At 58.7% G+C, this 57671-nt stretch carries 52 protein-coding genes and 1 pseudogene (1 of these 53 running past the window's edge); 23 read left to right on the top strand and 30 right to left on the bottom strand.

The window, feature by feature from the left end; genetic code table 11:
• The 5 genes and pseudogenes from CO666_RS25430 to CO666_RS25410 form a co-directional block, all read right to left on the bottom strand.
• A protein-coding gene (locus CO666_RS25430; RefSeq protein WP_097614824.1) for an electron transfer flavoprotein subunit beta/FixA family protein crosses the window boundary here: on the bottom strand, positions 1-509 show its 5' portion. It extends 241 nt beyond the left edge of the window; only the first 509 of its 750 coding nucleotides appear in the window; it begins with the start codon at positions 507-509; its stop codon lies off the left edge, out of view.
• 35 nt (positions 510-544) lie between these two features.
• The gene (locus CO666_RS25425; RefSeq protein WP_097614823.1) at positions 545-1690 is read right to left on the bottom strand and encodes a CaiB/BaiF CoA transferase family protein; all 1146 of its coding nucleotides are present in this window, start codon (positions 1688-1690) and stop codon (positions 545-547) included.
• Positions 1691-1756: 66 nt separating this feature from the next.
• Positions 1757-2065 (bottom strand): annotated as a pseudogene (locus CO666_RS25420) (electron transfer flavoprotein-ubiquinone oxidoreductase); the annotation flags it as partial.
• 44 nt (positions 2066-2109) lie between these two features.
• Positions 2110-2997, bottom strand: a complete 888-nt coding sequence (locus tag CO666_RS25415; protein WP_097614822.1) for a 3-hydroxybutyryl-CoA dehydrogenase — start codon at positions 2995-2997, stop codon at positions 2110-2112.
• 59 nt (positions 2998-3056) lie between these two features.
• Complete coding sequence (locus CO666_RS25410; RefSeq protein WP_097614821.1) at positions 3057-4232, bottom strand: acyl-CoA dehydrogenase; 1176 nt, start codon at positions 4230-4232, stop codon at positions 3057-3059.
• A gap of 116 nt (positions 4233-4348) precedes the next feature.
• Between CO666_RS25410 and CO666_RS25405 the strand changes: the two genes are divergently transcribed.
• From CO666_RS25405 to CO666_RS25390, 4 genes are all read left to right on the top strand, one after another.
• Entirely contained in the window at positions 4349-5305 is a 957-nt protein-coding gene (locus CO666_RS25405; RefSeq protein ID WP_097614820.1) for a LysR family transcriptional regulator, read from the top strand.
• A 95-nt stretch (positions 5306-5400) separates the two neighbouring features.
• Entirely contained in the window at positions 5401-8157 is a 2757-nt protein-coding gene (gene ppc, locus CO666_RS25400) for a phosphoenolpyruvate carboxylase (protein WP_097614819.1), read from the top strand.
• 88 nt (positions 8158-8245) lie between these two features.
• The gene (locus CO666_RS25395; RefSeq protein ID WP_097614818.1) at positions 8246-9208 is read left to right on the top strand and encodes a C-terminal binding protein; all 963 of its coding nucleotides are present in this window, start codon (positions 8246-8248) and stop codon (positions 9206-9208) included.
• Positions 9209-9253: 45 nt separating this feature from the next.
• A complete protein-coding gene (locus CO666_RS25390; RefSeq protein WP_097614817.1) occupies positions 9254-10234 on the top strand; it encodes a phosphotransferase family protein in 981 nt (326 codons plus the stop codon).
• A gap of 264 nt (positions 10235-10498) precedes the next feature.
• Here CO666_RS25390 and CO666_RS25385 read toward each other — a convergent pair whose 3' ends face one another.
• The 9 genes from CO666_RS25385 to CO666_RS25345 all read right to left on the bottom strand — a co-directional run bounded on the left by CO666_RS25385 (position 10499) and on the right by CO666_RS25345 (position 19937).
• Positions 10499-11050, bottom strand: coding sequence for an NADPH-dependent FMN reductase (locus CO666_RS25385; protein ID WP_097614816.1), 552 nt, complete (start codon positions 11048-11050; stop codon positions 10499-10501).
• 53 nt (positions 11051-11103) lie between these two features.
• On the bottom strand, positions 11104-12222 hold the full coding sequence (locus CO666_RS25380) for an alcohol dehydrogenase catalytic domain-containing protein (protein ID WP_179869765.1): 1119 nt from the start codon (positions 12220-12222) through the stop codon (positions 11104-11106).
• Between the two features lie 108 nt (positions 12223-12330).
• Positions 12331-13545 (bottom strand): amino acid ABC transporter substrate-binding protein, encoded by a 1215-nt coding sequence (locus CO666_RS25375; protein WP_179869759.1) that lies wholly within the window; start codon positions 13543-13545, stop codon positions 12331-12333.
• Between the two features lie 59 nt (positions 13546-13604).
• Positions 13605-14606, bottom strand: a complete 1002-nt coding sequence (locus tag CO666_RS25370; RefSeq protein ID WP_097614813.1) for a VOC family protein — start codon at positions 14604-14606, stop codon at positions 13605-13607.
• Between the two features lie 98 nt (positions 14607-14704).
• Positions 14705-16021 (bottom strand): phosphopyruvate hydratase, encoded by a 1317-nt coding sequence (gene eno / locus CO666_RS25365; protein WP_097614863.1) that lies wholly within the window; start codon positions 16019-16021, stop codon positions 14705-14707.
• Positions 16022-16066: 45 nt separating this feature from the next.
• On the bottom strand, positions 16067-16510 hold the full coding sequence (locus CO666_RS25360; RefSeq protein ID WP_245436857.1) for a cupin domain-containing protein: 444 nt from the start codon (positions 16508-16510) through the stop codon (positions 16067-16069).
• A 139-nt stretch (positions 16511-16649) separates the two neighbouring features.
• Entirely contained in the window at positions 16650-17357 is a 708-nt protein-coding gene (locus tag CO666_RS25355) for an ABC transporter ATP-binding protein (protein ID WP_097614811.1), read from the bottom strand.
• Positions 17347-19089, bottom strand: coding sequence for a branched-chain amino acid ABC transporter ATP-binding protein/permease (locus tag CO666_RS25350; protein WP_179869758.1), 1743 nt, complete (start codon positions 19087-19089; stop codon positions 17347-17349). The genes CO666_RS25355 and CO666_RS25350 overlap by 11 nt, the downstream gene beginning before the upstream one ends.
• Positions 19090-19091: 2 nt before the next feature.
• A complete protein-coding gene (locus tag CO666_RS25345) occupies positions 19092-19937 on the bottom strand; it encodes a branched-chain amino acid ABC transporter permease (RefSeq protein WP_097614809.1) in 846 nt (281 codons plus the stop codon).
• 396 nt (positions 19938-20333) lie between these two features.
• On the opposite strand from CO666_RS25345, the gene CO666_RS25340 reads away from it, so the two are divergent.
• Positions 20334-21347 carry a LacI family DNA-binding transcriptional regulator gene (locus CO666_RS25340; protein WP_097614808.1) on the top strand — a complete coding sequence of 338 codons (1014 nt, stop codon included), beginning with the start codon at positions 20334-20336 and terminating at the stop codon, positions 21345-21347.
• A gap of 162 nt (positions 21348-21509) precedes the next feature.
• Here CO666_RS25340 and CO666_RS25335 read toward each other — a convergent pair whose 3' ends face one another.
• On the bottom strand, positions 21510-22013 hold the full coding sequence (locus CO666_RS25335; RefSeq protein ID WP_245436856.1) for a carboxymuconolactone decarboxylase family protein: 504 nt from the start codon (positions 22011-22013) through the stop codon (positions 21510-21512).
• Positions 22014-22308: 295 nt separating this feature from the next.
• A complete protein-coding gene (locus CO666_RS25330; RefSeq protein ID WP_097614806.1) occupies positions 22309-23082 on the bottom strand; it encodes a fumarylacetoacetate hydrolase family protein in 774 nt (257 codons plus the stop codon).
• A gap of 471 nt (positions 23083-23553) precedes the next feature.
• Between CO666_RS25330 and CO666_RS25325 the strand changes: the two genes are divergently transcribed.
• From CO666_RS25325 to CO666_RS25315, 3 genes are read left to right on the top strand one after another with little or no spacing between them, the layout of a single operon-like run.
• A complete protein-coding gene (locus tag CO666_RS25325; protein ID WP_097614805.1) occupies positions 23554-24030 on the top strand; it encodes a GlcG/HbpS family heme-binding protein in 477 nt (158 codons plus the stop codon).
• A 46-nt stretch (positions 24031-24076) separates the two neighbouring features.
• Positions 24077-24859 carry a hypothetical protein gene (locus CO666_RS25320; protein ID WP_097614804.1) on the top strand — a complete coding sequence of 261 codons (783 nt, stop codon included), beginning with the start codon at positions 24077-24079 and terminating at the stop codon, positions 24857-24859.
• A 55-nt stretch (positions 24860-24914) separates the two neighbouring features.
• A complete protein-coding gene (locus CO666_RS25315; RefSeq protein ID WP_097614803.1) occupies positions 24915-26108 on the top strand; it encodes an MFS transporter in 1194 nt (397 codons plus the stop codon).
• Here CO666_RS25315 and CO666_RS25310 read toward each other — a convergent pair.
• The 3 genes from CO666_RS25310 to CO666_RS25300 form a co-directional block, all read right to left on the bottom strand.
• A complete protein-coding gene (locus CO666_RS25310) occupies positions 26097-27017 on the bottom strand; it encodes a LysR family transcriptional regulator (protein ID WP_097614802.1) in 921 nt (306 codons plus the stop codon). The two genes, CO666_RS25315 and CO666_RS25310, sit on opposite strands and share 12 nt — an antisense overlap.
• A 76-nt stretch (positions 27018-27093) precedes the next feature.
• A complete protein-coding gene (locus CO666_RS25305) occupies positions 27094-27372 on the bottom strand; it encodes a DUF3861 domain-containing protein (protein WP_097614801.1) in 279 nt (92 codons plus the stop codon).
• Between the two features lie 139 nt (positions 27373-27511).
• Positions 27512-27976, bottom strand: coding sequence for an NADPH-dependent FMN reductase (locus CO666_RS25300; RefSeq protein ID WP_245436855.1), 465 nt, complete (start codon positions 27974-27976; stop codon positions 27512-27514).
• A 114-nt stretch (positions 27977-28090) separates the two neighbouring features.
• Here CO666_RS25300 and CO666_RS25295 point away from each other — a divergent pair, with 114 nt between their 5' ends.
• Entirely contained in the window at positions 28091-28588 is a 498-nt protein-coding gene (locus CO666_RS25295; RefSeq protein WP_097614800.1) for a PadR family transcriptional regulator, read from the top strand.
• A gap of 927 nt (positions 28589-29515) precedes the next feature.
• Here CO666_RS25295 and CO666_RS25285 read toward each other — a convergent pair.
• From CO666_RS25285 to CO666_RS25270, 4 genes are all read right to left on the bottom strand, one after another.
• Complete coding sequence (locus CO666_RS25285; protein ID WP_097614799.1) at positions 29516-30028, bottom strand: hypothetical protein; 513 nt, start codon at positions 30026-30028, stop codon at positions 29516-29518.
• 245 nt (positions 30029-30273) lie between these two features.
• Complete coding sequence (locus tag CO666_RS25280) at positions 30274-33426, bottom strand: UvrD-helicase domain-containing protein (protein ID WP_097614798.1); 3153 nt, start codon at positions 33424-33426, stop codon at positions 30274-30276.
• Positions 33426-36113: a PD-(D/E)XK nuclease family protein gene (locus tag CO666_RS25275; protein ID WP_097614797.1), complete on the bottom strand. Its 2688-nt coding sequence runs from the start codon at positions 36111-36113 to the stop codon at positions 33426-33428. Before CO666_RS25275 ends, CO666_RS25280 begins: the two co-directional genes overlap by 1 nt.
• Before the next feature lie 213 nt (positions 36114-36326).
• Positions 36327-37700, bottom strand: coding sequence for a ThiF family adenylyltransferase (locus CO666_RS25270; protein ID WP_143540370.1), 1374 nt, complete (start codon positions 37698-37700; stop codon positions 36327-36329).
• A gap of 137 nt (positions 37701-37837) precedes the next feature.
• On the opposite strand from CO666_RS25270, the gene CO666_RS25265 reads away from it, so the two are divergent.
• A complete protein-coding gene (locus CO666_RS25265; protein ID WP_143540369.1) occupies positions 37838-38203 on the top strand; it encodes a hypothetical protein in 366 nt (121 codons plus the stop codon).
• Here the strand turns inward: CO666_RS25265 and CO666_RS25260 are convergent.
• Positions 38160-38636 carry a DUF7665 family protein gene (locus CO666_RS25260; protein WP_097614794.1) on the bottom strand — a complete coding sequence of 159 codons (477 nt, stop codon included), beginning with the start codon at positions 38634-38636 and terminating at the stop codon, positions 38160-38162. The genes CO666_RS25265 and CO666_RS25260 overlap by 44 nt on opposite strands.
• A complete protein-coding gene (locus CO666_RS25255; RefSeq protein ID WP_097614793.1) occupies positions 38633-39166 on the bottom strand; it encodes a hypothetical protein in 534 nt (177 codons plus the stop codon). Before CO666_RS25255 ends, CO666_RS25260 begins: the two co-directional genes overlap by 4 nt.
• Positions 39167-39316: 150 nt before the next feature.
• Here CO666_RS25255 and CO666_RS25250 point away from each other — a divergent pair, with 150 nt between their 5' ends.
• The 4 genes from CO666_RS25250 to CO666_RS25230 all read left to right on the top strand — a co-directional run bounded on the left by CO666_RS25250 (position 39317) and on the right by CO666_RS25230 (position 43233).
• Entirely contained in the window at positions 39317-39706 is a 390-nt protein-coding gene (locus tag CO666_RS25250) for a helix-turn-helix domain-containing protein (protein ID WP_097614792.1), read from the top strand.
• Positions 39703-40233: an ImmA/IrrE family metallo-endopeptidase gene (locus tag CO666_RS25245; RefSeq protein WP_097614791.1), complete on the top strand. Its 531-nt coding sequence runs from the start codon at positions 39703-39705 to the stop codon at positions 40231-40233. Before CO666_RS25250 ends, CO666_RS25245 begins: the two co-directional genes overlap by 4 nt.
• Positions 40230-41645 carry an exonuclease domain-containing protein gene (locus CO666_RS25240; RefSeq protein ID WP_097614790.1) on the top strand — a complete coding sequence of 472 codons (1416 nt, stop codon included), beginning with the start codon at positions 40230-40232 and terminating at the stop codon, positions 41643-41645. The genes CO666_RS25245 and CO666_RS25240 overlap by 4 nt, the downstream gene beginning before the upstream one ends.
• Positions 41646-42315: 670 nt before the next feature.
• Positions 42316-43233 carry a recombinase family protein gene (locus CO666_RS25230; RefSeq protein WP_097614788.1) on the top strand — a complete coding sequence of 306 codons (918 nt, stop codon included), beginning with the start codon at positions 42316-42318 and terminating at the stop codon, positions 43231-43233.
• 21 nt (positions 43234-43254) lie between these two features.
• Here the strand turns inward: CO666_RS25230 and CO666_RS25225 are convergent, their stop codons facing one another.
• From CO666_RS25225 to repA, 5 genes are all read right to left on the bottom strand, one after another.
• The gene (locus tag CO666_RS25225; RefSeq protein ID WP_097614787.1) at positions 43255-44061 is read right to left on the bottom strand and encodes a sulfite exporter TauE/SafE family protein; all 807 of its coding nucleotides are present in this window, start codon (positions 44059-44061) and stop codon (positions 43255-43257) included.
• A gap of 466 nt (positions 44062-44527) precedes the next feature.
• Complete coding sequence (locus CO666_RS25220) at positions 44528-45619, bottom strand: hypothetical protein (RefSeq protein WP_143540365.1); 1092 nt, start codon at positions 45617-45619, stop codon at positions 44528-44530.
• A 557-nt stretch (positions 45620-46176) separates the two neighbouring features.
• On the bottom strand, positions 46177-47445 hold the full coding sequence (gene repC, locus CO666_RS25215) for a plasmid replication protein RepC (protein WP_097614785.1): 1269 nt from the start codon (positions 47443-47445) through the stop codon (positions 46177-46179).
• Positions 47446-47684: 239 nt separating this feature from the next.
• Positions 47685-48725 (bottom strand): plasmid partitioning protein RepB, encoded by a 1041-nt coding sequence (gene repB, locus CO666_RS25210; RefSeq protein ID WP_097614784.1) that lies wholly within the window; start codon positions 48723-48725, stop codon positions 47685-47687.
• The gene (gene repA, locus CO666_RS25205) at positions 48725-49936 is read right to left on the bottom strand and encodes a plasmid partitioning protein RepA (protein WP_097614783.1); all 1212 of its coding nucleotides are present in this window, start codon (positions 49934-49936) and stop codon (positions 48725-48727) included. The genes repB and repA overlap by 1 nt, the downstream gene beginning before the upstream one ends.
• Before the next feature lie 379 nt (positions 49937-50315).
• Between repA and traI the strand changes: the two genes are divergently transcribed.
• The 9 genes from traI to CO666_RS25160 all read left to right on the top strand — a co-directional run.
• A complete protein-coding gene (gene traI / locus CO666_RS25200; protein WP_143540363.1) occupies positions 50316-50939 on the top strand; it encodes an acyl-homoserine-lactone synthase in 624 nt (207 codons plus the stop codon).
• Between the two features lie 10 nt (positions 50940-50949).
• Positions 50950-51927 carry a P-type conjugative transfer ATPase TrbB gene (trbB, locus tag CO666_RS25195; RefSeq protein ID WP_097614782.1) on the top strand — a complete coding sequence of 326 codons (978 nt, stop codon included), beginning with the start codon at positions 50950-50952 and terminating at the stop codon, positions 51925-51927.
• Positions 51917-52300, top strand: a complete 384-nt coding sequence (locus CO666_RS25190) for a TrbC/VirB2 family protein (RefSeq protein WP_097614781.1) — start codon at positions 51917-51919, stop codon at positions 52298-52300. The genes trbB and CO666_RS25190 overlap by 11 nt, the downstream gene beginning before the upstream one ends.
• On the top strand, positions 52293-52592 hold the full coding sequence (locus tag CO666_RS25185) for a conjugal transfer protein TrbD (protein WP_097614780.1): 300 nt from the start codon (positions 52293-52295) through the stop codon (positions 52590-52592). The genes CO666_RS25190 and CO666_RS25185 overlap by 8 nt, the downstream gene beginning before the upstream one ends.
• A 10-nt stretch (positions 52593-52602) precedes the next feature.
• Complete coding sequence (locus tag CO666_RS25180) at positions 52603-55053, top strand: conjugal transfer protein TrbE (RefSeq protein WP_097614779.1); 2451 nt, start codon at positions 52603-52605, stop codon at positions 55051-55053.
• A complete protein-coding gene (gene trbJ / locus CO666_RS25175; protein WP_097614778.1) occupies positions 55031-55828 on the top strand; it encodes a P-type conjugative transfer protein TrbJ in 798 nt (265 codons plus the stop codon). Before CO666_RS25180 ends, trbJ begins: the two co-directional genes overlap by 23 nt.
• Complete coding sequence (gene trbK, locus CO666_RS25170; protein WP_097614777.1) at positions 55822-55998, top strand: entry exclusion protein TrbK; 177 nt, start codon at positions 55822-55824, stop codon at positions 55996-55998. The genes trbJ and trbK overlap by 7 nt, the downstream gene beginning before the upstream one ends.
• A 43-nt stretch (positions 55999-56041) precedes the next feature.
• Positions 56042-57190 carry a P-type conjugative transfer protein TrbL gene (gene trbL / locus CO666_RS25165; RefSeq protein WP_245436853.1) on the top strand — a complete coding sequence of 383 codons (1149 nt, stop codon included), beginning with the start codon at positions 56042-56044 and terminating at the stop codon, positions 57188-57190.
• 20 nt (positions 57191-57210) lie between these two features.
• Positions 57211-57671: VirB8/TrbF family protein (locus CO666_RS25160; protein WP_097614775.1), on the top strand; the 461-nt coding region annotated here is incomplete at its 3' end.

The following is a 57671-nucleotide window of genomic DNA, read 5'->3' as shown; positions in this document are numbered from 1 at the left end:
AGCTTGATCTCGATCGTCTGCAGGCCGCCGTCGACTTCGCGGGTCACGGTTGCTTTGCCGTCACCGATCTCGATCTTCGAGGCGAAGGTCGCCTGGGCCGAACCCAGCAATGCTGCCAGCATCTGGCCGGTCTGGTTCGAATCGTCGTCGATCGCCTGCTTGCCGACGATGACAAGGCCAGGCTGTTCGGCATCGGCCACAGCCTTGAGGATCTTGGCAACGGCGAGCGGCTCGACGGCATCGTCGGTCTCGACCAGGATCGCCCGGTCGGCGCCCATGGCAAGCGCGGTGCGCAGCGTCTCTTCGGCCTTGGCCGGGCCGATCGACACCACCACCACTTCCTCGGCCTTGCCGGCTTCCTTCAGCCGCAGCGCCTCTTCCACCGAGATCTCGTCGAACGGGTTCATCGACATCTTCACATTGGCAAGCTCGACACCCGAACCATCCGGACGAACCCGGATCTTCACGTTGTAGTCGACAACCCGCTTGACGGGCACGAGAATCTTCATGGGTGTCTCCTTTAAACCCAGTTACGCCGAAGAAGTCAGTCTCTCGAAGACCAGTCCGAGTGGATTTTGCCATTGTGCTCGCCAAGCTTTGGTGACTTGTGATGAGCGGTCAGCGTCGTCCCCGAGAACATGATAGGCGCTCGGATGCCCGGTATCCCTTCATTCTCCATCGCCATCTTGCGATGCAGCACTTGCGGATCCGAAAATACATCTTCCACGGTGTTGATCGGCCCGGCGGGAACGCCCACACGCGCCAGGTCGGCCAGCAGATCCATCCGTTGGAAAAGCTTCGTCTGCGCTTCCATCACCTGCGTCAGTTCTGCTCGATGACGCACTCTGTCCGCGTTCGTCTTGAAACGGTCGTCGGCTGCCACAGCGGATAGCCGGAGGATATCGCATACGCGGGAGAACTGGCTGTCGTTCCCGCAGGCGATGATGATATTGCCGTCGGATACCGGGAATACCTGGTATGGCGCGATGTTGGGATGCGCATTGCCGAGCCTCGTTGGCGCCTTTCCAGAGGCAAGGAAATTCATCGCCTGGTTGGCCAACACGCCCACCGTACTGTCCAAGAGGGCCATATCGATATGCTGTCCCTCCCCTGTGCTGTCCCGAAGGATCAAAGCGGCCTGGATAGCGATGACCGAATAGAGGCCCGTGAAGATATCGCCGAACGCTACACCGATTTTCTGCGGCTCCCGACCTGGCTCACCCGTCAAATCCATGATGCCCGCCATGCCCTGGACGATGAAATCGTATCCTGCACGCCCGGCATATGGGCCGGTTTGACCAAAGCCGGTAATCGAGCAGTAGATCAGCTTCGGATTGATCGCCTTCAGACTCTCATAATCAAGGCCGAACTTCTTCAACCCGCCGACCTTGAAGTTCTCGATGACGACGTCGGCGTTCGCGATCAGTGCACGAAGCGTTTCGACGTCTTCCGCCGAGTTGAAATCCGCCATGATGCTCAGTTTTCCGCGATTGCAGCTGTGAAAGTAAGCTGCAGCCATGTCATCGCCATCCCGGATGAAGGGAGGTCCCCAGCGGCGTGTATCGTCGCCCTCCGGGCTTTCCACCTTGATGACGGTCGCTCCCAGGTCGGCAAGCGTCTGTCCAGCCCAAGGACCAGCCAGGATACGAGCTAATTCCACGACCCGAACGCCTTCTAATGGAAACTGCATCGATAACTCCTGATCATTCCCAAGTCCGCGGATATTGTTGGGCTACATATTCGGATAGGCCGGCCCGTTCGGCAGGCGGATGAAACCGGCCGGGCCGAGCAGCAGGAAGTGGTCGGCTTTAACCTCGGTTTTGAAGGGGTGATCCGCCTCCTCGCGCCAGTCCGGCAGCATTCGATCGATGCCGATCGGATCGACGAAGGCCCCGACTGGATATGCGCGCCCGACCTCCGAGCCCTTCTCCAGCACCACGACCGAGAGTTCCGGATTGACCTGCTTCAGCCGGATGGCGACAGAAAAACCGACGGCCCCCGCGCTGACGATCACGACGTCGAATTCCATGCTCTCGCGGCTTTCGTCCGCGTGTTCTTCAATCATGATAAATGCCTGACAAATCTCGATGTTTGAATGGAGATGGGAGATCAACGGGTTGGCCGAGCCCGCTCGTACCTGTAGTCGTAGAACCCGCGTTGTGCCTTGCGACCGAGCCAGCCCGCTTCGACATATTTGACCAGCAGTGGGCACGGACGGTATTTGCTGTCGGCCAGCCCCTCGTGAAGGACCTGCATGATGGAGAGGCATGTGTCCAAACCGATGAAGTCGGCCAGTTCAAGTGGCCCCATAGGATGATTGGCGCCGAGCTTCATGCCGGTGTCGATAGCTTCTACGTTTCCGACACCCTCATACAGGGTGTAGATCGCTTCGTTGATCATCGGGATAAGGACGCGGTTTACGATGAACGCCGGGAAATCCTCGGAGACGGTGACCGTTTTGCCGATGGATTCGGCGAAATCCTTGGCTATGGCAAACGTCTCCTGATCCGTTCCGATGCCACGAACCAGCTCTACGAGCTTCATAACCGGTACGGGGTTCATGAAGTGTATCCCTATAAAGCGATTGGGCCTGTCGGTCGACGCGGCGAGCCGCGTTATGGACAGCGACGAGGTGTTCGTCGCCAAGATCGCGTCGGGCTTCAGGACAGTGCACCCGTCCGTAAAGACCTTCCTCTTGATGTCTTCATTCTCGCTCACCGCTTCGACGACCAAATCGGCGCTCGCAAGATCTGCGAGGGAGAACGCTCCCTTTATTCGGGAGATCGCCTGCTCTGCCGCCTCGCCCGGCATTTTGCCGGTTTCCGCCTGGCGCCCGAAATATCTGGCGCTCGCTTCGATGCTCGCGCGAATTCGATTTTTGTCGAGATCGTAAATCAGTGCCTCGTACCCATGTTTCGCCACGACTTCCGCGATCCCGGTACCCATCTGTCCAGCACCGATGACGGCGACGGTGGAAATCTTGTTCACTATAGGCATGCTGCCTCTCGTTAATCCGGAGGTTGAAGGGCGGTCTGTGCCGAACAGACTATCGGGATCTAGAAAAACGCCTGGAGGCCCGTCTGGGCACGCCCAAGGATCAGGGCATGGACGTCATGGGTGCCTTCGTATGTGTTGACCGTCTCCAAGTTCTGCGCGTGGCGCATGACGTGATATTCGATCTGAATGCCGTTGCCGCCATGCATATCCCGGGCTTGCCGCGCTATCTCAAGCGCCTTGCCGCAATTGTTGCGCTTGACGATCGAGACCATTTCCGGGGCCATCTTGTGCTCGTCCATCAGCCGGCCAACGCGAAGCGAGCCCTGCAGTCCGAGCGTGATTTCGGTCATCATATCGGCGAGCTTCTTTTGATAAAGCTGCATCCCTGCAAGCGGTTTGCCGAACTGCTTGCGGTCCAGGCCGTATTGACGAGCGCGGAACCAGCAGTCCTCGGCGGCTCCCATCACGCCCCAGGAGATACCGTAACGGGCGCGGTTGAGGCAGCCGAACGGCCCCTTGAGGCCGGAAACGCCGGGCAGAAGCGCATCCTCGGTGACTTCGACACCGTCCATCACGATTTCGCCCGTGATCGAGGCACGCAGGGAAAGTTTGCCGCCAATTTTCGGAGCCGAAAGGCCCCTCATGCCCTTTTCGAGAACGAAGCCGCGTATTTCATGGTTGTGAGCTTCAGATTTTGCCCAGACGACAAAGATATCGGCAATCGGCGAGTTCGAGATCCACATCTTCGAGCCGCGCAACCGGTAGCCACCCTCGATTTTCTCGGCGCGGGTCTTCATACCGCCGGGATCGGAGCCCGCATCGGGCTCGGTCAGGCCGAAACAGCCGATCAGTTCACCCGAAACCAGGCCCGGCAGATACTTCCTCTTCTGCTCGTCGGAGCCGTAGGCGTAGATCGGATAGATGACCAGCGAGGACTGGACGCTCATCATCGAGCGATAGCCAGAGTCGATGCGCTCGACCTCGCGAGCGACCAGACCATAGGCAACATAGGATGCGTTCGCGGCCCCGAATTCTTCAGGCAGCGTCACCCCGAGAAGGCCAGTCTGCCCCATCAGCCTGAACAGCTCCGGGTCGGTCGCTTCTTCGAGATAGGCGTCCTGGACGCGCGGCAGGAGTTCGGATTCTGCGAAAGCCGCGGCCGACTCGCGGATCATCCGTTCATCTTCGGTCAGCTGGTCGTCGAGCAGAAAGGGGTCGTTCCAAGAAAAGGCCAAGTCGTCGTCCTCCCATTGAGGTTTTTGTCAGTTCGAAGTTGACCGAATTAAAGCCGTTCTTTCACGACTGAGAAAGCGAGGTTTACTCATCGGCCCATGAGCTATAGTAATAGCTCATGGCAAACCTCTCACGACGGCTCCTTCCCTCCACCTCCGCTCTCGCGGCATTCGATTCCGTCGCGCGGCTGGGCACCTTCTCTGCGGCGGCGGCGGAGCTTTCCCTGACTCAGGGGGCGATCAGCCGGCAGATCGCGGCGCTGGAAGAGCAACTCGGCGTTTTACTGTTCGAGCGCACCAGCCGTGGGGTCAATCTCACCGAGGCGGGCACGGACTATGCCCGCGCAATTGCCAGCGCTTTGGCGGAAATTCGGTCCGCTTCACTGCAGGCCATGACCAAGCAACATAGCGATCAACTCAATCTTGCCATCTTGCCGACATTCGGCACCCGATGGCTGATGCCGCGCATTCCGCAGTTTGTCGCCAGACACCCGGAGATCACGCTGAACTTCGCCACGCGCATAGGCATGTTCGATTTCGACCGCGACGACATGGACATGGCGATTCATATCGGCCAGCCCGATTGGCCCGGTGCGGAAAGCACATTTCTTATGGAAGAGATGGTAGCACCGGTCGCATCCCCGTCTTTTCTCAGTTCACATCCCATCGTGAGGGCCGAAGATCTGCTTCGCCTGCCGCTGCTGCAGATGGCGTCTCGCCCCGGGGCCTGGAGCCATTTTTTTGAAAGCCTTGAGGTCACCGGCGCCCCATCGCAGGCCATGCGGTTCGAGCAGTTCAGCAACGTGGCCCAAGCCTGCATTGCTGGACTGGGGCTCGCATTGATGCCGCTTTTCCTCATCGACTCCGAGCTCGCAAATGGCCAGCTCGTGCAAGCCTTCCCACATCAGGTCAAAAGCACCAGCGCCTATTATGCGGTGGCACCTCTCAGCAGGAAGGACTTCCGTCCTGTCGTGGCGTTCCGCGCATGGTTGCTGGAGGAGGTCGCGCGCTACCAGGAGGCATTGTCGGCCGATAGCGGCAGTTCACCTGTACGGCTTTCCGCTCCTGTTCGTTAGCGAGTGCCGCTTGACTCCCTGGTTAAATCCTGCCAATTTATGCTAACGTTAGCATAAGGAGTGCACATTTGCACCTTCAATTGAGCAAAGCAAGCATGCAAGTGAAACGCCTCACGGCCAGCAGAGCCCTGGTGAAGGACATTCGGCTGCTCGGCCGCCTGTTGTGCGAGGCCATTGAAGCAAGCGACGGCAAGGAGGCCCGTGAGGTCGTGGAACAGGTCCGCACTCTCTCGGTTGCCGGCCACAGAACGACCGGCCGGCACCTGAACGACAAGCTCGCCCCCTTTTGCGCGGACATGCCGCCCCAAACCCTCAAGCGCGTGATCCGCGCGTTCAGCCAGTTCTCTCAACTCGTGAACATTGCCGAAGACGCACACCACGCCAGGATGCAGCGCCGCAGCATCGCCGATCGCGAACCTGCCATGCCGGGAACAATTGCCAGATCGCTTTCCATTCTGGCTGCGGCCGGGGTAGAGGCGGAAGATATCCGCAAACTGCTTCTTGAAGCGGTCGTCTCGCCCGTTTTCACGGCGCATCCAACCGAGGTTCGGCGCAAGAGCGTTATCGAAATCGAGCAGGAGCTTGCACGATGCCTGACTGAGCTCGATCAAGCCGGCCTGATCGAGCCGGAGATAGGTCGGTATAAGGAGGATTTGGAAAGGGCGACGACGACGCTTTGGCAAACGAACAGCCTTCGGGGACGGCGACTTCAGGTCGTGGATGAAATCCTCAATGGCTTGTCCTATTACGACAACACCATTTTCCGGGTGATCCCGGAGGTGTACGAGATCCTCGAAAATCAGCTTCGAGACTCACCCTGGAGTTTCGGCGAGGACGCGCTGCCGCCATTCCTGCGCATGGGTTCCTGGATCGGCGGCGACCGGGATGGCAATCCCTATGTCAACGGCGAAACCCTGAGGGAGGCGCTCCGGCTGCAGAGCGAGAGAGTTTTCTCGTTCTATCTCGGCGAACTGCATAGCCTGGGCGCCGAACTCTCCTTGGATGACCGGCATGTGAAAGTCTCGCCGGAGCTTCAGCGCCTCGCGACCGACTCCCCCGACAGATCGGAGCGGCGCCGACACGAGCCATATCGCCTGGCGATCTCGGGCATGTTTGCTCGCCTGGCGGCCACGGCGCGCAAGTTCGGCAGTACGGAACTGGTTCGCGAACCCGTGGCGACCGCCCCTTCCTACCTGTGCCCCGCCGAATTCGCCAAACACTTGGCGACGATCAGCAAATCCCTGACAGCCAATGGCGCAGAAAAGATCGCCACTGGAAAACTGCGCAGGCTCCAACGCGCCGTAGACGTCTTCGGTTTTCACCTTGTCAGCCTGGATTTGAGACAGAATTCCGAGGTTCATCAACGGGTTGTTCATGAGCTTTTCGAGAACGTGCGGCCTGGCACAGGTTACGAGGCGTTGGCCGAGAGTGACAAGATCCGCCTGCTCACCGAAGAACTGCGGTCTTCGCAGCTACTGATGACACCGCTCAGGACGTATTCGGCCGAGACGATGTCGGAGCTTTCCGTTCTGCGTGAGGCCGCCGCAGCCCATCAGCACTACGGCCGCGTCAGCATCCCCCATTACATCATTTCGAAGGCCGGAAGCCCTTCCGACCTTCTGGAGGTCCTGGTCCTGTTCCGGGAGGCGGGACTGTTTCGGCCCGATGAGCCCGAAGCGGCGTCCATCAACATCATACCGCTTTTCGAGACGATCTCGGATCTTCGAAGGTCGCATGACGTGATGCAAACAGTTTTGGCCGTCGAGACCTATCGGACATATGTCGAAGCGCTCGGCGGCAAACAGGAAATTATGCTCGGCTATTCGGACAGCAACAAGGATGGCGGTTATCTGACTTCGGGATGGGAACTGTATAAGGCGGAAACGGCCTTCATCCAGCTCTTCGAGCGTGAAGGCCTTCGCCTCAGCCTGTTTCACGGTCGCGGCGGCTCCGTGGGCCGCGGTGGCGGTCCAAGCTATGAAGCCATCACCGCCCTGCCCGCCGGCGCGGTTGCCGGGTCGATCCGGCTGACGGAGCAAGGTGAAGTCATTGCGGCGAAATATTCCAATCCGGCACTCGGCCGTCGGAATCTCGAACTTCTGATCGCCGCAACGCTGGAGGCGTCCTTGCTGCCTTCCGACGCACAGGAGCCGGATCCCGAATATCTTGGCGCCATGGAGGAACTCTCCGACCTGGCCTTTGGCGCCTATCGCCATTTGGTTTACGAGACCGAGGGATTTGAACGGTTCTTCTGGGAAGCAACGATCATCGGCGAAATCGCAAAACTGAACATTGGCAGCCGCCCAGCCTCACGCAGCTCGTCACGCCGCATCGAAGACCTGCGCGCGATACCCTGGGTGTTCGGCTGGTCGCAGAGCCGCATGATGTTGCCGGGTTGGTTTGGATTCGGTTCGGCCGTGCGACAATGGCTGGCCGGACACCCCGACGGATTGCAAATTCTTCAAGGCATGCACCGGGACTGGCCTTTCTTCCAGACACTGATTGCGAATATGGAGATGGTGTTGGCCAAGACCAACATGGCGATCGCGGCGCGGTATGTGGACCTCACGCCCGATGCATCCATTCATAAGAAAATTTTCGCACGCATCAATGACGAATGGGAAGCGACGACAGCTGCGCTATTTTCCATAACGGATCAGGCCTCGCTGCTCGAGAATAATCCGGCACTCAAGCAGTCGATCCATCATCGCTTTCCCTGCCTCGATCCGCTCAACCACATGCAGATCGACCTTCTTCGCCGCCACCGCGCCGGAAAACGCGATCAGGACACCGAAGAGGCGCTGCATCTGACCATCAATGGAATAGCGGCAGGGCTACGAAACAGCGGGTAACGAGCGGCAATGCGGACGGCGCAAGCCTATTTTTCTTGACCTTGACAGAACCGATACGCTAACGTTCGCACAAACTGGGAGGAAATTCATGACACGGACCGTGCTGTTGACGGACTACGCCTGGCCGGATGACAAAGTGGAGCGGGAGGTAATCGAGCGGGCCGGGTTCACCCTCGTCAGCGGTCCGGCCGAGCCGTCTTCGCCTGCCGAGATCGACGCTTTGGCTGCAAAACATCAGCCGGACGCGATTCTGACCTGCTGGGCTCAAGTCAGCGAGACGGCAATCGCTGCGTCTCCCAACCTCAAGATCGTCGCCCGTCTCGGAGTTGGCCTGGACAATATTGCAGTCGATGCAGCGACGGAGCGGGCAATATGGGTCACGAATGTTCCCGACTATTGCATTGCAGAAGTGTCCGACCACGCCGTCGGTTTTGCGATTGCCTGGGCTCGCGGCCTGATCCATTTCGATCGCGAAGTTCGCGGCGGGCGCTGGGACCCGGCTTCGGCAAATCTCCGCAGGCTTTCGGAGCTTGCCTGCGGCATCGTCGGCTTTGGCCGTATCGGTCGTGCGACGGCAGCAAAAATGCAGGCGCTCGGATGCCGGGTTGCAGCGCATGATCCCTATGCCTCGAACGTCCCTGTGGATGTGGAGCTTGCCGACTTCGACACCCTTCTGGCCACGAGCGATATCGTCATTGTCCATGCGCCGCTCGCGCCGGCGACGCGTCATCTGATCAACAGAGACGCCATCTCGAAGATGCGTCGCGGAAGCCTGCTGATCAACGTCAGCCGAGGCGGCGTCGTCGATACCGCCGCCGTGGTCGAGGGGCTGAACTCCGGCATTCTGAGCGGTGTCGGCCTCGATGTCCTAGAGGACGAACCACGCGTTCCGCCGGAGCTGATCGCTCATCCCGGCGCGATGATCACCCCGCACGTCGCCTTCTCCTCGGATGCTTCGCTGATCGAGCTGCGTCGCCGGGCGGCGGAGGAAGTCGTCAGGGTTCTCTGCGGAGAGAAGCCTGAACAACCCCGCAACACCCCCCGCCGATAATGCCGCAAGGACACGCGATCCATGTCTGTAGATTCTGTAGATGAGATGACGATTTTCGATGAGTTCTTGCTGAAGAGCGGTTTGAGGAGCGCTTCCGAGGCGGCGGTCTACAAGCCGCTGACGGGTGGTGTTTCTTCAGATATCTACCGTGTGGAACTTCCCGGCCGGCTCATCTGCGTGAAACGCGCCCTTGCCAAGCTCAAGGTCTCCGCCGATTGGCAGGCGCCGGTGTCGAGAAATGTGTACGAATGGAACTGGATATCCTTCGTGGCGCAACACTTCCCTTCCGCCGTTCCGAAGCCTCTCGCACATGACGCGTCGTCTGGCGTCTTCGCAATGGAGTTTCTTCCCGGCGATCAGTATCCGCTGTGGAAGACCCAGCTGCTCCAGGGGAACGTCGACCGAAAGGCGGCGGAAGCAACCGGCCGGCGGATCGGACAGATCCATTCCGTCAGTGCCCGTACATCGGGCTTGCCGGAGAAGTTCGACTCCGGCTCGAACTTCTATGCGCTTCGGCTTGAGCCCTATCTGGTGGCGACTGCCGCCAAACATCCCTTCGTCAGCGACCGCCTCTCAGAGCTGGTTCAGCGCACGGCCGAAACGAAGCTGGCGCTGGTCCACGGCGACATCAGCCCGAAAAACATCCTTCTGGGCGAAAACGGCCCGGTGTTCCTGGATGCCGAATGCGCCTGGTTCGGCGATCCGGCTTTCGACCTGGCCTTCTGCCTCAACCATCTCTTGCTGAAGAAGATCGTCGTCGGAGAGGCGGCATTCGAACTCGCATCGTCATTCGCGGCCTTGACGGCAGCCTATATGGATCAGGTCGACTGGGAGGATCGGGACGCTCTCGAGGCGCGGGCCGCAAGCTTGTTGCCCGCCCTCTTTCTCGCCCGGGTCGACGGCAAATCGCCGGTCGAATACATAACCGACGAATGCCAGCGCGAAATGGTCCGCAAAGCCGCCATCCCGCTGATCGCATCGCCTCGGCAAAAACTGGCTGACGTGGCGCAGGCCTGGTTTCCATGACGAATGCAGTCTTCGGCCAGCGGCATGTTTCTCTGCCGCTGCACCGGAGCGCGTGGTCCTTGTGGAATGCTCGGGAGAGCGAACTAACGGTTTTTACGCGGCACTTCGCATCATCACGAAAATCACATTTTCGAAACCGCGATCGGTGCAGCGCATGGGCGGCCGAACAGGGCGCATCGGGAAAGCGGCGCCTTCATTCAATAAAGGTATAGAGGCCATCGCGCAGTCGTCGCGATGGCCGATAAAGACTGCGCTGCTTCGCCTTCAGAACCGCGCGACCCAGCCTTCGAACGCAGCTAGGAAGCTCTCGATGAACTTCTGGGTTCCCTCGTTGAGGAACACGCCGTGATCACCCACCAACTTGTCGGCCGTGCTGAGGTAAACCTCAGGCTGAGGCATGGTCGGCACGTTGATGTTGGTCAGGATAACCCTGAGCTGAAGCGCCGCGGCGGCACCGCCAATGAGACCGGGAGAAGCTCCAGTCACCGCACCGGGCTTGTGATCCCACACGCTTTTTCCGAACGGGCGAGAACCGACTTCGATCGCGTTCTTCAATGCCGCGGGAACGGATCTATTGTATTCAGGCGTCACGAAGATTGCGCCATCGCAAGCCTTGATGCGCTCACGGAAGGATGTCCATTCCGTCGGCGGCGTCTCCGTCTCCAAGTCCTGGTTATAGAGCGGAAGGTCGCCGATCGGTACGATTTCCAGGTTCAGTCCGTCGGGCGCCACTTTCTGCATCGCGCGGGCGAACTTCAGGTTGATCGAAGCCTGACGAAGGCTTCCGACCAGGACCGCGATATCTTTCTTGGACATGTTCTCTCTTCTCGCGTGAGGGAGGCGCCGGCGATAGCCGGCGCCGGTGATTGTTATTGATAAGAGGCAGGGATCGGAGGAACGACCACATAGTTGCTGAAGCCGCCATCGCGTTCGCCAATGCCTGATATGGCTTCGTTCACCCGCTCAAGCGGATAGATCTTGTGCTCGAGATACGACAGGTCGAGCACACCGGTGCGGACCATATCTGCCATTTCCTGCCCCTGGGCAGCGCTGAACCAGTTCGAGCCGATGAGCTGAACCTGCTCGTCCATCAGCCACTTCACGTCGACCGGGACATCTTCCGCGACGCCGCCAACGACAACCACACGTCCGCCTCGGCGAACTCCGCGCATGGAGTCGACCACGGTCGCGGCCGGGGCTCTCGCGCCCAGCGCACTGATGACGAAATCCACTCCCTCGCCGCCGGTCTGGGCCTTCGCCCATTCTCCGGTCGAGCCTTCGCCGAGCATGATGGTGTCGATGCGGTCGGGAGCGATGGCTTTTACGCGGTCCATCAATTCTTTATTTCGGCCGGTGCCCAGAATTTTCGAGATCCCCATCGCAAGAGCGAGCTTGGTGGCTGCGACACCGAGCGTACCGGTGATTCCGTCGATGAGGCAGACCTGACCAGGTCCGGCCTGGGCGTTCTTCAGGGCGCCGTAGGATGTACCGAGGTAGCCGAAGCGGCCGGCCTGCTCGAAGCTGAGATTGTCCGGCAGGCACACGAGGGAATATTCCGGGGCGGTCATGTATTGGCTGAAGCCGCCGTAGGGATAAAGATCGAAGATCCTTTGACCATCGCGGCTGGTGCTGAAGTAGCCATTCAAGGTGTAATAGCGGCATTGGCTGCGGTTGCCCGACCGGCACGCCTTGCAGGAACCACAGGACCTGAGCGGGCTGACATACACGCGATCGCCAATTTTGACATTGGTGACCGCCTCGCCGACTTCGGCGACGACACCGGCCGGATCCAGGCCAAACACTGCCGGAAACTTCGGCAGCGGCTGATGGGGAAACCAGGTCGGCCAATTATTGATGACGTTGGCCATGTTGGGCACGATACCGCAGGCCCTGACCTGTACCAGGACGTCGTTGGGCCGGGGCGTGGGAACCGGAATCTCATCCAGCGACATCGGCTGATGCAGAGCATGCAGCCGAGCGGCGATCATAGTCTTAACCATTAACTCCTCCATAGGAACATCGGTCGGAGCGTGCCCGACCGAATGCATTTTTTGCAGTTTCAGACAGGTGCGCGGCAAAGCGCCGTGCGGCATTCGTCAGGGGGCCAGGAACGCCTTCCCGGCCGGACGGAAGTCCGCGGGCCAGACGGTCACCCAATCCTTTCCTTGAATTTGCTTGAGCTTCGTCGATGGCTTGCCGGCATTAAACTTGCCGTCGAACGTCCTTGGGCCGACGACCGTCTCGACGGTATTCGAGCGCAGCCACGCAGCCATGGCGGCGTCGTCCAGCTTCCCCGCCCCTTCCGCCGCGGCTGCAAGGATCTGCCACGCAGCATATTCGACGGCCGCCTGATATTCTGCACGCGGATAGGGGAAGCCCGCCGCCTTCGCCTTGCCGTCATAAGCGCTCACGAATTCCTGAGCGCCGTGATACTTGAGGAAGGGCTCGTGCTCTTCAAACCAGGTCAGCGAGGTCAAGCCGTTCGCTTTGGGGTGAGCTGCGGTCGGGCCGGGTGCGGGGAACAGGTGGAATTGGTTCCTGGGCTGGTAGTCGATCCGGCTCATTGCATCGAGAAGCTGTACGGCCTCCATGCCGATCGCACCGGACCACAGCAGGTCCGGATCAGCCGCTTTGATGCGGTTGGCGATCGCGCCGAAATCCTTCGTGCCGAACTCGTATTCAAGCTCCAGCACGCTCTTGACGCCACGCTTCTCAGCAACCTGCTGGCCGCCCTTGGCGATCGTCAGGGCCGAGGGGAATTTGCTCGTGACGAAGGCTATCGTCTTGGGAGGGGTCGGCAGGCTCGCATAGGCATCGAGAACGATCTCGGTATCCGTCGATTGCGGCTCGGCCCCGATCGGAAGAGACGGGAACTGCAGCGGATACGGTGCGAGACTCGGGTCCCCCAGGCTGCTCTGAATCAGCATCTTCTTGAACCGGGCGGCAACGCCCATTGCTGCGATGATCGAAGACGTACCATAGGGGCCCATCAGCAGATCGACCTTATCGGCGGTCACCAGGCGCTCATAGAGCGTTCGAGCATTGGCGGGCAGCGATTGGTCGTCGAGAAGGACGAACTCCACCTTTCGTCCGAGAATACCGCCTTTGGCGTTGATCTGTTCGACGAACACCTCTGCGGCGAGCTTGTGGATTGCGCCTACGCCCGCAAGCGGGCCTGTTAACGGCAGCGTTCCGCCGACGCGGACCGGCCCTTCTTGGGCAAAAACCCTCGGCATCGAGCTGAAAGCTGCTACTGCGGCTGCAGACCCGAGGAATGTTCGTCTATTCAGTATAATGGAATTCGCACTCATCTCATCCTCCCAGATGCTTCCGGCATGTCATCATCAGTCTCTGCCGCCGGCGGCAGGTCTCAGCTCTTCGCCAGCCCCTCTGCGTAGCGTTCCAGCGTCATAGGGTTCGGCATTTTCTCGGGGTGCTCCAGCGGTACTCCCGTAAATTCGCTGGCCTCGAAGAACCACTTCGAGACGGCCGGCATTCCCCAATAGACATTGGTGCTAAGGGCTGCCGCGTCCCAACGAATGGGCTCCAATTCCGCGTCTATCGTGGTGTAGTGATTGTTGAAGAACTCCACCCGGTGTCCATCGGGATCGCGCAGGTAGACGAACAGGACTCCGGAAGGGCCATGGCGTCCGGGTCCGCGCTCAACGTTGTCGCCATATCCATAACGGCTGGCAAAATCGCACACGGCGAAGATGTCGCTGCTTTCGGGAACCGTATAAGCAAAATGATGCAATTGCGGGCCGATGCCCGGCACCAACGCCAGATCGAGGCAGACACCTTTGCGATACATGAAGTTCGCAATGAGATTGTCGCCGGCCGCGATATATTCCGAAGTCCGGAAACCGAGTTCGCCGTAGAACGCGCTGAGACCCAATGGATCGGCGACCATGATCTGGCAATGATCGAGCCCCTGGGCTCGGGCGCCACGATGTTCATGCACCTCGAGGAACTTACGGGGATGGACACTCATGCTGGAGCAAAGCTCGATGCGAGCGCCCGACGGGTCGCTGACGAGCAGGGTCCGCCCTTGATTTCGAACTTCGACCCATTCCGCCGGGAGCCCCTTCTCATCAAAGAAGAACTTGGCCTTGTCGAGGTCCTCCTCCAGAAACACCCGGTAACCGATCCGCCTGCACGTCGGCTTTCCGCCGGCAGGTGCGAGCACGAGACTGTGATGGCAGGCCTCGGACAATCCGCGAAGGTATGAAACACCGTCCGCGAATTCTGTTTCAATCAGGCCGCCGACATTGAGGTAGAAATCTCGGCTATGCTCCACATCATTGACTTCAAGCACGACATGGCTGAAGCGCGTGATGTTGAAGGGAGGTTTCAAATTAACAGCCGGAAGCATGTCATCCTCATCTATTTTTTGCTAACGTTAGCATAAAAGGGCCAGCGCTTTTGTCAACGCCTGTTATTGAGCGAGACCCGCAACCGGCCCACCAAAATCTAACCTACGGCAGCAACCGCGGCTGGCTTTTCAGCCAAGTCTAGCGCCGACCAGCCAGCGAACGAAGCCTCTTTTCCAAGGGCCTCCTCGATACGGAGAACCTCGTTCCACTTGGCCATCCGCTCGGAGCGTGAGAACGATCCGACTTTCAGCTGCCTGGCATCCCAGCCGACCGACAGATGGGCGATCGTCACATCTTCCGTCTCACCGGATCTGGCCGAAACAATTGTCCGAAAGCCCGCTTTCTTGGCAACGGAGAGCGCATCGAACGTCTCTGTGATCGTGCCCGCTTGGTTCGGCTTGATCAAAACCGCATTGGCGCTTTTATCCTTGATCGCTTCGGTTACCCGCGCCGCGTTCGTCACGAAGAAGTCGTCGCCGATGATTTGGCATTTGGAGCCGTAGCGAGCGGTAAACGCCTTGAATCCATCCGGATCGTCCTCAGCGAGCGGATCCTCGATAGAGACGATTGGATAGGCCTTCAACCAGCCGCCAAGCATGTCGATCATCTCGGCCGTATCGAGCTGCCGATCTTCCAACGCCAGCGAATACTTACCCTCACGACCGAATTCGGAGGCCGCAATGTCGAGCGATATGACGACTTCACCGCCTGGCTTCAGACCGGCGGCCTCGATCGAACGCACCAAGGCATCGAGAGCTTCTTCATTGCTGGTGAAGGCAGGCCAATAGCCTCCCTCGTCCGCCACGCCCTGGAGCTTTCCGGCACGTTTCATAATGTCGCCTGCCGCGCGGTAGACTTCAGCGGTCCACTCCAAAGCCTCCGCGAAAGTCGAGGCAGCAGGGCACATGATCATGAAATCTTGGACGTCTACCCGGCGTGCTGCATGCGCTCCACCTCCAAAAATCTGGATTTCCGGCAGTGGCATCGTAATCCCCTTGTCGGAGCCCGCGAGATACCGCCAGATCGGTTGGTCGGCCGCAGCCGCTGCGGCGTGAAGCAACGCCATCGATGTTGCCACCGATGCATTTCCACCCAGTCTGCTCCGGTTCGGAGTGCCGTCCAGCTCGATGATGGCGTGGTCCAGCTCGGCTTGATCATTGGCATTCCGGCCAACCAGCAACTTGGCGATTTCTCCGTTGACGGCAGTCAGGGCCTTGTTGATCCCCAAGCCGGCAAAGGCGCTGCCGCCGTCACGAAGGTCGAGCGCCTCGCCAGTGCCGGTCGATGCACCAGCGGGTGCAATGGCCCGGCCGGTCGCACCGGAGGCCAGCTCGATCTCTACCTCAACGGTGGGCCTGCCACGGGAATCCCAGACGCGACGGCCCTGCACTTTTCGGATTTCGGTGTTGGTCATGTTCAGTTGGTCCACAAGGTCAGATTGAAATTGGATTATCAGGCCTCACAGGCCGTCATCATAATCCGTCAGATCGGGGGTCCGTGCGCCAACCAGCACCACGGCGATGGTTGCCGGTTTGTCGCTTTTGTTTCGCCAGGCGTGACGCGTTCCGTTCTGGACGAAGGCGTCGAACTGGCACAAACGGGTCTCATTGCCACCGTCGAGTTCCATCCAGATCTCGCCGTCGAGAACAATTCCATAATCGACGGTGGGCGTTTGATGTTTGCCATCCGGCTCGAAGCGTTCGGCCAAACCTGGACTGACCGCCAGATTCTCCGCGAGAGCGGCCGGACCATCAAAATCCGGAGCCATAAAAACAGCATCTGGTGGGAACGTTAGCACTAGAAAGCGCGTTTCGGCGGGCTCCGGAACGAAGCTTGTGAGCAGCGGGGTCGGATCGGTTCCGTTGAATGGAATGGCCGTGGACGTCGAAGTCGACCAGATCATCCGCGACACCAATCCGGGGACCGTCCTGAATATGTCCGTGCGGGGAACGGCGCCGTCCTCGGCGAACCTGGCAGCACCCTGACTGCAGTGTTCCGTCACGACGCGCCGAAGATGGACGGGAACTCTCCCGCTCGAATTTTCAGATACCAAGATACGCCTCCCTGATGCTTGGATCATTGATGAGAACTTGAGGCAGCCCGGACGCAGTCACGCGACCCTGTTCAAACACATAGGCTTGATGCGCGATCTCAAGGGCCTTGTTTACGTTCTGCTCGACGAGCAGCACGGCCACTCCCCGCTCATTGATCATCTGGATGATTTTGAACATGTCCCCGACAATCAGCGGAGACAGGCCTAGCGATGGTTCATCCATGAGGAGAATGCGTGGCTTCGCCATGAGGCCGCGACCGATGGCAACCATCTGCTGCTGTCCTCCCGACAATGAGCCCGCCAGGGAATCCTGGCGATCTTTCAACACCGGAAACAACTTGAAGACTTCCGCAAGAGTGGCATCTCGATCGGCGCGGGCTGCGGATCGGTATGCGCCGAGCAGGAGGTTGTCTAAAACGGTCATTTCCGTGAAAAGACGACGACCTTCCGGGACGATGGCGATGCCGTAGTCGCACACTCGATGACTTGGCACCTTCGAAACATCGTTCCCCTCTATAACAATCTTCCCTTTGCGCGGGCGCAAGATTCCGGCGATGGCATTTACCAGCGTGCTCTTCCCTGCGCCGTTCGGACCGACGACGGAAACGATCTCGCCCTGCTTTACGCTCACAGAAACATCCCAGAGAGCGGTGGCGTCGCCGTAACCGACTTCGACATTTGCGACCTCAAGCAGCATGACCACCTCCCAGATATACACTGATGACTGCCGGATCTCGCATCGTTTCGGTCGGCTGTCCGAGGGCAAGAACCTTGCCCTGATCCAGCACGGCAACACGGTCCGCAAGTGCGACGACGGCTCTCATGAGGTGCTCAACGAAGATGATCGTCGTACCACCGGCCTTAATCCGCTTGATCATTTCAACAGCGTGGTCGATCTCGGCCGGATTCAGGCCGCAGAGCACCTCGTCGAGTAACAGGAGACGAGGTTTGGCGGCGAGTGCTCTTGCGAACTCGACAAACTTCCTGTCGTGGAGATTCAGGGCCTCGGGAAGCACATTGGCCTTTTCCGCCAGTCCGGTGTAGAGGAGAGCGGCCTTGGCAACCTCATCGGCGCCAGCCACGCCCATGCCACTCACACTACCGAACTCCGCACAGATTCGCACATTCTCAAGGACTGTGAGATTGTTGAACAGACGCGGGATCTGATACGTACGCGCAATGCCGCTCTGAGCGATCTGATGAGGCGATTTGCCGGAGATCTGTTCTCCTTCAAGGGTAATCCGACCGGAAGTTATGGCGTAGTGGCCGCTGATCATGTTGATCAGCGTGGACTTGCCGGAACCATTCGGCCCCACCAGGGCAAGAATTTCTCCCCTCTGGACATCCAGTGTTACCCCGTTCAGGGCGCGAAGACCGCCGAATGATTTGGTGACGTCTTCGCACTTCAAAAGGACAGGGCTCGAACTTCCATTGGTGGTTGGCGAGAGGTGGGCGGCTACTTGCGTGATCCTGTCACTGCCTCCCAGCCCACTACGCTTGTCGGCAAACCTGCGGATAATGCTCGGGACGATACCGGACGGCAGCACGAGGATCACGATAATCAGCGCGAGAGCCACGCCGGCACGGCCGAATTCCGCATGAGCACCGCTGACGATGGCACTTTGAAGCACGGTGATGATAGCCGCGCCGATCGCAGGGCCTGCCCAGTGGCGAGCACCGCCCAGAATGCTCATGAGCACCACATACAGCGGGACGGTTACCGCAAAAGTCTCGCCGACAGTAACGTAGCCGACATAGACGGCGTGGATCGCGCCCATTCCACCTGCGAGCGCGGATGACGCCGCGAAGGAGAACAGCTTGTAGCGGAACGTTGGCACGCCCTTCACTTCAGCAACGTCCTCATCGTCGTGGATTGCGAGCAGCCCCTGACCAAATTTGCTGTGAAAGATGAGGTATGACGTCGCCAATGCGATCAAGGCCGCGATGAGCCCAAACAGGTATAGAGAGCCCGACGCCGTAACCCCGATCATCGGAATCTCGATGCCCGAAAGGAAAACTCCTGTCCCTGAATCCAGCGCGGTGTTGGAAACGATCGCCGCCACAACGAATGTCACCGACAGCGTCAGCAGAGCAAAGAACTCTCCGCGCAGGGATCTGGAGCGAAAGACCACCAGGCCGACGAGAACCGCAACGACCGCAGCGATAAGTGCGGCAGCCGGTATCGTGGCGATGAACGGCCAGGAAAAGCCGGTAGCAAGAGTGGCCGTCGTATACACGCCAATTCCGAAAAATGCGGCGTGTCCGAAGCTCCAATAACCTGTGTAACCACTGAGGATACCCCAGCTCGTTGCCAGGACGACCCAGAAGAAGATGATATACAGATAGGAAAGGTAATAGTCAGCCAATCCAAGATAAGGCAGCGAGGCCAAAACCGCCAATACCGGCGCCGTGATGAGAAGCTTTTTCATGGTCATATCACCGGTTTGCGCAGGAGGATAACAATCAGCACGCTGAATGCCACGAGCGGCGCCCAAGCAGGATTCACCACGGTCATCGTGAGGCTTTCGGCCAGACCGATCAGCATCCCGGCTGCCAATGCACCGGCAGGGCGACCCAATCCTCCGATAATAGCGACAGCAAAGACAACGCCGATCCAGGACTCGATCTGTGAGGGCGCCAATGTCCCGATCAAGGCAATGAATACTCCCGCGATACCGGCAATAGCCGAGCAAAGGCCTGCCAGGATGTATGACACGCGCGTAGAATTGATGCCGAAAGCGGACGCGACGGAGGGGTCATGGGCGGCGGCACGCAGTGCTTTGCCGAGCATGGTTTTGTTCAACGCGATCCAAGCGGCTCCCGCCAGCAGCACGGCGCAGACGAACGCCGACAAATCCAACACGGGGACGAAGATCGAACCGATGCGAAAAGTGGTCTGTGCATAGGGCGTTTCGTAGCGGAGGAAGTCCGCCGACCAGATCCACTGAATGAGCGACTCGATCAGGATCGTGACACCGAAGGTAACCAGTAGCGAGGCGAACTCCTTCACCCTGAAACGGACAAACACGCTATGAAGGGCAACACCGAACAGGAAGAACAGCGGAGCTATCAACAGCGCACTGAGATATGCCGGCACACCGTGCACCGTTCCGAGTTCATAGGTTAGATAGGCACCCAGAAAGGCCAGAGCAAAATGGCTGAGATTTACGAGCTTCAGCAGACCCCAGCTAAGGCTGAGCCCCATCGCCAGCAGGCCGTAAATTCCCCCGAGCAAAATACCGCCTACCGCGGACTGCAAGAAAAGAGTGGCGGTCATCGGATTTTGCGTCTTTCGGTGGACACGATGACCGACACCGATACGAATACGACACCCATACGCTATGCCTCCTCCATTGCGCTAACGTTCGCATAACGTTTCACAATGATGGTTTAATGTCAAGGACATTCAAACTATTTGTTCCCGCCGCACGCCGGCGGCCAACCGACTGCTTCACTGGCTTTGCGCTGCGAAGGAACATATCCATTTCAGAAGTATCCAACTGATGTCACCGGCTTTTTTGAAAAGCGGGTCTTGACCAATGGCTGGAAATCCGGAGCGGAACTCGGTCAGCCTCACTGCTACATTTCGGGATGCTGCGTGTAATTCAGCGCTTTGACAACTGCCAAGTCAATGCTATCGTTGGCCGTATGAAATGGTTCGGGCTAGGCAACTATGGTAACAATCAAAGACATCGCAGCAATACTGCAAGTTTCACCATCGACCGTGGGACGCGCTCTTGCCGATGATCGGCGCATCAGCGCTGAAATGAAGCGGAAAGTGAACGAAGCGGCAACCCAAGTGGGGTACGTCGCCAATCAGGCCGCCCGTATGATGCGCGGGGTTGAAAGCAATTTGGTTGGCCTGATCGTACCGGATATTCGGAACAGCTTTTATTCAACCATCGCTCACGCCCTCTCCCGCTGCCTTCTCTCGGCGAACTACCAGCTGACGCTTTGCGAAACGGATGACGATCGCATGCTTGAGCTCCGCCACATCAAGGAGCTGACGAGTGTAAACGTAGCCGGGATAATCTTGGTCCCGAGCGCGAAACCTCATCCCGACTCCGCTCGGTTTTTGAAGATGACCCCTCATATTCAACTGCTGCGTAAGCAACAGCTGCTTGGCGAGCAATGGTTCGGCATCGATGACAGGCGCGCGCTTTACGAAAGCACACTACACATCTTGAGTGAAGGCCACCGACGGATCGCTTACATCGGCGGTACGGAAGCCTTGCCGACAGGCGCAGCTCGCGTTCAAGGATTCCGAGAAGCGGTCAAAACCTCTTCTCATCAGGTTGACATCCACGAAGAACTCGGAGCCCCCTCGTCGCCAGAGTTCGGCAGGGAAGCCGTACGACGACTGCTGTCCCTCAAAGAGCGGCCCACGGCCCTGGTGATTGGCGCCGTGCAGAATACATCAGGCGTTATCGATGAAATACAGGATCAGGCCTTGAGCGTACCACGAGATATTTCGGTCGTCGGCTTTGGAGACGAGCTCGGATATCGATGGTGGGGTCCGGGATTAACAACGGTACAACTGCCTGTTTCGCAGCTCGCGACCGCGTGCGGACTTTGGTTCCTGCACCACCTTCAGAATAAGGGCGACCTGGACACCCCGTACAGCTTCATATCTCCGCCCCAATTGATTATTCGAGGCAGCACGGCTGCACCATCCAATCCTCGATAGCCGGAACGAGAAAGAGGTGTCCGCCATTCGACGACACCTCTTTCCCAAGTCTACTTCCTACCCGCCGCCGCGATCTCGAACACGGACGCTATTCGCTCGAAATAACCGGCGCACAACACAGAAACCAGACCAACTTGAAGCAGCGGTCGCGATCCGAGAGCCCTACTTCCTGTATGAGTCCTCAAGATCGATTTTCAATGCACCCATCAACCGCACGCCGGAATTGTACCACGCAACGTTGATCGCCAATTCGACCAACTGCTTCTCGGAAAGGAATGTGGCGACCTCGTTCCAAACCTTGTCGGAGACATCGACATTTAGAGTGGAGTCCTTCGCGAATGCCATGACCGCCTTTTCCTCTTCCGTAAAAAGGTCGGAGGTCTCGAAATGACGAATGGCTTGGAACTGCTCCTCCGTGAGCCCCGCCTTCAGACCGTGCGAATGGTGATGAACGATCTCATATTCCGAGTTGGTGCAGTACCCCACGGTCAGGATCGCCATCTCTCTCAGCTTCGGACTGATGTCGGCGGCGCGAACAGCGTTGGCATAAGTCAAGAAGTCATTCAAAATTGCCGGCGCGTTCGCCAGTGCTAGAAAAATGTTTCCTGTCGGCACCTTTCTTTCCTCGAGCAGGCGCCCATTGAGTGCCGCTTGCGTTTCTGCCAATTCCGAATTCGGAACGTATCTAACTCGCGCCATTTCTCTACCCTCAGGTTGTCGTCGACAATTTTCACCATTCAAGCGCCAGGAAGCGGCTGACAGCAAAAATCCTGCAAAATGCTAACGTTAGCATAAATATCACCCCGCAGCACGAAGTCAACCCAATTCTCCTTTTGCCAACATATCGGCGAGACTGCGAATCGCGCCCCACTTGAAGTTGGCAATCGCCACAGCCTGAGCGGCGACGGCTCATGCAAAGGGCCGCGATATGGACGCTGCCCTTTTCAAGCTGCGGATGGGCTCAATATGCCGCAGCAACCACTGGGTTCTTCAGAATGCCTATACCGGGGATTTCCACTTCGAGATCATCACCTGGTTTGATCGGGCCGACCCCCGCCGGCGTGCCCGTCATGATCACATCGCCTGGCAAAAGCGTCATGAAGCGGCTGAGATAAGCGACGATGTCAGCCACCGAGTAAAGCAGGTCGCTCGTGTTTCCTGACTGTTTGACGGCGCCATTCTGACGAAGAATGACATCGAGATTCGTCGGATCAAGGTCGGTTACGATCGCCGGGCCCATGGGCGCAAAGGTGTCGTATCCCTTGCCTGCCAAAAGGCAGCCGAACTTGCTTTCCTGACGCTGGATGATGCGGTCGCTAATGTCGTTGCCGCACGTATATCCAAGGACATGGCCAAGCGCATCGTCATGGCTGATGTGCCGACCACCCTTCCCGATGATCGCAACCAGCTCAGCCTCGTAATGTACGATTTCGCCGTCTCGCGGGAATTCGATCGCATCTCCATTGCCGCTCGCCGCGGTGCTGGGCTTCATAAACAGGACCGGAAGTGTCGGCTGCTCTTTTCCAGACTCGTTGGTGTGCTCTCGGTAATTATATGCCACGCCAAAAATGCGCGGACGATTGACCGGGCACAGCAGGCGAACTTCGGACAAATCGTCCACCTTTCCAGTCTGCTCTATGGCGCTGAAGGGTTCGCCAGCGATCCGCTCGACGCTGCCGCCGTCCTCGACCCCATAGTGAATCCCATCGACCGCCTCGTATCGCACAATCCTCATCTCGATCTCCTTTTTGCTAACGTTAGCGCATGACGATAGCCGCCGTCAACGTTGTCCCGGACTATGGCCTCATCAAAAAAACCAATCGCCATGGCATGGTTTCTCTGCACCTCCGCACGGGATGTTGCCCTCAACGCGAGCTTCGAAGAGGCTCGCAGCCGCCCATAAGCGTTGCTTGCCTGCACACGAATGGGAATTTCATCGCACATGCTGGCCCAGCAGACGCGTCAGCTTCATTCGCCATCCTGCCACCTCAAATCGCTTTGCCGAAATTCGGTCCGCCGTTTCTGAGGTATGACCTAATAGTCCGTTTCACTCTTCGACATTCAGAACGGCCGTCCCCGGGCGCAATCCTGTGTTCAAGACCAGCGGTAGACGAACCCGGACTTCTCATCCTGCTCGGCCTTCCAGAACCGGATCGAAAGCTCGTAGAACGCCGGCCGATCAAAGCGAAGAACAAAGGACACACCCATGTCGATTTCCAACCGGACTGTCGCTGCTGCGATTGGCCTTCTGTGTATGTCTTGCCTGGCCCACGCCGAGGACGAACCGAAGTACGGCACAGACATTTCTGTCGATGCCGCGAAAGTCATCGCCGCCGCTGCGGTCAAAGAATGTGCCGCTCACAAATGGCCGATGGCCATTGCCGTGACCGACACGCACGGCGCTCTCGTCTACTACGAAAAGATGGACGATACCGAACTCGGCAGCGCACAGGCCGCTCAGGAAAAAGCGGCGGCGGCCGCGCTCTACAAACGCCCGACCCGCGCCTTCTATGATGTGACCGCAAAGGCCGGTCCGTTCATGCTGACGATGCCCGGCGTACTCGCCGCGCCCGGTGCTTGGCCGGTGATCAAGGACGGCCAGATCATCGGCGCTCTGGCTGCCAGCGGTGGCACGGGCGACCAGGACGACGTCTGCGCAAAGGCTGGCCTCGCCGCGAGGTAAATCGCGGAAGCACCTGAGATCTCTTTTCATTCAGAGGAAAATAGTCATGTTCAAGTTTCATCACTTGGATGCGGTGTTGCTGATCGTGGCTCTCGCAGCCCCGATGATGACAATGCTGCCGATGCCCCTGCCTGCAGACGCCACAGAAACGTTCAGCGGAAGTAACACCGACGTTCGTACAATCCTCGCCTATCAGGTGTCGGATGCCGCACTTCGAAAATTCGTGCCGGAAGGCTGGGAACTCAGCACTTTCAAAGAAGGCCCCTCCGCAGGCGCAAATCTACAGGTCGAGTTCGTCGACCAGCTTTTCGCCGTCGGAACCGACGGCAAAGTTGGCGCACCCTATCGGTACGTGCTCTTCGGGTTCCCGGTCCATCGGAAGGGCAGCGATCAAGATGTGCTTATGCTGTTCGACGGGCTCTCCCGCGGGGGCGCTGGTCCCTATGGAATTGCTGAACAGGCAACCGACAACGTCTCTCGCTCCGTCCAGTACAGCTCTGCGCCAACCATTGTGAAAGAAACCTGGACCTTCGAAGGCGGGGGCGAGATGGTTTCGCTGGAGACCGAATTCGAGCGCGGTCCGCTGCACACCGAGAAGGCTGACAGCCGCGTTTACTCGCAGCTGAAGCCGAGCTTCTCGCGCATCTACCGCTACAACGAAGCAGCCGACGTGGTTCAGGCAGCGGTCTCGAAGAGTGATCGTCTTCATTCCTACAGCCTCAAAGCAACCGGCGGCAAACTCACCACGGTCTTTGATGGCTCGGAAAACCTGATCTCGGTCACGTCACTCCCTGTCTACTCCCGAGACATTTTCGTCCCTACGTCATGACGAAAGTGCCGGCGGCTGCGGCAAACCTGTCTCCAACCATGGACAAGAAGACATCATGATCCACCATCGTCAAAAATTTCGGACGCTTGCGGCAGAAGCGGCAATGATCCTTGGCGGCTTCATCTTCGGGACATCGGAATTTGCGGCAATGGGCCTGCTCCCCGAAATGGCGAAGGCAAACGGTGTCGCCATCGATGTCGCCGGAGCGTCCGTCACATCCTATGCCCTGGGTGTGGTCTTCGGCGCTCCCCTGATCGCAATCGTTTCCGCCCGGACGCCGAGACACTTATCTATCCTGATACTTCTCGCCATTGGTGCTGTCGGGAACATTCTGACTTCCCTGACCGGAAACTTCCCCATGCTCATCCTTGCCCGGTTCGTTTCCGGACTGCCGCACGGGGCGTATTTCGGCATAGCTGCGCTGATCGCCGCCGCAATGGCCGGCCATGGCAGACGGGCACAGGCTGTAGCTCGCGTCATGATGGGACTGAGTGTCGCCAACCTCTTCGGAACGCCGATCGCCACTTTCATCGGCGAAAGCACGAACTGGCGAATTCCTTATTTCCTTCTCGGAGCGTTTGCTCTCGTGGTGGCCTTGGGATGTCACTTAGCGATACCGAAGATGCCCGCTGCCGAAGGTTCCGGCGCAGCCAAGGAAATGGGTGCTCTGGCAAGGCCACAGGTCTGGTTGACCTTTGCGATCGGCTCCCTGGGCCTGTCCGGACTTTTCGCAGTCTACACGTACCTCGTGCCGACCTTGATCTCGGTGACGGGGATCGGTGAGCAGAAAGCGCCGCTGTTTCTCGTCATTATCGGCTGCGGAATGGTTGTCGGCAATTTCTTCGGAGGCTGGTTGGCAGATAGGGGCGTCATGCGAGCGATTGGGCTCCTGCTGGCCTTAAATGTCATCACATTCGCCCTGTTTCTGGTCAGCGTTCACAGCGCCGTTTTGATTGCTGTTGCTGCGTTCCTCGCAGGATTTTCAGCTCTTGCCCTCGTGGCCCCGCTGCAGGCGCGACTGATGGATGTGGCCGGACAGGCACAGAGCCTGGGGGCGATGCTCAATGGCTGCGCGATCAACGTTGCCAATGCGGCTGGAGCAGCGCTTGGCGGGCTGCTCATCACGACGAAATATGGGCCTGCATCGACAGGTGTCGTGGGTGTCGGTCTCGGTATCGCGGCCCTGGTCGTGTTTTCGATCTCGATAAGGAATGAGCGGCATCATCACAAACAGCTGTCACCGGGCTAGCAACCATTCAGGGCCTGGCTTGTTCTCCCGCATGAACCTGATGAAAGCACTGAGGGCGGCAGGCATCTGCCGTTTGCTTGGGTAAAACAGGTAAATACCCGAGACCCAGGAGCTCCAACCATCGAGAACCCGGACAAGCTCGCCAGTGGCGAGCGCATCCTTTACCAGCACCTTCGGGACCAGACCGATTCCACCTCCGCCACGAATGGCTGAGGCCAGGACACGAAGGTCGTTTGCCACGAAATGCATACCGGTCGCCGGTTCAGCTTTCTCATCGCCGTTCGTCAGTACCCAAGGGCGAACGATTCCGTCCCAGGAGGACCGCAAGCGGATGCACCAATGTTCGCTCAGTTCGGACGGTGTGGCAGGAGCCACGCGACTTCGGAGATAGTCGGGCGATGCCATCAGAACCTCTTCGAACGCGTCGACGAGCCGAACGGCGACCATGTCCCTTTCTATGCGCTCTCCAACTTGGATCCCCGCGTCGATCCGGTTTTCAACGAGATCGACGTGAAGATCGTCGACCAGCATTTCAACCTCGATATCCGGATGGGATGACAGGAACTGGCCGATCAGTGGCGCTGCAAGCAGTGTCGCAGCAGTTCGCGAACCAATGATCCGAAGGCGTCCACCGGTCTCACTGCGGAAGCGGTTTAGACCGTCCAGCGCCACATCAAAGCTTTCGAGCAGCGGCTCCAATGATTTCAGGAACTCGTCTCCCGCATCCGTCAGGGAGACTCTGCGGGTGGTTCGCGTGAGAAGGCGGACGCCGAGCTTCTCTTCAAGGCCGCGTAGAGTTTGACTGAAAGTCGGGACCGAGACGCCCACATTCGCGGCAGCCCGCGTAAAGTTGAGCTGGCGTGCTACTTCTACAAAGGCCACCAGCTCCCGCATTTCAGGTCTATGCAAACAGCGGCCTCCTGTCCTTCGTGATCAGAAAACATTGCCCAAGAGCCTGAGCGGCTCGAAGGTGAGGAGCGCGCTACTAAGGTTGGTAGCGCTTTAATTGCTGCATGAATTCTTTGACGTGCGGGAAGAAATCTGCAAACGGCGGCTTGGCGCGATGACGCAGCAACACTTCGGCGAATAATTTGAGCCCGACCGTCAGCTCGACCGCCTCTTCGGCTGGAACCACTCTCTTTTCCTGAACCAGTTTCAAGATGTGCAACAGGTCATCATGATTGGTCACTTCGAAAACCAGAGGCTCCTTGGCGACGGCTTCAGCGCCGATTTCTTCCACGGCGATCCTGTACCTGTAGGGCATTACAAACTTCCTTGAGGGCAGAGGCAATAGCGCGGGCGGTATCACGACCTGATCAATTCTCCACCCATTCGGTCAATCCCACGGGCGAAGTGATCCACCCAGGTCTCCAGGAAGCTCCGTGTGGACTCGTTGACGATGTTTAGGTCGACATCGAACAAATCCTCCTTCCAAGAAAGGTGACCTCGGGCTGCCCCATCGTGACCACGTGGATCGAAGCCAGGACCGTCCGCAACTGGCTCTGGCCAACAGCCGAACCGATTGCGCCGGGCGACGTGCCAACCACAGCGCCAGGCTTGTTCGAGAAAACGTTCTTTCCATGCGGACACGTGCCCCAATCGATGGCGTTTTTGAGAACAGGGGTGAACGAGCGGTTATATTCGGGAGAGACAAAGAGCACGCCATCGGCTTCCGAGATACGCCGCTTAAGCTCCCAAATGGACTCCGGTACGGTTTCCCAGAGATCGTCATTATAAAGCGGGACGTCGCTGAGATCGACGATATCGAAGTGAAGGCGATCCTTGGCCAGGTGAGCAAGAGCCTTCGCGAATTTTTTATTGATGGAGTCGCGACGCAGCGAGCCAACGATGACTGCAACTTTCTTCATTTTCGCTCTCACGCTTGAACGAGCCGCATTGACAATGCGGGTGCGGCGTTGGCGTCATGGTACAACGCATTAAATCAGCGTCAAGATATATCTTAGAGATGACTAAGGACCGACATGACAAAGAATGAAATCAATATTGGAACCCCGGCTGGACGTCGAATGCTCGACGGCGATGAGTTGGGATATCTTTTATTGCTGTTGATCGAAGGCGAGGTGCCGCGACACGGGTATGATTTAATCAAAGAGATCAAAACGCGGTCCGGCGGCAATTACGCACCCAGTTCGGGGATCGTTTATCCAAAGCTCGCCACGATGATGGATCAAAAGCTCCTATCCTCGTCTGCGCCGAGCGATCAGAAACGTGCGTATGTGCTGAACGCTGAGGGAAAACACTACCTCGATGAGCATCGGACGGAGGCGCAGGGTGTGCTGGCAAGGATCGAGGCTTTGCGTTTTCGTGGCACGGATGTATCGGCCGGTCCTGTAGGACGCGCCATGCAAGGTTTGAAGACCGCCCTGGGTCAGAAGTTGGCGGGAGACCCTACCCGTGAGCTTCAGTTGGATGTTGCAGATATCATTGACGAAGCGGTCCGGAAGATCGAGCGTCTTTGACAAGTCGAAGGCGCTTTCCGGCGTATCGGCTGTCCAATCGCGTTGCGTGCTATCTCGCCTCGGATAACGTCGCTGATCGGAGCGATGGAAAATACGGTCCTGCTTGTGCTCGAGCGAAGCTCTTATTTCGAAACCGGCGTCTGCGCCGAAAAGTCTGAATTCTTTATTCGACCGGAGCGCTATAAGTTTGTCCTCGGTAATCGAATTGCCGAGCGCTGATTGTTCGAGTGCCTGCTCTTGAAAGGATTCGAACTGCTGACACCGCCCATCGTTTAGCGATAGCAGTGGTTTTAGGGGAGAAATTTGGAACGCCGCATCGGGCATTGCGAATTCCAAGCACATGATACGTCGCTCGCTGACTCGAAGCATGGCACAGATTGCCTAGTTCCCTTCAGCCTTGTTCTCTCGATAGTATCGATAAAAGCAGGTTCTACTACGGGAAGTGTGATTTTTGATCGCGCTCACACAGAGGGTTTGATGGGGTACCGTTTACAAGAAATTGTTAAGGCGAAACGAGAGTCCCTGCTGGGTCTGCGCTCCACCCTGGGGTCATGGCCTTGTAACCGTGTGGACCGATCGTATGCTGGACAGTCAACCTATCCATCCCTACATGATGCTCACCATCGGTACACTCCCCTGTAGGGTCGCGAAGTCTTGGCCCTTACCTGCAGCATGGGAACAATGGTTGGTGTCGTGTGTTTGGATCGTGGTGCCCATGATGGCTCCCGTAGGGAGGTATCATTAGTCAACTTCATGTTGACTGGCAGGGTATCCAGGGGTATAGTTCCCGCAGTCCCAAAGATGGTGAGCGCCTTAGGGTGCAATAGGGACACCACACCAGGCAACTGGTTCCTCTGTGAGGAGTCAAGTGGTATCCGTACGAAACGCAAGTTTCACAGATAGGTCCTGCGGGGCCTATTTTTGTTTCTAGCTCCGCTTTATGGTCTGCTTCCGACCCGGCGTCACCGGGGTGTTCTTCACCTTTGCTTCGACCAGGTCGTCAAATGTCACCGGCTGTGCCTTCCTGGTAAAGTTTGTCCGCAGATGTGCGCTCTGAACCGTCAGGATGGCGTCATACCTGGGGTTCCTTGCAGGGCGGAGCGCAAAGAAAACGACGTAGTTTCCGCCGTTCGAGCGGATGAAGAAAAAGTTTGTCTGCTTTGTCAGATAGACCGGCCGGCCCAGCAAATTGGCGATATAGTTCGGCAGGTTATGCGACAGCCCATGCCGCACGAGACAAAAGGCACGCTTCTCGTGCTTATGAACATAATGAAAATCAGGCGTGTGGTGCGGCTTCAGCTCCTCTGTGAAGCAGTGGCAGCTATAGGTCACCAGGACCTTGAAGGTCGCATCTCCCTTCTGGACCTGAATCACAATGTCCTCAAGGTGCCCCATCGCGTACGTGGCGCCGTTGATCGTCTTGTCTTTAAACTTCGCCACGCACTTCCTGCCCGAGCATTATCCTGTTCCGCGACAGAGGTTCGAAGCGGAGAGACGCTTCTACAACAAGTCGTAACCAGGCCCAAGTTGTTGTTGGACCGACTCGACCTTTACTCGGCATCCTGCACCCATCCTGCCCGCGGCCTCGCGTGCTCTTATGCTGATAAGCCTCCAGGCCGTACCTCCCAATCCACAATTTTGTAGAGATGAGAACGAGGACACCGTGACGCCCCGAGATACGGGTGTTAAGGATCGGGCGGGCCTACCCGAAACAATGCGCCGACGATCGGCATATGGATCCAGAGTTCCGAGCAGCGTCGTCCGGTGACTGTTTCCACCGCGCCTGCATAGGCAGCAAGCTGCGGCGCGTGCCCAACAGCCCGGTCTTCCCAGAGCTCGAAGCGGCCGGGAAAGCTCTTGTGGTCGATAATAGCAAAATCAATCCCGGTTTCGACCAGCATATCGACGCGGCCCTTGAGAAGCTGATCGGCTGCGGGTGCCGTGACGGGCACTTCAGCAATGCCACTGCTCGCTGGCCATCGGCCACGGCGCCAGGTAGCCAGCCTGTCACTGGCGATGAGCGCATCATCTGCTTTAAAGCCAGTGACGTTCCAACGCGTCAGGATAGAGGTCGCGTCGGCAAGCCGCTGGTCTCTGTCGCGGTCTGGATCATCATAGCCGATGATAGAATGAAGCGCTTCGCCCAGCGCCGCGATATCGGCGATCCCGTCGATCGGGAGCCTTCCACCGAGATCAACCTTTTCGACGACCCTCCAGTTTCCGCCATCCGCGTCGCTTGGTCTCAGGAAAAGGGGCAGCCGGGCTGCGGGCTCGGTCACACGCGCGCGAACGAAGGTTTGTAAGGCGGCACGCTCCGTCGCCTCGCCACTGGCCGAGAGAGCCCGCATATCGACCGTGAAATTCTGACAACCAACTCCGAGTTGGTTATCGTCGCTCTGCGGGGGAACGATATGGGTCGCCGCCTCAGACGCATTGAGCAGGCCCAGCCAGTTGAGATTTCCCTTCCCCGGTGGAGCAAAAATCAGATAATCACGGGCTCGTGTGGCACCGACATAAAGAAGTCTTGTGTCTTCCTCGACAGCACGTTGTAACGCACGCCGGCCTATCTCCGAGGTCGCGACCTCCACGTCGATCGTGCTGCCTTTTCCGCTTTGACCATAGGGCCATGGCCAGAAGCGGATCCATCGCTCTGAAAGGGGGTTGCGCCAATCAAGTTCGCCGGTCGTCTCAGCAACCGGCTCGAACAGCCTAGCTTTCGATTCCCACGAAAGACCGGTCAGGATCGTCATTGGCCATTCAAGGCCCTTCGATCCGTGATAGGTCATGACCTGGATCGCGTCATTGGCAAGGCTCGGAGGCCGTTTCGGTTCGGCGCCGTCGAGCGCAAGCAGAAATCCCTGCAGGGTCGCCGGCGAACCGGATGCCGCGCACTCCCCCTCATAGGCACGCGAGAAACCTCGCAATGCCTCGAGGTCGTCGAAGCGCATCGCGGTATCGCCCCAGCTCTCGATATGGCTCAGCAGCGCTGGCATAGCGAGTACGGCGTCGACCAGTTCGGCCGGCGTGAAATTCAACAATTGTTCCGCGAGCCTATCTAGCGCGTCCGATATCGGCACTTCGACCCGTAGCGCTGGGTCGGCATCATCAGAGCTAGCTGCCCGCAGCCATGCGTCGGACCCGGCATCATCGGCAAAGAAACGGGCGAGCTCGGCGAGGGCCAGGCGATCCGTCGCGTCAGCCACGCGGCGACATGCGGCGAGCACGAATTCGACATGCGGCGTGCGCGTGAGCCCTGAGCGTTCGACTGCGACTGGAAGACCGGCACGGCTAAGGGCGGCAGCAAAGCGCCCGACATCTGTGTTGGAACGGCAGAGAATGGCAATGTCGCCCGGCATGATCGGCCTGTGATCGTGCTTGTCATCCTCGACAAGCCACTTATCGGCCTCCGTCAAGCTTTGCCGAATGCCTTCCGCAAGGGCTTGTGCCTGCTCTTCGATCTTGCCGATCAGCCACCACCATCCGGCTGAGGACTTCTCGAAGCCATCGTCGGATCGCGCCGCATCCGAAAACGCATGCTGCGCCGCCGGCAGTCCCATCCGTTCGAAGACGGGCGTGAACATAGCGTTGAACAGTCCGACCAAGCTCTTCCGGCTTCGCCATGACTTGGACAAGACTGGATTGTCCTCGGGCGCGCCACCGGCGCCGAGAAACGCAGCCTGAGTCAGCTCGGTGTCGGCACCTCGAAAACCGTAGATCGCCTGCTTCGGATCACCGACCCAGGTGCTCTCTTCGACCAACTCCCCGAGAAGCGTGAAAACGGCAAGCTGGAGGGGGCTCGAGTCCTGGAACTCGTCGACGAAAACGCGGCTGACACGTTCCTTGAGCCGTGCAGCCAAGTCGGGTGTTTTCAGGATATCCAGCGCAAGGGCTTCCTGATCGGTGAAGTCCAGCAGTCCACGCTCGGCCTTCCAATCCCGGTAGGCGGTCAAAGCTTCGGCTGCGCAATCAAACGTCTCGGTGATAAACTGCTCGCATTCGGATCGGAGCCGCGGATGTTCGCTGTGCCGTCCCGCCGCCGCGATCAGACGGGCGAGCGCCTGATTATAAGGTTGCCCGTCTTTGGTGGGAGCGCATTTCACCTTGGTCAGACGCGCCCAAGTCGGCCAGCTCAGCGTTTCGCCGCGCAAAATGCGTTCATGCGCCGCTCTAATCGTCTCGACCGAATCCGCTCCAGTGTTGCTCACTGCCGCGGGGCGCATTTCGACGGCATCCTTCAAGGCACTCGCCAATGCTGCATCCAGGTCCGCACCCTCTGCTGCCGGAGACGGGAAGCATGCCAGAAAGGACTCAGCCGATCGCTGCGCCGAAAAAGCCAACTGTTCGGTCTCAATTCCGTTTGCCCGGGCAAGGGTCGCGATGGTGCGGACCGTCCGGCGCCAATCCGGCGGCTCTCCGGTGCCAGGGGCACGAGGATCGTTGTAGCCGAAGTGGTCGGAAAGCTCGTTCAGGATCTCCGCACGCGCGGCAATTGCCGCATCTGCGGCCACGCTGAACACCAGCGACATGTTGGATTCGCCGATGACATTGGTCGACGGCGAGCGGCCAAGGTCGATCGCGAACTCGTTGACGATTTGGCTGCAGACCGCATTGACGGTGCCAAAACGTGCGCCCAGCAATTGGGCGGCCGCATCCGCCTTGCCCTGTTCGAACAATTTGGCGCGGGCGCGCTCGACGAGTTCGTCTGCCGCCTTGATTGTAAAGGTCGTCGCAAGTATCTGTTCTGGCGTGCGAGCCAGGACCTCATCAGCGATGTCGTTTACGATCCTTGTCGTCTTTCCGGCACCGGCGGCAGCGGTAATGGTCGTCAGTCGCGGCATCAAACAAGCTCCTGGTAGACGCGACAGAGGCCGCGCAAATTGCAGAACCGGCAAGGTTCCTTTCCTGCTTCAATGGCAAGGCCGGCGGGGCGCAGATCGCCGGTGTCAGAGAAACCGGCAGCAATTAGCGTCCCGGCAGTGGCAAGGTCGTGCCAGAGACGCCAATCATTTGTGACATGACCAAGTGTGGCGAGGTCATCGATATCCGCTTCGATCGGACTGTCGGTCAGAATAGAGCCCGGGCCGGCCACAATGCGCCGCTGGCGGAGCAGGAAATAGCCGCCAGGGGCACCTGTCCCGTCGCCGGCCGAAAGCCCGCGATAGACGGCCAACTGAATGGCGCGCCCCAACGCGATCTCCTCCCTGTATCGCCGTTCGGATCGGGTCCACTTGAGGTCGAGAACCGAGATCTGGTCGCCACGGCGAACAAGGAGATCAAGCCTGCCCTGCAGGAGCAGCCGCCCCTGGATACCTTCCCGATCGAGTTCCGAACCGACGATCTCCAGACCTTGAGCATGGAGCAGGCGAACAAGCGCCTCCAAGGCACGCGGCACCATTTCGCGAGCGGCCGCGAGTTCTCCGGCATGTTCGGGCTGGAGGAGCGGAGCTGCGATCTCGGGAAGCAGGCTTTCGAAATGCCTGATTGCTTCCGTCCTGATGTTGGCTTCGGCCGGCGATGCGCCCGGAAGGAGCAGCCGACGGGCGATCTCGTGGGCGAGATTTCCGAAGAGCTGGTCGGTGCCTGGAATTTCCGCAAAACGCCCCGGCCGAAGATTGAGAATATCCTGGGCGTACCAGCTCAATTGACAGTTCAACATCCGTGTCAACGAAGTCGCGCTCTCGCGACGGGTGTCGGCAAGGCGTGTCGTTCCCGGCGGTATCGTCCAAACCGGAACCCTTGCCGGCGGCTGCATTTGCCGTTCAACAAGCTGGCGAGGAAGTATCCTGCCGGCGAGCATGGCATCGGGTTCACGCAGCAGCCGTTCCGCCTTGAAGGTGATCGCCGCCCCGCCTTCTTTCAGCAGAGGCCGCAAACGGTGCGCCATGGGATGAAGGGTTGTCTGCTCGTCGCGCGCAAGCGCTGGACGCACGAGAATAACGTTTCCATGGGCACGCCGGATAACGCCGCTATGGGCGGCCTCGATCCGACGCACAATCGCTGGTGAAGCATCGATCTCCACTCCATTGGCAGTGAGCGCTTCACGCTCGGCATTGTCCCACGGTGTGATGGCAATCTTCTCGCCAGGACCGACAAAGTTCCACCAGATGACGCGCTGGGCCGAGGACCACAATGCTCCCGGCGCCTTGATGGCACGAACAGCGCCAGCTTCCGCGAAATGGTCTGGATTGGGAACGCCCTCCGACAGGACTTGCAAGACAACCCGCTCGAGAAGGAGGGCGGGAATGACCGAAAGCTCCAAGCGGCCCAGGGCGTCAGACACAGCGGCTGCAGCATTCGAAACTGCCATCAGCAAGCGGTTGCCCTCGCCACCGTCCGAACGCATCGCCCAAGCGGCCACTCTCCCGCAGATCGCCATGGCCTCCGACAGTGGGATCCCCTCGCTTCTCGCAAAGCGCCCGACCTCCGTCCATGCGCGCCATTCCGCGAGCGTCGTGTCGGTTTTCCGGCGTGCTGTATCCGCGTCGGATTGCGCATTGATTTCGAGCAGGCGACCCTCGATTTGGGCCCATGCTTCCCGCCAGACGCGGCCGCCGACGCCAGGCTCTTCGCCGAGCGCGCGCGCGAGCCGACGCGCTACCCAGGCCGCAACAGGAGGCCGCGGAAGGAGGAAGAGGTTTAGGAGAACGCGTGGGTCGAAGGGCTGCCACGCAGCGGCAAAAGCCAAAGGAAGGACCTGCAACGCTCCGCGCCAAGGCGATGACGCGGAGAGGCCGAGAGCTGGAACGCCCCTTGCCCGTAAGGCATGGTCGAGGAGCGCGGTATCGCCCTCCGAAGCAAGAATGACCGTTCCGTGAAGGTCTTCCAACGGCACGGCAGCTAACCAGTTCGCGACCGTTTCAGCCGCCATGAGTTCCGTATCGGCTTCCACCATTGTGAAAGTGCCGTCGCCGACAAATGGTTGGACGGGCTCGCCTGACAGAACCCTCTGCACCATGCGCAGGTCAGATCCCTCTGTCGCCAGTTCGGGCTGCTCGTAGTCAAAGATCGTGATCCCGATGGCCTCGAAAGCCGCAAACATGCGGGCCCATAGTGGCGGCAGGAGATCGCGCCGGTCTGCCAGACCGATTTGGCGGATTCTCAGGCCAGGGCGGTTCGTCAAGACATCGAGCAAAGCGATGGCGCGGTCTTCCAGGCCCGCCGGCAATGCCGGCTCTACCGCCTCTACCGCGGCTAAATCGTCGAGGCGGGGGCTGCCGATCGCGGTGCCGCGCCAGCCGCCGCCCACCAGCGTATCGCGCCACCCAAGGATCACGGCGGCCGTGGACCAGGGATCTTTCGAAAACGACGAAGCCCAGAAACGGCTCCCTTGGCACGTGCGAAGTTTGGTTAGATAGGTCGCAATACGCACGGCTTTCGGAACGTTGGGAGCAAGCATCCCCATTTGGGTTTCAAGCATCTGGACCAGGCCAAGGGGACCAACAACGTCTTTATCTAGCGATCCGACCGCATGATGCGCATCCGGGTAAACTCGACCATCCGCAGCTAAGCCAAAAATGAGTTGCATTTACTGGTCCCCGATTCTCCTACTACAGATTGCACGAAGTCGGCGGCCCAGGCGAGATTTATCGTGGCCTGAAACACAGAAAAAAGCCGAGTATTGAAATTGTAACGGTTGCTTCGACGGAAGATGGCGTCAGTAACGTGAGGTAGCGATCAATTTCGGCAGATACGCCTGAAGTTGGAAATTGGTTACCTGTCACGATCTCCCGTCCCGCAGTCAGGATTTAATCGAGTGTATTAAGGATTCACAGGTCGACCGCGTGGTGGTGTCGAAATTGATGGGGCGTCCGGCATGCCGGACCGCGCGAACCTGGATAGTTGCGTAAGGCCCAGCTTTGGGGCCTCGCTCCGATAGGCGCCGCACCTCTGTTACTCTGCAAGCGCAGGCAGAAGTGATCGCGATCAGGCGCGAGACGGCCACCGCCGCGGTGATAGCACTCACATGCGGTGCCGCCACGCTTGCCCCAGCAACCTCGGCCGTTCCGCAAGTGCCAACCTCGTTTTGAAGTTGATGATAGGCGCTTTCGTCGGGGATGACATTCCCATCGGTCGCATCCGCTTGCCCCTCAAAGTGTCTAGCGATCGATCGCTGAGCGTCGAAGATCGTTACGCGATAGCGATTAAAGTCGGATGCTTTCCGGCCGAGCCCCGCATCAACAATGCACTCAAAGCCGGTTTGTGCCATGAGCCTACGCGATGCAATTTTGTCGACACCGCAAAGCGCGATACGCGGATCATCGTCTTCCAGCACGTCTCCCGCTAGAAGCCTTCGATCAACGCGACGAACATCGAACCCCCTCGCCTCTGCCCAGGCGGCCGCAACCTTGGTCTTGAGCTCGCCGTAGGCTTCGGACCTGACCAGCACCGAAGTCGCCCAGTTTTCTTCACTGACCTTATCGCGATCCTGCAAAACCAACTCGACGTCAGATGGGTCAGCGTAGGGCAAAGCCGCCAGTGCCCAGAGAAAGGCCTGACCGAGATTGCCGAGGCCGACCAACCATATGGCGCCCGGCAGGAACACGTCGGCGAAGACCGGCGGCACTTCGCCCGCCGCAGTCGGCCATAGGTCGACCTCCATGGAACCCTCCACGGCCCGACCCCGTACTGCATCAAAAGCTGCACCGACAGCGAGCGCCCCTGCAGCAATCCCTGAAAGCGGATTCCGGCCATCGTCGCAAGGAGTGCATCTCGGAGCAACCCCAGCACGCCAGCCACTCCACCACATCCAGATCAAGCCCTCCTCGGGTGGTTGAGGGGTTGCGCCGATCCGGATTCTCTGCGCTGGCGGTCCTGCGAAAGTTGACGCACCGACGAGTTCGGCCGCACCAGAAAGCGTTTGCGCACCGGGCGGCAGCGTCGAATTCAACCGCTGCTCGACCGCCCCGACGAGACGCACACCGCCGACAAAGGTGCGGCTGCCTACCGATACTGCCGTTAGTATCGCAGCGTGGGCCGCTCGTGTCACAGCATCGTCGCCGACCACGATTTCCAGCGTTAGGCGGCGCAGGCGCGCCTGTGCTTCATCGAAGGTAATACCTTCACTATCAACAAGAATTTTGGAGAGTCGTGCAATCTGTCTGTCTAACGCCACGGCCACCACCCGATGTGTAGCGGCGACGGACGTTCGCTACTGCGATCACGCCATTGCCGAGCACCACGATACTCGTATACGCCGATACTTCCGGGCATTGTGGCGCATCCGGCAAAGTGCGGCAGGATGATCGCGATGTGGCCGATCTCCGCCATAATGGGATTCGCTTTGTCCGAGGCGCTTTGGCCAAAGCCAACCGGATGAACGTGGACGTCGGCAACGACTTCACGACCTGTATCGCGGCAGTGCGTCCAGAGAGCTCCGAGCCGGCGTCCATTGATTTCAACGATGCCGGTATCCAGCGCATGCGGGTCGATGTCATCATAGAAGACGAACTCTTCGATCCGGCGCTGTTTGTCTCTCCCACCCAGAAGGAAGGCGCCACTTTCGCGCCGGCTGTAGGTCCGGCGGTGGAGTTCCGCGACACCGGCAGTCCAAATTATGCGGTCACACAGGATTTCAGGCGGTGGCCCGAAGAGGCTGCGCGCGAGCGTTGCTATTAAGGATGCCATAGAGGTCCTCGAAAACGAAAGAGAGGTGACGATCGGGTCGCCAAGCAAGGTGCGGGAACATCCCGGCGTTGTCGCCGTGCGGGCCAGTCATGCGATCCCAGGGGCGGTACACCGTGTCAGAACCCCAGTGCTGAAAGGTTTTCTGCACTCGAGGACCGCCTTTTGGCCGCATGGTGGGCGACAAGGGGCAGTTCCGAGCATGATCCCAGATCTGCACCTGCGGAGCCACCGCCGGGTAGTTGGTGAGTTCGGCGCGAAAACCGTACTCGCTCGTTCGGCCATCCGGCTCGGTCGCCGTGATGGCGAAGTCAAGTTTCGGAAAGGAAAACACGATAATGCGCCAGCGCCCTGCATCGCAACCGCTGAGGAAGGCGACTTCCTGCAGGTCGGCCGCAACGCGGGCGGCGCTCGGATCGGCGATCATGTGGAAGCCCCGTTGGCGATATCGCCACGAACGAGATCGAGAGCGAGCTCGCGATGGCGACCGGCCAAATGGCCGACGTGCTCGGAGCCCGGCAACTCCTGTCTCTCCCCGTGGCGCGTCAACTCGAACTCAGTCGCCATGTTCGGGTCGATATTGAACACCTTGATCGCCCAAGCGAGGACGGCCTCGACGGTCGCGGAACGCTTGAAGCCGCGCGTCTCCTCGCGAGCCTGATAGTAGACCGTCACGACGACCTCGCCAGCGTGGTGGACGTGGTGCCGACGCTTATGCGGATAGTCGGAGTTGACCACCACGACTTCGGTGATCGGCTCTTCGTCGCCCTCGCGGATCAGAATCAGTTCTTCAACCGAACAGCCACGCTCGGAGGCAATGAGATCAAGAATAATAGTTACCCGATCACCAAGGTCGAGTTCGATTACTTTCTCGTCTCCGTGACCAGTCTTCACGGGAACCTTGACCTTCAGCGCCGACGCACTCTGGGTCAGGTTGTCATCAACAATATCCGTCATTGAGCAGTCTCCCGAGGCTCGTGGCCTCTTGCTTCGCGATGGAGACCATCCCCATCCGGCACCTCTTAAAGATGGGGGCAACGCCGCAGTTCGTCAATACCACCATCCAATATTTTGTGAACGTTTGTGGTAAGCACAAATGATGTCAACTTGACAAACACGGCCGATAAGCTGCAGTTTACAGCAATGTCAGACATGGAACTTTATCGCCGTCTTGGTCGGGCGGTTGCCAAGCGTCGCGACGAACTCGGCATGACCCAGGCCGAGGTCGCGACGAAGCTTGGCCTATCGCGAGCGTCGCTCGCTAACCTCGAAAGCGGCAGACAACGGATTATGGTGCACCAGCTCTTTGCACTCGTACACGCGCTCAAGCTGAATTCCATTCTTGAGTTAGTACCTGAAACATGGACACCGGCTGAGCCGCTTCCCGAAATAAAGGTGACTGGTGGCACCGTACTGAGCCCGCAACAGCAGTCGTCCGTAGAGAGCCTTTTAGCCTCTGCATTTGCGGAAGAGGTTCTAAGGAAGCGAAATCCATGACCAGAAGCGCCGAAAAAGAAAAGGCGACGCAAGCCGCGCGGCAATTGCTGACCAAATTTTCAGTCAAATCTGTACCTGTGCCGCTGGAGCGGATCGTCAAAGCCCTGGGCATCCGCGTCGAATACGCACCGCTAGACGGCGAACTATCGGGCCTCGTTTATGTGCGCGAAGGCCTGCCGATCGTTGGCATAAATACGCTTCACGCACCAAACCGTCAAAGATTCACCCTTGCCCATGAATTGGCCCATGTCCAACTTCACGGACCGGAGCTGGAAAACGCGGTGCACGTGGACCGAGGATCGCTACGACGCGATGCTATCTCCGCCGCCGGCACCGACCCAATCGAAATTGAAGCGAACACTTTCGCCGCCGAACTTCTCATGCCTCAGGACCTTCTGCTGGCGATCCTGGATGGCCGATCGATTGACCTCGAAGACGACGAAGCAGTCGCCGGGCTTGCTAAGCGGTTTCGCGTGAGCGAGGCTGCAATGCGTTTTCGACTAGATTCCTTGGGAGGGGCTGGGTGAGCTTTGTCCTCTACGACGTCGAAACGACCGGATTGGCGAAACACTTCGACCAAATAGTGCATTTTGCAGCCGTGCGAACCGATGCCGACCTGAGGATCATTGACCGCCTACAGCTACGCTGCCGGTTAATGCCCCATATAATTCCGTCTCCTGAAGCGTTACACGTAACGGAGCTCGGAATCGATCAGCTCACTGACCCATCGCTTCCTTCTCATCTGGAAATGGTGACTGAAATCCACCGAGTGCTTCAATCATGGCGCCCTGCACTTTTTCTCGGCTTCAACTCCTTGTCCTTCGATGAGGAGTTTTTACGCCATGCTTTTTACCAGTGCCTTCAGGATCCCTATCTCACCAACACACAAGGTAGCGCGCGCGCTGACGTGCTCGGCCTTTGCCGACTAACAGCAGCGCTACGTCCAGACGTCTTGCAGCCTGCGTTGGACGAGCACGGGCATACTGTGTTCAAGCTGAAGCCCCTGGCGGAGGCAAACGGCATGACGGTAGCATTGGCACATGACGCAATGGCGGATGTGCTCACGATGCACGCGCTGTGCAATGTTATTCGGACGCGCGCTCCAGAAATCTGGTCGCAATTTATGCGCTTCAGCCAGAAAGCAAGCGTTGAGGCCTTCGTCACCGACGAAGACGCATTCCTAGTGTCGGAGATGGTCGGCAACCAACATCGCACACGCATCGTGACCCGTATTGGACAACATAGCGGGCAAGCGATCCGCCAATATTGCCTTGATCTCACTGCCGACCTTGACTTGCTCGGCAGGCTTTCGGACGATGATCTTGTTGTACTGTGCAAGTCACCGCAGCGGCCGATTGTGACGGTACGTACGAATGCCGCGCCAACGCTTTGGGCACTCTACGATGCGCTGCCCGAACACTTTGCGCCCTTTGACGAGGCGGAAGTGCTTGAACGCGTCACTAGCCTTCGGGAAGATCGGTCCTTTCAAGAAAGACTCCGCCGGGCCGCTCAGGCAGCTGAGAAGGTATATCCACCCTCTCCCCACGTCGAGGAGCAACTCTACCAAGACGGATTTCCGCCGCCGCAGGACAAGGCTCTCATGGCACAGTTTCACAGTGTCCACTGGGAGCAAAAGGCTGCCTTGGCACGCAATTTTCAAGACCAGCGATATCGCCGCCTAGCGCTGCGGCTAATCTATTTTGAGCGTCCTGATCTAATGTCTGTCGACCTGCGTCAAACCTGGCAGACTGAACTTCATGATCGCCTAATGGCTCCAGCCGAGGCGAAATCCCGATGGCGTTCAATTCCCGCAGCGCGCCAGGAAGCTGAACGATTGATCTCCGCCGGGCTCGATGGCGAGCAACTGATCCGTCAGCGCCAGTTCCTACACTACCTAGACACCGAAGCCAGACGGATCGCAATGGGCACGGCAGCTTAACGCTATATCCTGTCACGCATCCCGGAAGGCGGTGAACTGGAGATGGACCGAAGCCCAAAACCTCACCCCCCCCCCGCTTCGTCTCGCGCATGCCGAGATTCACCGACGATCCGGCACGCCGCCCGCGAGGTGACATCGAGCGCTTCGTTCGCAAATAAAATTCCCCCGTTTCCGTTCAGTTAACCATATGAATTAACGCTATTCCTTTTCCATAAGGAACCTAAAGCACCACTTGTTTCCGTAACGCATACAGCGTTTGGCGGTCGACACAGGCCGCAAATCACCTTGTCGGTCGTCCTGAATGACCGGAAACGGCTTGTTTTCCGGCCCTTCCGGCGGATTTTGGCCGGGTTACCGGACTCTCCCAAGCAGAATTCGACCCACGCCGTCGAGCCAAGTGATCGCAGAAAGACAGAGGGACCGACTTCAATATCCCTGGGCGGGAGATTCGCCGTTCCACTATCTTCGAAACCATTGGTTTTCCGGCATTTCCGCCACAGAAGCCCGCTGGCGCGCGATTGCCTACGCGGACGCTCCGTTGCTCGTCCACGATGCCATTTCGAGTCTGGCGGGGCGCTATTCGATAGATAAAACACGCTTGCAACTGTTCATTTTCTAACGCATTGCTTATCTGTACAAAACACCTCGAAACGGTCGCTGAAAAAGCCAGATGGCAAAGAGACAAACAGTCAATGTCCCCCAGCCACTGAGGCGGCTGATCGGCTATGCCCGCGTCTCGACGGACGATCAGGTGCATGATGCCCAGATGGATGAGTTGCGTGCCGTCGGCTGCGATCGCATCTACCGAGAACATGGTTCCGGGGTGTCGCGTGCTCGGCCAGTCTTGACGCGGCTGCTGGGAGAGCTCGCCGCCGGAGATGTCCTCGTCGTCGTGCGTCTCGATCGGCTGGCCCGGTCGGTCAGCCACCTCCTGAAGGTGATCGAGGATCTGGAGGAACGAGGTGTTCATTTCAGATCCATTCGGGACCCGATTGATACGTCGACCCCGCAGGGGATGTTTTCCCTCCAGGTCCTCGGTGCTGTTGCGCAGCTCGAACGCGCGTTGATCGCAGAGCGAACCAAGGCCGGCATCAAGGCGGCAAAAGCGCGAGGAAAGCTTCCTGGAAATCCCGGCCTTCGAGAGCGGCGGCCGGAGGCAATTAGGGCGGTTTCAAAAGCACGCGAGAAAATGTATCTCGACAAGCTCATTGCCTCCGCACAAACATGGCTGCCGACTGTGCGACAACTTCGGCCTCAGCACAGCTGGGACAATGTCGTGCGAGTTCTCAATCGTCGCGGCCACGACTGGACGGTTGAGCGCCTTCGTCGCGCCGTCCATCGAATGGTCCGCGAAAAGCTAGCTGAGAAAGCACTCATTGCTCGGTCCCCTCGCCGAGCCCCAGAAGACCATCTGATGAAGCTCGTGGCGGCCATCGCTATTGCCGATCCCGACCTGTCGCTGCGAGACATTGCCGCTCAACTGGATCAGATGGGAGAACGCCCTGTGCGAGGCGGCAAGAAATGGCAACCGTCCTCCGTCCGCGATCTGCTTGATGAAGCGCGTCGGTTCGGTCTCGTTCGAGATTAGCGAAGGGCGCGCTATGGCCCGTTATTTATGTCGCCAGACCTTCACGGCCGAGAGCATCAGGATGACAGCGAGAAGCGGCAACAGCACATAGCTCGGAACGATGCCCAGCAACTGGCCGCCGACGAACGTGCCGACGATCGAGCCCGCCGCCATCAGCAGCACGAAGGTGCCGTTGCGGCGGATGGTCGAAAAGCTCTGGTCCTGACTGTAGCGTGCGAACCCAACCAGCATTGTCGGCAGGCTCACCGCAAGCGACAGGCTGCCAGCAAGCTTAATGTCGGCTCCGAATAGGAGGACCAGGGTTGGGATCAGCAACTCTCCGCCGGCGACGCCGAGAAGGGCCGCAACAATGCCGATGATGAAGCCAGCAACGACGCCGGCCCCAATCTGCAGGCCGCCGGTGAACAGCGGCTGGCCAGCTGAGGCCTCATGGCCGACCATCAGCACGACGGCAATAGCCACCAGCATGATCGCAATCACGCGGTACAGGGTCTCTGAGCGCAGCCGGGTAGCCCACCCTGCCCCGAACCAGGCGCCGATCAGGCTGCCGGCCAGGAGGTTGACGATGATGGGCCAGTGCGCAAGCACGTCGGCGAACGGAACGGCCGCCGTGCGAAACGGCAGGGCTGTGGCGACGACGACCAGGCTCATCGCCTTGTTGAGGATGACCGCCTCGAGCCCGGGAAAGCCAAACAGACTGATCAGCAGCGGTAGTCGGAACTCCGCTCCGCCGAGACCGATAAGACCGCCGAGAGCGCCGATGACCCCGCCACCGAGAAAGGCGGCCGGCTTGCTATGTGCAAGTGTCGTGTTGGCAGTGTCGGTCATGATCGATATATTTTTCCGAATATTCCGTTGGTTTTATGCAGACAACCACATCGGGCTGCAAGTGGTGTGACCACGACGTCGCTACCTTTGCGGCGCGCCTCGGCCTACTACAACAGCGCAACGACACGTAGCTGACGCGCTGCCAGAACTCTCTGAGCGATGGCTGGAGATCAGGCGTCAGGTCCATTCGGCTCAGCAAGTACAGCGCGCCAACGCTTTGCGTAGCCATCAGCGACCAGTCGGCTCATGCCACTGGCGGTGAGACGCGCACAAAGTACGCCTGGATTGAACTGTTCAATCGGCGTGTCCGCAGAATAATGCCTTAGGGTGTAGGTGAACATTTCCTCCCAGCTTCGCCTCACTTGCACCGTTTCGTCTGTCAGGCTTGATCGACATTGGTCAACCAGATCCGCTAGCGTCATGTCATTCCACCCGCCCCTGCAAAAGTTACAACTGTCACTCTATCTCATTCCTTTAGCCAGAGCCGCACGAGGTGAGGCTTCTCCTTAACATCGGGTCCACCGTACTGTTGGACGCGCAATTCTCCTGGTTGGGCCTCTGCATGCTCGGCCGCCTCAACCTCAGCGCTGTCCAGGTCGATCGAGCGGATGACGATTCTCTCTGGTAAGGGGTCATCCGCCAAGACCGCAAAACCGTCCGGGAAGATGGCGCCACCAGCCCGCTTGGCCTCTTCGGCCAGCCTCGACGGCATCTCGGGGATATTATTCAGTAGCTCTTTCTCTTGTTCAGGCCGCTCCAACGCACGGAAGGCTATCGTTGCAACTTCCAGGTCAAGCGCAAATGGTGAGAAGCTGGCGGCCCGCCAAGGAAGCCTCTGCTTTCTGAACCAGAAGAACTCATCAATATCGTCCCAGAGATAGTCGCCGTATCGACCTCTGTTCCCCAGGAGCCATTCTCGACCGAGCCATCGTGTCGTGATAACTGTGCGATCCCTTACCGACCATGACCCCGATCGCATCGATCTCGACGCCTCCGGTCCCATCAGCAGTGAGAGAATGTTGATGTAATTGCCTCGACGCACCTCGCTAGGATCGCCACCGCCGTCCGATCGACCTGAGTTATCGACTGTTTCAGTATGATGGATGAACAGCTCTCCTCGAATATTCGAAGTCAAATATGATCCGATGGCGAACCCGTGCGACGCCACACTCGATCCGAGTTTCAGGCCGAGATAGGGAGAGACCTGCTCGGTATAGGCCTTCGAGACAGTTTGGCCAAAACGCTCTTTCGAGCTTCCGCGAGTAGCCTTTGATTCCGCGATCGCGACGGACAGGTCGTCCCGCCGGCTGAATACAAAGTCGGGGGAACGTGCCGTCCCCGAGGAGCCTGTTAGTGGCAAGTTTTCGAAATGGTCGAACCATTCATAGCCGTCACAGATCATCTGAAGATAGGCGAGGCCATCACCGACGACGCCGGTCATATGGCGCACGGAATAGTCTTTCAACCGATCGGCCGTCGCCAGTATGGCGAAATCTGTCCTATCCTCGGAGACATGCTGACTGACCAGATTGCGGTAGATTTCGCTCTCGCGGGTCACGATGGACGGGTCCGATCACGTGGAGATGCGAACAGCGAGCCATAGCCCCGTATAGCTCGGCTGGTGTGAACGTGATCGAGTGTGTGCCGGGCGCCCGACCGCGTACCGGCTCTGGTCTCGCGTCCCGGTGTGCAGTGACCTTAGATGTCCTCAGAGACTTTGGATTTGCGACCCAATTCATTCTTCGTCCTCGAAATCCATCATCGAGAAATTCGGATGAGGTAGGACGCGGAGATTCGCAGAAATTGTGAACTAGATCAAACAACATGAAGCCTCATCGGAGGCCATCGCCAGCTATTGCGACATCAACGTAGCAGGGCCAGACCGTTGGTCTTAATCCAAAGAGTAACAGCTGTTACTCTTGTTAGCCGTTCCACGGTTTGCCATCCGTGTCTCTCCCGCTTGCCGACTTCGAGCTGAGCACAACGCCACCCAACCGAGCCGACGCAACAGTCCATCGCTGCGGCCCCGACCTTTCCGACGGCCCTCGGCTACGGATCTGGCCCCTCGCCATCGCGCGCAAACCGACATTCACTCTCCCAAGAAAGTAACAGCTGTTACTTTTCACTCTGACCATAGCGGTGGTCTGCCAAGCCGAAAAGGCTGCGTTCGAGATTGAGCTTCCCATCAAGCGCGCGGTCAATCATGGCCCTGAAATACCCGCCTGGCCTGCTAATCTGCTCTGGATCACGGATCGATTTCTCCAGAACTGTGGCGAGAATTGCCGCGGCCGCGTACAAGCCCACTTTGTTCCTTCCGTCAGCCCAGCCCGCTTCAGACAGCCCTATCATCCGGCGGAGCGTTTCGCCCGCTCGCCCGAGCGACGCCCAGGAGTCGAACGGCATCGCGATCATGGACTGCGCTTCAGGGCAGGCGGCCTTGAGCAAGCCGACCGACACGGAGCCAAGAACCTCACCTTGGATGGCATTCGCGTCCCTTTCCGGGAAGCCGGTTTGATCTTCCCGCCCACCTCCGGCTTCGCCATGCTTTTTTTCAAAAGCTGAATCGACCGCGAAGCGGTCGTCTAGTTGAGAATCTTCCCGCTCGGTAGAGCGGGTCCGCTTAGTTCTACTTTCAGAAGAAGATTCTGGGATTGTATTAATATTAGGGCTGACATGGATGTCACCCTCGCATGTCATATTGAACGGAACGTGTTCAGGGGAGAGTGCCGTCGTCACCCGCTCATGCAGCTCCCGCACCTCGGCTGCTCGATCAAGAAGGTGGCCATTGCCCTGGTAGATAGACGCAAGCTCTGGCCTGAACTCAGCAGCTGCATTCGGATATGCTACACACAAATCTTCGATCGCGCGCGAAAGTCTCGCAATATCCCGCTTGGCCGTCAGTTCAGCAGCCAATCGTTGTTGGTATTCAGCAACCGCGTGCCGCAACTCGTCAACTCTTACACGCGCCGGCGTGAAATCGATCCCGAAGCCAGAAACAACTTCGCCTGCCTCGTTTCGGTAGACAAAACGCCGGCCGGTTGAGCTGTCACGGTAGGCAGCGATGCCAGCTTCGACTAGGCGACGGATGGCTCTTATTACCGTGCGCTCGGAGCGCATCGTGTACTCGGCCAGCTTCGCGTTGGATATTGCGACTACCGGGCGCCCCGCGCCTTTCCAGTCGTCTGCTCGCGACAACCCGAGCAAGATATCCATGACGTGATAGGTCGTGCCATCGATGCCGAGAACAGGAGCAGCCTTTTTCAAGAGCAGGGCCATCTCGGATTTTGTCGTGTCGGGAACGTCATTCGCCATCGCCAATCGCGCGCTAGCGACGATCCCGGGAGTGACGCGTCGGAACGACGCTACCGCAGATACTTCAGTCATAGCTTTCCCGCTGCGATCGCAAGATCGCATCCAAATCGCTCGATTTTCAGGAAGCCACCGGAATTCTAGGCACAAAAAATTCGTCCCTGGTAGTTACAGAGACTTGATTAACGCCCTCGTCCGTCTTAGAATCAGATCGTTACAGCTGATGTTGACGGTACAGAGATGTTCCGTTGGCCAATGGTTTAAGGGTCTATCGATTGCAGTCGCTAGGCCCTTTGCCGTTTCTGGTGACTAGGTCATTCCAGAACCCTTTCCTTGCTCTGTTGAAACTCTTCGAAAAGCTCGGGTAGCCGTTGCAGCAGCCAGTCCGAAAGCCCAGGAAGGCGATTGTCAGGAATTGATATGCGCGTCGAATTGTCGGTCCGCTTCGCTGCGATGATAACTCCACCGTCTAGTGTAACTTCGACCAGATCTGGCTTGCGTTTTGCAGACTGATCGAAAGCATCCATGATCAGCGTGAACCTCTGGTCGCTTCCACTCTCTGACCATGCAGAAGATGCGGTCACATCCGCCAAGATTTTCTTCTGCTGGGTGCTTAGGCTCCGGTTATTGATGAGAGCTCCAAGCTTTTCCCATTTGGGACGACCGACCGAGGACGCTGGTCCAATTGCCCGGATAAGTTCCTCGGGGATCAGCGCCGCCGTGTTTGTAAGGATCGATATATAGGCCAGGCGTTGTCCTTCCTTGCGGCCTAGCGCGTCCGATATCACTTCCCGCGAGTATTTCCGCTCCCTAAGAGTCAATGCAAACAGTGCTTGCTCGATGAAGGACAGATTGAGCCGCTCGGAGTTCTCGATCCCCTGTGAAACAACGAGTTCCTCGTCGCTCAAGTCGCGTACGATGGCCTTGACGGGGCGCTTGAGTATCTGGCACGCGCGAAGGCGCCGATGGCCATAGGCCGCCTGGTAGTGACCCGGTTTCCCGGCCAGGGGACGCACGAGGATAGGAAGCTTCTGTCCAGCCTCCCTGATCCCCTCGACGAATGCCTGGAAGCTCTCGTCACCTTCGATATCCAACCGATCATTGACGAACGACGGCACGACACGATCGGGGTCGAGTTCAATGATCGATTCAGCGGAAAGAAGCTGATCATGAAGGCGCCTATTCTCGTCTTCGATTGAGACGAACGCGCGATCCATTGACTTGACGGCGGCTGAGCCGACACGACGCTTTTCCTGCTCGATAGGGGAGGGCGGCGTTTGCTTCGCGAGCGCCTCAGTATCGACGTTCGCGAACAAGCTCTTCATCCGCTGGTTTCGTTCTTTGGGATTGACCATCACCTACCCCACACGTCTTTGATGTGGAGGAGGATTTCGCGATTGACCGAATCTGCGGACTCGAGTGCACGACTAAGCGTATCGCGCCCAACGCTTCCTCTCGACAATTCATACAGACTCTTCTTTTCGAGCCCTGCGCTCGCGATCGCCGTCGTCTCAACGACAGCCGGAGCCAGAACATCTTCTTTGAAGAGGGAGCGCAGCAAAGTGACTACGTTTACTTGGGGGCCGTCGTTCGGGTTATGCCGCGTGATTACGTAGCGAATGAAGTCGTGGCTGAGTGTGCCGCCACGTTCCTCGATCACGCCCATGAGATCGCTCATCATGGCGAGGAACTGGTTCATACTCGCGACGTCAATCATCGCAGGGTGAATGGTGATAAGCAGCGCGGTGGCAGCACAAAGGGCGCCGAGAGTAAGGTAACCGAGCTGAGGAGGGGCATCGATAAGAACTACGTCGTAGTCCGCTTCGACTTCGCTGATGACGGCCGAGAGTCTGCGAAAGAAAATCCCATCTCCTCGGCCATATCCTTCCGCGATAGCCTGCGGAGTTTCGTGCTCGTACTCCATCAGTTCCAGGTTCGCCGGGATCAAATCAATCCCCGCGAAATAGGTCTTTCGTATCACCTCTTGGACGGGTCTCCGGCGATCGTCATAGCGAATGGCTGCATAAACGGTCTCGTTTTCGTCAACGTCGAACTCGGGCTGGTAGCCAAACATTGCCGATAGTGACGCTTGCGGATCGAGATCGATCGCGAGAACACGGAGGCCCTGGATTGCCAGGTAATGCGCCAGATGCACGGTTGTCGTGGTTTTGGCCGAGCCGCCCTTGAAGTTTGCGACGGTGATGACCTGCAACTTCTCACCGTCTCGCCGGCGCGGAAAAAACTCGAGTGCTTCGCTCGGGCGCTTTCGAGCGAGATGCTCGCGTATCTGGTTCACCTGGGAAAGCGTATAGATCCGCCGACCGTTGTCCTGTCGGTCGGGGATAGCGCTCTCGCCATCGAGCGACATCTGTCGGAGCGTCGATTCCGCAATGCCGAGCAGCGTCGCGACTTCGCGCGACGTGAACGTCTTGAGGGTCTTTGCAGCCTCGGGTTCATAAAGCCGCTCGCGGATTGACTGGAGCTGCGCAGACAACAACTGTGACTGCCGGCTGATCTTCGTCGCCGATGATTCTGCAGGTTCGATCTGCTGCTGGTTCGCTCTCATTTTACCTCACGACGGTTTTTTCGTGATCGTCAGTGATTTTCCGTCGAACGACAGTTACCCGATTCCCGCTTTGCGTCAAACGTTACTTGGTTAACGAAACCTTAACGCGACCTACAAAGGCGCCGTCGCTTCAGTAGTCAACTCTCCAATTTTATGCATTCTGTCCAATCACTTAGCGCGCGCCCCTTTGCCCTTGCGGTGCTTTTTTGTTCTAGGGCGAATCCTACAACAAGATGCTGTTGAAACACTCCCTCGCACCGTCGTCTGCGCCGGCTATTACACCCGACTCATCCCGCTACCGATATGTAGAATCCTACAACTGCCAGCCGATTCCGATTCGTGCTCCTTTCTCCGCCGACCAACTACGACGGAGAAATTCATGCAAGTTGTAGCATTCTCAACGCCCCGGACGATCCAAGAAGCGCACCTCCTTCACATCCACCACCAGCTTCGTGCGCGGGTTTTTTCCGATCGCCTGGGTTGGGAAGTCGACGTAACGGCGGGATGTGAGTCAGATGCTTTCGACGCGCTTCGGCCGACCTATGTTCTCGCCGTCGCAGAGACTGGCCAACTGGCCGGATGCGCCAGGCTTCTTCCTACGCTTGGCTCGACCATGGTGGCAGATGTCTTCCCGTCGCTTCTCCCTGACGGTCAACTCAACGGCCATGCCGCGATGATCGAGAGTTCCCGCTTCTGCGTCGATACGACCCTAGGAGAGGGCAGGGGAGACGGCTCAGTGCACGAGGCGACCCTGACCATGTTCGCCGGCATCATCGAATGGTGCCTGGCGAACGGTATCACCGAGATCGTCACGGTCACTGACCTCCGGTTCGAACGGATCCTCGCGCGTGTCGGCTGGCCGTTGCAGCGGTTGGGCGAGCCCAAGAAGATCGGCGTGACGACGGCGGTCGCCGGCATCCTGCCTGCTGACGCCGGCGTGTTCGAGAAACTCCGGCCTTCAAACTACCACTCCGAAATCACCCCCATCAGCAAGGCAGCGTAAGGAGAAATCCGTGAACCAGCTTCGTTCTCATCCCAGGCTTGTCCGCAAACTCCAGGAAGCGCTCGGCGATCAGCTCTGCGTGGCCCTAGACGACGCAACCGTTGTCGAGATCATGCTCAATCCGGACGGAAAACTATTCATCGAACGCCTCGGTCATGGCGTTGCGCCCGCAGGTGAGATGTCCTCGGCCGCAGCCGAAATGGTGATCGGCACGGTGGCGCATGCGCTTCAGTCCGAGGTGGACACGGAACAGCCGATCATCTCCGGCGAGCTGCCGATTGGCGGCCACCGCTTCGAGGGTCTATTGCCCCCCGTCGTCGCCAGGCCCGCTTTCACGATCCGGCGCCGGGCATCACGCCTCATTCCGCTCGAAGACTACGTCCGGACCGGCGTGATGACCGAATATCAGGCCGCGACAATCCGCAGCGCGATTTCAGCGAGGCTCAACATCATCATTTCCGGGGGAACGGGTTCAGGCAAGACGACCCTTGCGAACGCGGTCATCGATGAGATCGTCAAATCCGCACCCGAGGATCGTCTCGTCATTCTGGAAGACACCGCCGAAATTCAGTGCACGGCCGAGAACGCCGTTCTTCTCCACACCAGCGATACGATCGACATGGCGCGGCTCCTAAAGAGCACCATGCGGCTACGTCCCGACCGGATTGTCGTCGGTGAGGTCCGCGACAGCGCGGCCCTGACGTTGCTTAAGGCTTGGAACACCGGCCACCCCGGAGGCGTGGCGACCATTCACTCAAACACGGCCATGTCGGCGCTGCGTCGCCTTGAACAGCTAACCGCGGAAGCAAGCCAGCAGCCGATGCACGAGGTGATCGGAGAGGCTGTCGACCTGGTCATCTCGATCGAGCGGACGCCGCGCGGGCGGCGCGTTCGCGACGTCATCCAGGTCGAGCGGTTCGTCAATGGTCAATACGAAATCGAAGCCGATCAGCTCACCGAAGAACAGGAGGCGCGCCATGTCGCGTAAGAACGCACTCATCGCCATCGCACTCCTCACGACGCCCATCGTACTTGCCTCCGTCGCGCCAGCGCTGGCCAGCTCCGGCGGCAGTCTTCCCTGGGAAGGACCGTTGCAGCAAATCCAGGAGTCGATCACCGGCCCGGTCGCGGGCGCAATCGCACTTGCAGCGGTCGCCATCGCCGGTGGCATGCTCATCTTCGGTGGCGAGCTGAACGATTTCGCGCGGCGGCTTGTCTACGTCGTTCTCGTCGCCGGCATCCTGCTCGGTGCCACCAACATCGTCGGCCTCTTCGGCGCAACCGGCGCCTCGATAGGACTGACAAGCGAACAGCTCACCACGTTTGACTCGACCGGAGGAGGGGAGGGAGCTCATGGCTAATTCCTTATCTGGCCTGCAGCGCAACCGCATCCACCGTGCGCTCTCGCGCCCGAACCTGCTGATGGGCGCCGACCGGGAGCTGGTGCTGATCACCGGCCTTGCAGCTGTGATCCTGATCTTCGTAGTGCTGACACTCTATTCGGCGCTCTTCGGGGTCGCCGTTTGGGTCGTGATTGTCGGCCTTCTCAGGATGATGGCGAAGTCCGACCCATTCATGCGCCAGGTCTATATCAGGCACATTTCCTACAAGCCCACCTACAAGGCGACCACATCGCCTTGGCGCCGCTATTGAGGAGACAGCCATGGTAGCTCTCAAACGCTTCCGGGTGACCGGCCCATCCTTTGCGGATCTCGTTCCCTATGCCGGCCTCGTCGACAATGGTGTCCTCCTCTTGAAGGACGGAAGCCTAATGGCCGGCTGGTACTTCGCTGGCCCGGATTCCGAAAGCGCGACCGACCTCGAGCGCAACGAGCTGTCGAGGCAGATCAATGCCGTTCTGTCGCGGCTCGGAAGCAGCTGGATGATCCAGGTCGACGCCATCCGCATTCCGACGGTCGACTATCCATCGGAAGACCGTTGCCATTTTCCCGACCCGGTGACCCGCGCGATCGATGCCGAGCGCCGCGCACGTTTCGAGCGCGAGCAAGGGCATTTCGAGAGCAAGCATGCGCTGATCCTGACCTACCGGCCGCTCGAGTCCAAGAAGACGGCGCTCAGCAAATACATTTATTCGGATGAGGAAAGCCGGAAGAAATCCTACGCGGACACGGTGCTCTTCGTCTTCAAAAACGCGGTGCGAGAGCTTGAGCAGTATTTTGCCAACACTCTTTCGATCCGGCGAATGGAAACCCGCGAAACGGTCGAAAGGGGAGGGGAGCGAATTGCCCGATATGACGAGCTGCTTCAGTTCGCCCGCTTCTGCATTACCGGCGAGAGCCATCCGATCAGGCTTCCTGATGTTCCCATGTATCTCGACTGGATCGCCACCGCGGAACTTGAGCACGGACTGACGCCAAAGGTTGAAAACCGTTTCCTCGGCGCTGTCGCGATCGACGGTCTGCCAGCCGAAAGCTGGCCAGGTATTTTGAACAGCCTCGATCTCATGCCGCTGACCTATCGGTGGTCATCGCGCTTCATTTTTCTCGATGCCGAGGAGGCCCGGCAAAAACTCGAACGCACGCGCAAGAAGTGGCAGCAGAAAGTCCGGCCGTTCTTCGACCAGCTGTTCCAAACGCAAAGCCGGTCCGTGGATCAGGACGCGATGACCATGGTGGCCGAGACTGAGGATGCCATCGCGCAGGCCTCGTCGCAGCTTGTTGCCTATGGGTATTACACGCCGGTCGTCGTGCTATTCGACACCGATCGCGAAGCACTCCAAGAAAAGGCCGAGGCGATCCGGCGGCTGATCCAGGCGGAAGGCTTCGGGGCGCGCATCGAAACGCTCAACGCCACCGATGCCTATCTCGGCAGCCTGCCGGGCAACTGGTATTGCAACATCCGTGAGCCGCTGATCAACACCAGCAATCTCGCCGACTTGATTCCGCTTAACTCGGTCTGGGCCGGAAACCCGGTCGCGCCATGCCCCTTTTACCCGCCGAATTCCCCGCCCCTGATGCAGGTTGCGACCGGCTCGACAGCGTTCCGATTGAACCTGCACGTCGATGACGTGGGTCATTGCCTCATCTTCGGGCCGACTGGTTCAGGCAAATCAACGCTGCTTGCCCTGATCGCCGCACAGTTTCGCCGGTACGAAAATGCGCAGATCTTCGCCTTTGACAAAGGCAGCTCACTTCTTCCCCTGACGCTTGCTGCCGGCGGTGATCACTACGAGATCGGCGGCGACAATGCGGAAGAGGGGAGGGCGTTGGCCTTCTGCCCACTCTCCGAACTCAAAAGTGATGCCGACCGGGCTTGGGCGACGGAATGGATCGAGATGCTGGTCGGTCTGCAGGGCGTCACCATCACCCCAGATCATCGCAACGCCATCTCTCGGCAGGTCGGACTGATGGCAAGTGCATCCGGTCGCTCGCTCTCGGATTTCGTCAGCGGCGTGCAGCTGCGTGAAATCAAGGACGCGTTGCATCACTACACGGTCGATGGGCCGATGGGTCAGCTCCTCGATGCGGAAGAAGACGGCCTGACGCTCGGCGCCTTCCAGACCTTCGAGATCGAGCAACTGATGAACATGGGCGAGCGCAATCTCGTGCCAGTGCTGACCTACCTGTTCCGGCGGATCGAGAAGCGTTTGGATGGGTCGCCCAGCCTGATCGTCCTCGACGAGGCGTGGCTGATGCTCGGCCACCCAGTTTTCCGCAGCAAAATTAGGGAATGGCTCAAGGTGCTGCGCAAGGCGAATTGCGCTGTCGTTCTCGCGACCCAATCGATCTCCGACGCCGAACGGTCCGGGATTATCGACGTGCTGAAGGAATCCTGCCCGACCAAGATTTGCCTCCCGAATGGCGCCGCCAGAGAGCCAGGAACACGTGAATTTTACGAGCGTATCGGTTTCAACGAGCGCCAGATTGAGATCGTCTCGAACGCAGTCCCCAAACGCGAATACTACGTCGCCACGCCGGAAGGCCGGCGGCTCTTCGACATGTCGCTGGGGCCGGTTGCGCTGAGCTTTGTCGGCGCGTCGGGCAAGGACGACCTCAAACGCATCCGCGCGCTGAAATCCGAACAAGGCCACGACTGGCCGATCCACTGGCTTGAATCGAGAGGAGTTCACGATGCCGCATCGCTACTCAAATAAATGGATCGCCTGCTTGGTGGCCACCGCCCTCACGAACGGAGCCGCAGGCTCCGCGCATGCCGGCACAGCCACCGGCGCTGCGACGGAATGGACGCAGCTCGCCAACAATGCGCAACTCGTGGACCTCATGAAGAGCTCCGGCATCCAGGTCGACAATCAGCTGACACAGATCAGCCAGCTTGCTGAGCAGATCCAGAACCAACTCAAGATCTACGAGAACATGCTGCAAAACACCGCGCAGCTTCCTGACCATGTCTGGGGGCAGGTCGAAAGCGATCTCAACCAGCTGCGCAGTATCGTCGACCAGGGTCAGAGTATCTCATTTTCCATGGGCAACGCTGACGACGTTCTTCAGCAGCGGTTTCAGAGTTACGCCGATCTCAAGACCAACCTGCCTGATCACGCGACGTTCTCCTCGACTTATCAGTCCTGGTCGAACACCAACCGTGACACCATCGCCAGCTCGCTGAAGGCTGCGAGCCTCACGGCCCACCAGTTCGATAGTGAGGAAGACACGATGTCCTCGTTGCGGTCGATGTCCGAGACGGCGGACGGGCAGATGAAGGCTTTGCAGGTCGGCCATGAGATCGCCGCTCAGCAAGTCGCGCAAATGCAGAAGCTTCGCGGTCTCGTCTCGCAACAGATGACGATGATGGGAACCTGGCTTCAGACGGAGCAGACCGACAAGGATCTGGCGCAGGCTCGGCGCGAAAAGTTCTTCAGTGCCACGGCACCTTCGACATCCGGGGGCGAGAAAATGAAGGTGGAATGGTGAGAACGAAAGCACTCCTCATCGCGGTCGCAACGATCCTGGCAGTCGGAAGCGCGGGTGTTTGGTTCCTGATTTCCGAAAAGCAGGAAGCACAGGAACGAAGGGCGAAATTCTTCGGTTCGTCGAAGGAATACCCGACATCGGGCGGCGAGAAGATGAAAGTCGAATGGTGATCGGATGACAGGCGCAACGACACTTCATCAGCTCCGAGTAGCCATGCTGTTTGCCGCGTTTGCGGTGGTGACGACCCAGCCGGCGCTGGCGCAAGAAGGGTCCGTCTTGACGTCCCTCCAGAGCCAGATCACGACCGCGGCGAAGGGGTGGGAAACCACCGTCATGGAGGCGGCGAAATCCCTTTTCTGGATCCTCGCAACGATCGAGATCGGCGTTGCGGCCGTCTGGCTGGCGATCCAGTCAGCCTCGCTGGACAACTGGTTCGCCGAACTGGTTCGGCGGATTATGTTTGTGGGCTTCTTCGCATTCGTACTGGCGCAGGGACCAACCTTCGCCAAGGCGGTGGTAGACAGCCTGTTCCAGATCGGTGCCGGAGGAGGGACGGCATCCCCAGCTGACGTGTTCAACGCCGGGCTGGCCGTCGCAACGAAGATGTCGGAAAAAGTGCAGTTCGGCCTTTTCGAAGACAATGCGCTGGCGATCTCGGCGGCGTTCGCCATGGTCGTCACAGTTATCGCATTTTCACTTGTCGCTGCCATTTTCGTCAGCGTGATGGTGGAAATGTATATCGGGCTGCTTGCCGGCATGATCATGCTCGGACTTGGCGGCTCGTCATTCACCAAGGATTTTGCGGTTCGGTATCTGGTCTATGCCTTCTCCGTCGGGATGAAGCTGATGGCCCTTGTGATGATCTCGCGGATCGGTTCAGAAGTCCTGATCGGTCTGGCGAACGACCCGAGTGTTGGCGACCAGTTCCAAGCCGCGCTGGCTATTGCGGGCATCGCCGTCGTTGTGTTCATCATCGCCATGTACGTGCCCAACATTATCCAGGGAGTCGTCCAAGGGGCCTCCGTTACCGGCGGCATGGAGACAATCCGCCACGGCGGGCAGGCGGCATCCTTCGCCGCGGGCGCCGGATTCCTCGCCGGCGGCGCCGCCGGTGCAGGCTTCGCGGCGGCACAAGCCGCACGAGCTGGCGGTTCATCCGTCGCCGGTGCTGCCATGCGGGGGATAGGTGCAAGCTTCAGTTCCGGCGCGCAAGCAGCCGGATCGGCCGTCAAGGAAAAGGCAATCGGCTCTCCCGGTGCCTATGCGGGGTCCATTCTTGGACTGGCCAACGCCAAGCTCGATGAACAGCGCAGCGGTCATAGCGGACCGAAGCCTCCTCCGGAACGCAACGACAAACCGTAATCGAGACAAGGGAAGAATAAATGGCAGCGAACCGCGCGTCTGATAATCCGTATCTTGCCGCCCGCCAGGAATGGAACGAGCGCTACGGCACCTATGTGAAGGCTGCTTCCGCATGGCGGATCGTTGGCATTCTCGGCTTGGCGATGGCCGTCATCGGCTTCAGCTACGCGATGTATCTGAGCACGCAGGTCAAGCTCGTGCCTTATATCGTCGAGGTCGACAAGCTGGGGACGGCGGTCACGGCAGGCTTCCCGGAACAGATCGAATATGCCGATGTCCGCGTGGTTCGCGCCACCCTCGGAAACTTCGTCACGAGTTTCCGAAGCATCACGCCGGATGCGGTCGTTCAGAAGCAATATATCGACCGCACATACGCCCTTCTTCGCACGTCGGATCCATCGACAGAGAAGGTCAACGCTTGGTTCCGAGGTAATTCACCGTTCGAAAAGGCGAAGTCTTCGACGATTGCGATTGAGGTAAA

This window comes from Rhizobium chutanense (genome assembly GCF_002531935.1).
GTDB classification, from domain to species: Bacteria; Pseudomonadota; Alphaproteobacteria; order Rhizobiales; family Rhizobiaceae; genus Rhizobium; species Rhizobium chutanense.
Note: the sequence above shows the minus strand (reverse complement) of the source record. Positions and strands in the feature narration are given on the sequence as shown.

What these genes read in the sequence shown, in the direction of transcription:
- trbL (WP_245436853.1), top strand. Translation starts at nt 56,042, where the DNA reads ATGCTGTTTGCCGCGTTTGCGGTGGTGACGACCCAGCCGGCGCTGGCG.
- traI (WP_143540363.1), top strand. Translation starts at nt 50,316, where the DNA reads ATGCAAGTTGTAGCATTCTCAACGCCCCGGACGATCCAAGAAGCGCAC.
- CO666_RS25280 (WP_097614798.1), bottom strand. Translation starts at nt 33,426, where the DNA reads ATGCCGCGACTGACGACCATTACCGCTGCCGCCGGTGCCGGAAAGACG.
- CO666_RS25275 (WP_097614797.1), bottom strand. Translation starts at nt 36,113, where the DNA reads ATGCAACTCATTTTTGGCTTAGCTGCGGATGGTCGAGTTTACCCGGAT.
- CO666_RS25320 (WP_097614804.1), top strand. Translation starts at nt 24,077, where the DNA reads ATGTTCAAGTTTCATCACTTGGATGCGGTGTTGCTGATCGTGGCTCTC.
- eno (WP_097614863.1), bottom strand. Translation starts at nt 16,021, where the DNA reads ATGACCAACACCGAAATCCGAAAAGTGCAGGGCCGTCGCGTCTGGGAT.
- CO666_RS25350 (WP_179869758.1), bottom strand. Translation starts at nt 19,089, where the DNA reads ATGAAAAAGCTTCTCATCACGGCGCCGGTATTGGCGGTTTTGGCCTCG.
- CO666_RS25355 (WP_097614811.1), bottom strand. Translation starts at nt 17,357, where the DNA reads ATGCTGCTTGAGGTCGCAAATGTCGAAGTCGGTTACGGCGACGCCACC.
- CO666_RS25305 (WP_097614801.1), bottom strand. Translation starts at nt 27,372, where the DNA reads ATGCCCTACAGGTACAGGATCGCCGTGGAAGAAATCGGCGCTGAAGCC.
- CO666_RS25300 (WP_245436855.1), bottom strand. Translation starts at nt 27,976, where the DNA reads ATGAAGAAAGTTGCAGTCATCGTTGGCTCGCTGCGTCGCGACTCCATC.
- CO666_RS25385 (WP_097614816.1), bottom strand. Translation starts at nt 11,050, where the DNA reads ATGTCCAAGAAAGATATCGCGGTCCTGGTCGGAAGCCTTCGTCAGGCT.
- CO666_RS25255 (WP_097614793.1), bottom strand. Translation starts at nt 39,166, where the DNA reads ATGACGGATATTGTTGATGACAACCTGACCCAGAGTGCGTCGGCGCTG.
- CO666_RS25345 (WP_097614809.1), bottom strand. Translation starts at nt 19,937, where the DNA reads ATGACCGCCACTCTTTTCTTGCAGTCCGCGGTAGGCGGTATTTTGCTC.
- CO666_RS25375 (WP_179869759.1), bottom strand. Translation starts at nt 13,545, where the DNA reads ATGAGTGCGAATTCCATTATACTGAATAGACGAACATTCCTCGGGTCT.
- CO666_RS25295 (WP_097614800.1), top strand. Translation starts at nt 28,091, where the DNA reads ATGACAAAGAATGAAATCAATATTGGAACCCCGGCTGGACGTCGAATG.
- ppc (WP_097614819.1), top strand. Translation starts at nt 5,401, where the DNA reads ATGCAAGTGAAACGCCTCACGGCCAGCAGAGCCCTGGTGAAGGACATT.
- CO666_RS25415 (WP_097614822.1), bottom strand. Translation starts at nt 2,997, where the DNA reads ATGCCTATAGTGAACAAGATTTCCACCGTCGCCGTCATCGGTGCTGGA.
- CO666_RS25315 (WP_097614803.1), top strand. Translation starts at nt 24,915, where the DNA reads ATGATCCACCATCGTCAAAAATTTCGGACGCTTGCGGCAGAAGCGGCA.
- repC (WP_097614785.1), bottom strand. Translation starts at nt 47,445, where the DNA reads ATGACTGAAGTATCTGCGGTAGCGTCGTTCCGACGCGTCACTCCCGGG.
- trbJ (WP_097614778.1), top strand. Translation starts at nt 55,031, where the DNA reads ATGCCGCATCGCTACTCAAATAAATGGATCGCCTGCTTGGTGGCCACC.
- CO666_RS25230 (WP_097614788.1), top strand. Translation starts at nt 42,316, where the DNA reads ATGGCAAAGAGACAAACAGTCAATGTCCCCCAGCCACTGAGGCGGCTG.
- CO666_RS25325 (WP_097614805.1), top strand. Translation starts at nt 23,554, where the DNA reads ATGTCGATTTCCAACCGGACTGTCGCTGCTGCGATTGGCCTTCTGTGT.
- CO666_RS25260 (WP_097614794.1), bottom strand. Translation starts at nt 38,636, where the DNA reads ATGATCGCCGATCCGAGCGCCGCCCGCGTTGCGGCCGACCTGCAGGAA.
- CO666_RS25360 (WP_245436857.1), bottom strand. Translation starts at nt 16,510, where the DNA reads ATGATCTGGTCGACTTCGACGTCCACGGCCATTCCATTCAACGGAACC.
- repB (WP_097614784.1), bottom strand. Translation starts at nt 48,725, where the DNA reads ATGGTCAATCCCAAAGAACGAAACCAGCGGATGAAGAGCTTGTTCGCG.
- CO666_RS25405 (WP_097614820.1), top strand. Translation starts at nt 4,349, where the DNA reads ATGGCAAACCTCTCACGACGGCTCCTTCCCTCCACCTCCGCTCTCGCG.
- CO666_RS25425 (WP_097614823.1), bottom strand. Translation starts at nt 1,690, where the DNA reads ATGCAGTTTCCATTAGAAGGCGTTCGGGTCGTGGAATTAGCTCGTATC.
- CO666_RS25395 (WP_097614818.1), top strand. Translation starts at nt 8,246, where the DNA reads ATGACACGGACCGTGCTGTTGACGGACTACGCCTGGCCGGATGACAAA.
- trbK (WP_097614777.1), top strand. Translation starts at nt 55,822, where the DNA reads ATGGTGAGAACGAAAGCACTCCTCATCGCGGTCGCAACGATCCTGGCA.
- CO666_RS25190 (WP_097614781.1), top strand. Translation starts at nt 51,917, where the DNA reads ATGTCGCGTAAGAACGCACTCATCGCCATCGCACTCCTCACGACGCCC.
- CO666_RS25380 (WP_179869765.1), bottom strand. Translation starts at nt 12,222, where the DNA reads ATGATCGCCGCTCGGCTGCATGCTCTGCATCAGCCGATGTCGCTGGAT.
- repA (WP_097614783.1), bottom strand. Translation starts at nt 49,936, where the DNA reads ATGAGAGCGAACCAGCAGCAGATCGAACCTGCAGAATCATCGGCGACG.
- CO666_RS25370 (WP_097614813.1), bottom strand. Translation starts at nt 14,606, where the DNA reads ATGCTTCCGGCTGTTAATTTGAAACCTCCCTTCAACATCACGCGCTTC.
- CO666_RS25185 (WP_097614780.1), top strand. Translation starts at nt 52,293, where the DNA reads ATGGCTAATTCCTTATCTGGCCTGCAGCGCAACCGCATCCACCGTGCG.
- CO666_RS25180 (WP_097614779.1), top strand. Translation starts at nt 52,603, where the DNA reads ATGGTAGCTCTCAAACGCTTCCGGGTGACCGGCCCATCCTTTGCGGAT.
- CO666_RS25390 (WP_097614817.1), top strand. Translation starts at nt 9,254, where the DNA reads ATGACGATTTTCGATGAGTTCTTGCTGAAGAGCGGTTTGAGGAGCGCT.
- CO666_RS25245 (WP_097614791.1), top strand. Translation starts at nt 39,703, where the DNA reads ATGACCAGAAGCGCCGAAAAAGAAAAGGCGACGCAAGCCGCGCGGCAA.
- CO666_RS25225 (WP_097614787.1), bottom strand. Translation starts at nt 44,061, where the DNA reads ATGACCGACACTGCCAACACGACACTTGCACATAGCAAGCCGGCCGCC.
- CO666_RS25330 (WP_097614806.1), bottom strand. Translation starts at nt 23,082, where the DNA reads ATGAGGATTGTGCGATACGAGGCGGTCGATGGGATTCACTATGGGGTC.
- CO666_RS25340 (WP_097614808.1), top strand. Translation starts at nt 20,334, where the DNA reads ATGGTAACAATCAAAGACATCGCAGCAATACTGCAAGTTTCACCATCG.